The sequence below is a fragment of the Novosphingobium sp. 550D genome, from assembly GCF_057401885.1.
Genome location: NZ_CM171613.1, coordinates 2,027,630 through 2,085,300 on the forward strand (window position 1 = coordinate 2,027,630; position 57,671 = coordinate 2,085,300).

At 61.6% G+C, this 57,671-nt stretch carries 46 protein-coding genes and 1 tRNA gene (2 of these 47 running past the window's edge); 29 read left to right on the top strand and 18 right to left on the bottom strand.

Annotated elements, in window-relative coordinates:
• Positions 1–525 carry the 3' portion of a DNA adenine methylase gene (locus AC2S2E_RS09570; RefSeq protein WP_486522146.1) on the top strand. It extends 288 nt beyond the left edge of the window, so only the last 525 of its 813 coding nucleotides appear in the window; its start codon lies off the left edge, out of view; it ends in the stop codon at positions 523–525.
• A gap of 811 nt (positions 526–1,336) precedes the next feature.
• Here AC2S2E_RS09570 and AC2S2E_RS09575 read toward each other — a convergent pair.
• The 5 genes from AC2S2E_RS09575 to AC2S2E_RS09595 all read right to left on the bottom strand — a co-directional run bounded on the left by AC2S2E_RS09575 (position 1,337) and on the right by AC2S2E_RS09595 (position 5,783).
• Positions 1,337–1,411 (bottom strand) — tRNA-Thr (locus tag AC2S2E_RS09575).
• A gap of 40 nt (positions 1,412–1,451) precedes the next feature.
• Positions 1,452–2,321 carry a hypothetical protein gene (locus AC2S2E_RS09580; protein WP_486522147.1) on the bottom strand — a complete coding sequence of 290 codons (870 nt, stop codon included), beginning with the start codon at positions 2,319–2,321 and terminating at the stop codon, positions 1,452–1,454.
• Positions 2,322–3,650, bottom strand: coding sequence for a replication-associated recombination protein A (locus AC2S2E_RS09585; RefSeq protein WP_486522148.1), 1,329 nt, complete (start codon positions 3,648–3,650; stop codon positions 2,322–2,324).
• Positions 3,651–3,936: 286 nt separating this feature from the next.
• Positions 3,937–5,109 (bottom strand): glycosyltransferase family 4 protein, encoded by a 1,173-nt coding sequence (locus tag AC2S2E_RS09590; protein WP_486522149.1) that lies wholly within the window; start codon positions 5,107–5,109, stop codon positions 3,937–3,939.
• 230 nt (positions 5,110–5,339) lie between these two features.
• Positions 5,340–5,783, bottom strand: coding sequence for a hypothetical protein (locus AC2S2E_RS09595; RefSeq protein ID WP_476102733.1), 444 nt, complete (start codon positions 5,781–5,783; stop codon positions 5,340–5,342).
• A 268-nt stretch (positions 5,784–6,051) separates the two neighbouring features.
• On the opposite strand from AC2S2E_RS09595, the gene AC2S2E_RS09600 reads away from it, so the two are divergent.
• Positions 6,052–7,263, top strand: a complete 1,212-nt coding sequence (locus AC2S2E_RS09600) for a sulfotransferase family 2 domain-containing protein (protein ID WP_476102731.1) — start codon at positions 6,052–6,054, stop codon at positions 7,261–7,263.
• 86 nt (positions 7,264–7,349) lie between these two features.
• Here AC2S2E_RS09600 and typA read toward each other — a convergent pair whose 3' ends face one another.
• Complete coding sequence (gene typA / locus AC2S2E_RS09605; protein WP_476102729.1) at positions 7,350–9,191, bottom strand: translational GTPase TypA; 1,842 nt, start codon at positions 9,189–9,191, stop codon at positions 7,350–7,352.
• Positions 9,192–9,524: 333 nt separating this feature from the next.
• Between typA and AC2S2E_RS09610 the strand changes: the two genes are divergently transcribed.
• Positions 9,525–12,209 (top strand): TonB-dependent receptor, encoded by a 2,685-nt coding sequence (locus tag AC2S2E_RS09610; RefSeq protein WP_486522151.1) that lies wholly within the window; start codon positions 9,525–9,527, stop codon positions 12,207–12,209.
• Positions 12,210–12,340: 131 nt separating this feature from the next.
• Positions 12,341–12,757 carry a DUF805 domain-containing protein gene (locus AC2S2E_RS09615; protein ID WP_476102725.1) on the top strand — a complete coding sequence of 139 codons (417 nt, stop codon included), beginning with the start codon at positions 12,341–12,343 and terminating at the stop codon, positions 12,755–12,757.
• An 11-nt stretch (positions 12,758–12,768) separates the two neighbouring features.
• Here AC2S2E_RS09615 and AC2S2E_RS09620 read toward each other — a convergent pair whose 3' ends face one another.
• Together AC2S2E_RS09620 and AC2S2E_RS09625 are read right to left on the bottom strand one after the other, a co-directional pair.
• Positions 12,769–15,270, bottom strand: a complete 2,502-nt coding sequence (locus tag AC2S2E_RS09620) for an ABC transporter permease (RefSeq protein WP_486522152.1) — start codon at positions 15,268–15,270, stop codon at positions 12,769–12,771.
• Positions 15,267–15,992, bottom strand: a complete 726-nt coding sequence (locus tag AC2S2E_RS09625) for an ABC transporter ATP-binding protein (RefSeq protein ID WP_486522153.1) — start codon at positions 15,990–15,992, stop codon at positions 15,267–15,269. The genes AC2S2E_RS09620 and AC2S2E_RS09625 overlap by 4 nt, the downstream gene beginning before the upstream one ends.
• 62 nt (positions 15,993–16,054) lie before the next feature.
• On the opposite strand from AC2S2E_RS09625, the gene AC2S2E_RS09630 reads away from it, so the two are divergent.
• The 8 genes from AC2S2E_RS09630 (at position 16,055) to AC2S2E_RS09665 (ending at position 26,409) form a co-directional block, all read left to right on the top strand.
• Positions 16,055–16,780, top strand: coding sequence for an arylesterase (locus AC2S2E_RS09630; protein ID WP_486522154.1), 726 nt, complete (start codon positions 16,055–16,057; stop codon positions 16,778–16,780).
• On the top strand, positions 16,777–18,039 hold the full coding sequence (locus AC2S2E_RS09635) for a hypothetical protein (protein WP_486522155.1): 1,263 nt from the start codon (positions 16,777–16,779) through the stop codon (positions 18,037–18,039). Before AC2S2E_RS09630 ends, AC2S2E_RS09635 begins: the two co-directional genes overlap by 4 nt.
• Positions 17,963–18,841: a GT-D fold domain-containing protein gene (locus AC2S2E_RS09640; RefSeq protein WP_486522156.1), complete on the top strand. Its 879-nt coding sequence runs from the start codon at positions 17,963–17,965 to the stop codon at positions 18,839–18,841. Before AC2S2E_RS09635 ends, AC2S2E_RS09640 begins: the two co-directional genes overlap by 77 nt.
• A gap of 261 nt (positions 18,842–19,102) precedes the next feature.
• Positions 19,103–21,466 (top strand): hypothetical protein, encoded by a 2,364-nt coding sequence (locus tag AC2S2E_RS09645; protein ID WP_486522157.1) that lies wholly within the window; start codon positions 19,103–19,105, stop codon positions 21,464–21,466.
• A 5-nt stretch (positions 21,467–21,471) separates the two neighbouring features.
• Positions 21,472–23,841, top strand: a complete 2,370-nt coding sequence (locus AC2S2E_RS09650) for a rhamnosyltransferase WsaF family glycosyltransferase (RefSeq protein WP_486522158.1) — start codon at positions 21,472–21,474, stop codon at positions 23,839–23,841.
• 19 nt (positions 23,842–23,860) lie between these two features.
• The gene (locus AC2S2E_RS09655; protein ID WP_486522159.1) at positions 23,861–24,979 is read left to right on the top strand and encodes a KpsE/RkpR family capsule polysaccharide export protein; all 1,119 of its coding nucleotides are present in this window, start codon (positions 23,861–23,863) and stop codon (positions 24,977–24,979) included.
• 3 nt (positions 24,980–24,982) lie between these two features.
• Positions 24,983–25,765, top strand: a complete 783-nt coding sequence (locus AC2S2E_RS09660) for an ABC transporter permease (RefSeq protein ID WP_476102705.1) — start codon at positions 24,983–24,985, stop codon at positions 25,763–25,765.
• Complete coding sequence (locus AC2S2E_RS09665; RefSeq protein ID WP_476102703.1) at positions 25,762–26,409, top strand: ABC transporter ATP-binding protein; 648 nt, start codon at positions 25,762–25,764, stop codon at positions 26,407–26,409. Before AC2S2E_RS09660 ends, AC2S2E_RS09665 begins: the two co-directional genes overlap by 4 nt.
• A gap of 102 nt (positions 26,410–26,511) precedes the next feature.
• On the opposite strand, the gene AC2S2E_RS09670 is transcribed toward AC2S2E_RS09665, so the two are convergent.
• The 4 genes from AC2S2E_RS09670 to AC2S2E_RS09685 all read right to left on the bottom strand — a co-directional run bounded on the left by AC2S2E_RS09670 (position 26,512) and on the right by AC2S2E_RS09685 (position 31,320).
• Positions 26,512–27,519 (bottom strand): phytanoyl-CoA dioxygenase family protein, encoded by a 1,008-nt coding sequence (locus AC2S2E_RS09670; protein ID WP_486522160.1) that lies wholly within the window; start codon positions 27,517–27,519, stop codon positions 26,512–26,514.
• Positions 27,520–27,632: 113 nt separating this feature from the next.
• Positions 27,633–29,381 (bottom strand): glycosyltransferase family 2 protein, encoded by a 1,749-nt coding sequence (locus AC2S2E_RS09675; protein ID WP_486522161.1) that lies wholly within the window; start codon positions 29,379–29,381, stop codon positions 27,633–27,635.
• 14 nt (positions 29,382–29,395) lie between these two features.
• On the bottom strand, positions 29,396–30,385 hold the full coding sequence (locus AC2S2E_RS09680) for a hypothetical protein (RefSeq protein WP_486522162.1): 990 nt from the start codon (positions 30,383–30,385) through the stop codon (positions 29,396–29,398).
• Positions 30,382–31,320: a capsular polysaccharide export protein, LipB/KpsS family gene (locus AC2S2E_RS09685; RefSeq protein WP_486522163.1), complete on the bottom strand. Its 939-nt coding sequence runs from the start codon at positions 31,318–31,320 to the stop codon at positions 30,382–30,384. Before AC2S2E_RS09685 ends, AC2S2E_RS09680 begins: the two co-directional genes overlap by 4 nt.
• Before the next feature lie 162 nt (positions 31,321–31,482).
• Here AC2S2E_RS09685 and AC2S2E_RS09690 point away from each other — a divergent pair, with 162 nt between their 5' ends.
• Entirely contained in the window at positions 31,483–32,598 is a 1,116-nt protein-coding gene (locus tag AC2S2E_RS09690; RefSeq protein ID WP_486522164.1) for a polysaccharide biosynthesis/export family protein, read from the top strand.
• Between the two features lie 26 nt (positions 32,599–32,624).
• Here AC2S2E_RS09690 and AC2S2E_RS09695 read toward each other — a convergent pair whose 3' ends face one another.
• On the bottom strand, positions 32,625–33,572 hold the full coding sequence (locus tag AC2S2E_RS09695) for a capsular biosynthesis protein (RefSeq protein WP_486522165.1): 948 nt from the start codon (positions 33,570–33,572) through the stop codon (positions 32,625–32,627).
• Positions 33,573–33,725: 153 nt separating this feature from the next.
• Here AC2S2E_RS09695 and AC2S2E_RS09700 point away from each other — a divergent pair, with 153 nt between their 5' ends.
• The 10 genes from AC2S2E_RS09700 to AC2S2E_RS09745 all read left to right on the top strand — a co-directional run bounded on the left by AC2S2E_RS09700 (position 33,726) and on the right by AC2S2E_RS09745 (position 43,415).
• Complete coding sequence (locus tag AC2S2E_RS09700; protein ID WP_486522166.1) at positions 33,726–34,040, top strand: hypothetical protein; 315 nt, start codon at positions 33,726–33,728, stop codon at positions 34,038–34,040.
• A gap of 676 nt (positions 34,041–34,716) precedes the next feature.
• Entirely contained in the window at positions 34,717–35,754 is a 1,038-nt protein-coding gene (locus AC2S2E_RS09705) for a mannose-1-phosphate guanylyltransferase (protein WP_486522167.1), read from the top strand.
• 22 nt (positions 35,755–35,776) lie between these two features.
• Positions 35,777–36,592 (top strand): class I mannose-6-phosphate isomerase, encoded by an 816-nt coding sequence (locus AC2S2E_RS09710; RefSeq protein WP_486522168.1) that lies wholly within the window; start codon positions 35,777–35,779, stop codon positions 36,590–36,592.
• 92 nt (positions 36,593–36,684) lie between these two features.
• The gene (locus tag AC2S2E_RS09715; RefSeq protein WP_486522169.1) at positions 36,685–37,713 is read left to right on the top strand and encodes a KpsF/GutQ family sugar-phosphate isomerase; all 1,029 of its coding nucleotides are present in this window, start codon (positions 36,685–36,687) and stop codon (positions 37,711–37,713) included.
• On the top strand, positions 37,710–38,513 hold the full coding sequence (locus tag AC2S2E_RS09720) for a 3-deoxy-manno-octulosonate cytidylyltransferase (RefSeq protein WP_486522170.1): 804 nt from the start codon (positions 37,710–37,712) through the stop codon (positions 38,511–38,513). Before AC2S2E_RS09715 ends, AC2S2E_RS09720 begins: the two co-directional genes overlap by 4 nt.
• Before the next feature lie 28 nt (positions 38,514–38,541).
• A complete protein-coding gene (gene kdsA, locus AC2S2E_RS09725; RefSeq protein WP_486522172.1) occupies positions 38,542–39,423 on the top strand; it encodes a 3-deoxy-8-phosphooctulonate synthase in 882 nt (293 codons plus the stop codon).
• On the top strand, positions 39,423–40,787 hold the full coding sequence (locus tag AC2S2E_RS09730; RefSeq protein WP_486522173.1) for a capsular polysaccharide export protein, LipB/KpsS family: 1,365 nt from the start codon (positions 39,423–39,425) through the stop codon (positions 40,785–40,787). Before kdsA ends, AC2S2E_RS09730 begins: the two co-directional genes overlap by 1 nt.
• A 12-nt stretch (positions 40,788–40,799) precedes the next feature.
• A complete protein-coding gene (locus AC2S2E_RS09735; RefSeq protein ID WP_486522174.1) occupies positions 40,800–41,288 on the top strand; it encodes a hypothetical protein in 489 nt (162 codons plus the stop codon).
• A gap of 221 nt (positions 41,289–41,509) precedes the next feature.
• Entirely contained in the window at positions 41,510–42,628 is a 1,119-nt protein-coding gene (gene dnaN / locus AC2S2E_RS09740) for a DNA polymerase III subunit beta (protein ID WP_476102674.1), read from the top strand.
• A 250-nt stretch (positions 42,629–42,878) separates the two neighbouring features.
• A complete protein-coding gene (locus AC2S2E_RS09745; RefSeq protein ID WP_476102671.1) occupies positions 42,879–43,415 on the top strand; it encodes a L,D-transpeptidase family protein in 537 nt (178 codons plus the stop codon).
• A gap of 156 nt (positions 43,416–43,571) precedes the next feature.
• Here the strand turns inward: AC2S2E_RS09745 and AC2S2E_RS09750 are convergent, their stop codons facing one another.
• A complete protein-coding gene (locus tag AC2S2E_RS09750) occupies positions 43,572–44,699 on the bottom strand; it encodes a GGDEF domain-containing protein (RefSeq protein ID WP_486522175.1) in 1,128 nt (375 codons plus the stop codon).
• Positions 44,700–44,848: 149 nt separating this feature from the next.
• The gene (locus AC2S2E_RS09755) at positions 44,849–46,162 is read right to left on the bottom strand and encodes an FAD-dependent oxidoreductase (RefSeq protein ID WP_486522176.1); all 1,314 of its coding nucleotides are present in this window, start codon (positions 46,160–46,162) and stop codon (positions 44,849–44,851) included.
• Between the two features lie 271 nt (positions 46,163–46,433).
• Between AC2S2E_RS09755 and AC2S2E_RS09760 the strand changes: the two genes are divergently transcribed.
• Positions 46,434–49,157, top strand: a complete 2,724-nt coding sequence (locus AC2S2E_RS09760; protein ID WP_486522178.1) for an EAL domain-containing protein — start codon at positions 46,434–46,436, stop codon at positions 49,155–49,157.
• Positions 49,158–49,284: 127 nt separating this feature from the next.
• Positions 49,285–51,102 (top strand): translation elongation factor 4, encoded by a 1,818-nt coding sequence (lepA, locus tag AC2S2E_RS09765; RefSeq protein ID WP_476102664.1) that lies wholly within the window; start codon positions 49,285–49,287, stop codon positions 51,100–51,102.
• 84 nt (positions 51,103–51,186) lie between these two features.
• On the opposite strand, the gene AC2S2E_RS09770 is transcribed toward lepA, so the two are convergent.
• The gene (locus tag AC2S2E_RS09770; protein WP_486522179.1) at positions 51,187–51,510 is read right to left on the bottom strand and encodes a DUF779 domain-containing protein; all 324 of its coding nucleotides are present in this window, start codon (positions 51,508–51,510) and stop codon (positions 51,187–51,189) included.
• Positions 51,511–51,619: 109 nt separating this feature from the next.
• On the opposite strand from AC2S2E_RS09770, the gene AC2S2E_RS09775 reads away from it, so the two are divergent.
• The 4 genes from AC2S2E_RS09775 (at position 51,620) to AC2S2E_RS09790 (ending at position 56,759) form a co-directional block, all read left to right on the top strand.
• Positions 51,620–52,825, top strand: coding sequence for a sensor histidine kinase (locus AC2S2E_RS09775; protein WP_486522180.1), 1,206 nt, complete (start codon positions 51,620–51,622; stop codon positions 52,823–52,825).
• Entirely contained in the window at positions 52,822–53,496 is a 675-nt protein-coding gene (locus AC2S2E_RS09780; protein WP_476102656.1) for a response regulator transcription factor, read from the top strand. Before AC2S2E_RS09775 ends, AC2S2E_RS09780 begins: the two co-directional genes overlap by 4 nt.
• 123 nt (positions 53,497–53,619) lie before the next feature.
• Entirely contained in the window at positions 53,620–56,100 is a 2,481-nt protein-coding gene (locus tag AC2S2E_RS09785) for a TonB-dependent receptor (protein WP_486522181.1), read from the top strand.
• A gap of 110 nt (positions 56,101–56,210) precedes the next feature.
• Positions 56,211–56,759: a hypothetical protein gene (locus AC2S2E_RS09790; RefSeq protein ID WP_486522182.1), complete on the top strand. Its 549-nt coding sequence runs from the start codon at positions 56,211–56,213 to the stop codon at positions 56,757–56,759.
• Between the two features lie 87 nt (positions 56,760–56,846).
• On the opposite strand, the gene AC2S2E_RS09795 is transcribed toward AC2S2E_RS09790, so the two are convergent.
• Positions 56,847–57,455: a YceI family protein gene (locus tag AC2S2E_RS09795; RefSeq protein WP_476102649.1), complete on the bottom strand. Its 609-nt coding sequence runs from the start codon at positions 57,453–57,455 to the stop codon at positions 56,847–56,849.
• 11 nt (positions 57,456–57,466) lie between these two features.
• A protein-coding gene (locus tag AC2S2E_RS09800; protein ID WP_476102647.1) for an FMN-dependent NADH-azoreductase crosses the window boundary here: on the bottom strand, positions 57,467–57,671 show its end. The gene runs 380 nt beyond the window's last position; the window shows 205 of its 585 coding nt (coding positions 381–585); its start codon lies beyond the right edge, outside the window — the gene reads right to left on this strand; its stop codon occupies positions 57,467–57,469.

Consider the following 57,671-nt stretch of genomic DNA (forward strand, 5'->3'; position numbering starts at 1 on the left):
ACAAGCCGGGCTGGGTTTGAAAAGCTGTCTGCTTTACCGCCAGAAAGCCTGACCGATCTGGAGCGGTCGGCGCGGTTTTTGTATCTCCAGCGGCTTGCGTTTGGGGGGAAGGTGGCAGGCCGGGGGTTTGGCGTGTCGCTGAACCGGCCAGCGCGGTTTGATGTGACGAAGCTGGGGCCGATGATCGAGGCAGCGCATGAACGCCTCGCGGGTGTGGTGATCGAGCGCTTGCCCTGGGCAGAGTTCATCGCGCGCTATGATCGGGTAGGGACGCTGTTTTACCTCGATCCGCCCTATCACGGATGCGAGGGCGATTACGGCAAGGGCATGTTCGGACGTGAGGAGTTCGAGCAGATGGCCCAAGTGCTGCGCGGGATCAGTGGGCGGTTCATCCTTTCGTTGAACGATCGCCCCGAAGTGCGCCGGATCTTCGCCGGGTTCCAGATCGAGGAGGTCGGTGTGCGGTATACGGTGGGCGGTACAGCCTGCTCACAGCAAGCCAAGGAGTTGATCATCAGCGGGTAGGACACCGGGAGGCAAAGTCCTCTCGAACGCTCTGTGAGGGGCCGTGGCGGCGCGCTGCGGCCCCTTTTGCATGCCCAGTGACCGAGGGAGGCAGGAGAGGGGGAGGCCGCGACGCAAGACCTGCTCAAACGCCCTCGCCCCCACGCCTCGCTTTCGCCTTTTTCATCGAAATCTGTGCATTTGGGGGCGATCCTGTGCGCAATCCATTTGGGCCAGAGCCCACCCCTCAGGCTGGAAACGGGTAATATCGGCAACAAGCCCGGCAAGCAGCGTTGAAAACGGCAGAAATCTGCCATTTTTGATGTTGCCGAATGGTGGGAATATGGTGGCAATACAGTTGCATTGATGGTGTTATATTATTGATAAAAATATATTTTATTAAACTATGTTATTCCCGTTGTGCGCTGCAATCCCATTGCCGTCTTGTTGCCGAAAATATTGCCCGAAAACTCAAGAAAATCCGCGATTGTTGCCGATATTACCAAGTTCCCAGACATATGCCGGGATTTTGAAAATCCCGCCTTATGGGGGGATAGGGCGCGTTTTAGACAGCGAGAATGGAACAGGACCGACTGTGCGAATCTGTGCGCAAAGAGGTGTCACAACGTGTGACACCTTTTGTGCCACCCCCCTGTGTTTCCGCTGCGGCCGGAGGGCAGGCCTTATAGGCGTTCGAGCCAATGATTTCGGCATACGGCCTGATCAAACGGGGAACAGACTGTGCCACCCTTTGTGTCACCATAAACCGGCGCGTTATGCGCGTTTCGCGCTTTGGGCTATGCTGGAAAGTGGCGGAAACCTTGGGAAATCATGGTGCCGGATGAGGGGATCGAACCCCCGACCTTCGGTTTACAAAACCGCTGCACTACCGCTGTGCTAATCCGGCCCATGAATGGCGCTATCTGGCGCGCGAAAGCCCCATAGCCTCAAATTGCGCCGAAGGTCCAGCCCTCGGTTCGCGCAATTTTGCAATTCATGGCGGATGGGTGCCATAATTCTTCGCGATGGGCGTGGATGCGTAGCCATGCGGCCGTGATCAGGGCGTCGGCGGCATGGTCGGTGACGCGGTCTGGCAGCGCGCCGGCTGTACAACCCAGCGCGGTCAAGGCTTTGGCCAAGGCGTCCGCGTCGCGGATCTTGCTGTTGCGGGCGCTGCGGCCTGCGGCGATGGCGGCGATGGTGGTATAGATTTCGACCACTACCTTTCCCGCGCCGGGCAAAGGATCGATCGGCCAAACCGCAATGTCGCGGGGCAGGCGGTTGAGCAGCCTCATGCCCGACAGCGATCCTTTGCCAACCTGCGCCGCGCCCACCAGATTGAAATTGCTGGTGGGCGCGCATCCCATCAGACCTTGCGCCCATTCGGTTGCCCGAAAACGTCCGCGACCGCCGCCGAACAGGTCGCCTTCTCGGCTGCCATGGCGGCGGAAATGGCGGGCAATCTCCGGGTGATCGACAAAGGACGATACGCCCAGATGCGGATCAGAGGCACATAGTGCATCGACCATCGCCCAAAGCGAGCGTGCATCGGGCGGGCTTTCCGGCCATCCGGGAAAGAATGCACCGGCATCGACAAAGGGCAGCGATTGGCCAAGGTCAAAGCCGAAAAGCGCGTGCGGCGGCGTTTCATGGACCAGCCATTCCAGCACTTCACCGCGCGACCAGACGTGGCCGGGGCGCACAAGTTGCGGGGCGGGATCATCCAGAGCCATGATCGCAACGGCAATCCCGCTATGGCGTTCTCCCGCTGCGCCGGACCAGTCGATGGCGGCGAAATGGGTGAAGCGGGGCGGCATTTACTCGCCCGCCCGTTCACGCCTTTTGCGGTCCCACCATTCCAGACGCTTGAGGATTTCGCGCTCGAAACCGCGCTCGACCGGGCGATAGAATTGTTGGGGCGCCATGCCTTCGGGCCAGTAATTGGCGCCGGAAAAAGCATCGGGCGCGTCGTGGTCATAGGCATAGTCCGCCCCGTAACCGATCTCTTTCATCAGCTTTGTCGGCGCGTTCAGGATGTTGGCGGGCGGCATCAGCGATCCGGTGGCCTTGGCACTGGCGGCGGCCTCTTTCCATCCCTTATAGGCCGCGTTCGATTTGGGCGCGCTGGCCAGATAGAGGCAGGCCTGCGCGATGGCCAATTCGCCCTCCGGGCTGCCCAGAAATTCGAACGCATCCTTGGCCGCAAGGCATTGTTGCAAAGCCATCGGATCGGCAAGGCCGATATCCTCGGACGCCATGCGGACAAGGCGGCGCAGCAGATACATCGGATCTTCGCCCGCCGTCAGCATCCGCGCAAGGTAATAAAGCGCCGCCTGAGGGTCGGACCCGCGCACCGATTTGTGCAGCGCCGAGATCAGGTTGTAATGGCCATCGCGATCTTTGTCATAGACGGCGACGCGGCGTTGCAGGAATTGGCCCAATTCGGATGGATCGAGCGGAGAGGCGATCTGCGCATTGTACAAGGTCTCAGCCTGACCCAGCAGGAACCGCCCGTCGCCATCCGCGCTGGCCACCAGAGCCTCGCGCGCAGGGGGCGTCAGGGGCAGGGGCACACCCTCGGCCTCTTCCGCGCGGGTTAACAGGTGGCCCAACGCATCGGGCGAAAGGCGGTGAAGGATAAGCACCTGAGCGCGGCTGAGCAAAGCGGCGTTGAGGGCGAAGGACGGGTTTTCGGTGGTTGCCCCCACCAGCGTCACAACGCCCTGTTCCACATAGGGCAGGAAGCCATCCTGCTGCGCCCGGTTGAAACGGTGGATTTCATCCACGAACAACAGCGTCCGCCGCCCCGACAGCGCCAGCGCGCCTTCCGCCTCGGCAAACATGCGTTTCAGGTCCGCAACGCCGGAAAAGACCGCGCTGATTGCGGCATAGCGCATGCCGACTGCCGCAGCCAGAAGGCGCGCGATGCTGGTCTTGCCCGTTCCGGGCGGCCCCCACAGGATCATGCTCGACAGGCTGCCCGCCGCCACCATCCGCCCAATCGCGCCGTTTGGGCCGGTCAGATGTTCCTGTCCGATGACTTCATCAAGGCCGGTCGGGCGCAGGCGTTCGGCCAAGGGAATCGCGCCCGTCGGGATGGCGCGGGGCGTGGGCGCGGGATCGTCGGCGGCAAACAAGTCGGGCATGGAGGGTATGTAGGAGGGAATGAAAGGAAAAGGAAGGTTTGCCTCCGGCGGGAGGTTTAAGGTGCCTCCGGCGGGCAAAGGGCGGGGGTCCTTTGCAATCCCGTTATGGGGTGGGGATGGTTGGCGGCGTTGCGTTGATGCCAGATGTTTGAAAGCCTGCGGCGCAAGTGAATTGGCGCCGCAGGCTCTAAAATTCAAACGGCGCGCCCGACACCAAACGTCAAACCCATAGCGCAACATAGACAGTAACGGGAGCGCGAGGGTCTAGACCCTCGCACCTAAACCCTTACTTCCCCACCCGCGCCTTCTGTCGGATCAACCGCAGATAGGTATCGGCCACGGATTGATTGATCCGATCCCACGAGAAATCGCGGCTGCGCGCTTCCCCGGCGGCGCCATGGGCGGCGCGCAGGGCGGGGTCTTCGATATAGGCGCGCACGGCCTGGGCAAAGGCGTTGATATGGCCGGGCCGGATCAGGCGGCCCGAATGGCCATTGTCGACCAGGCTTTCCGACCCCGTCGCCTCGGCGCAGACCACCGGCAGCGAGCAGGCCATCGCCTCAAGCGTGACATTGCCAAAGGTTTCGGTGATCGAGGGGAAGAAGAGGATATCCATGCTGGCCACTGCGCGGCCAAGGTCGGTGCCCGCCTGATAACCGGCAAAGACCGCGTTGGAGGGCAGGCGGTTTTCAAACCATTCGCGCGCGGGGCCATCGCCCACGATCAGCACGCGGTGCTTGACGCCTTTGGCCACCAATTGGTCGATCGTGTCGGAAAAGACATCGAGGCCCTTTTCCATGACAAGGCGACTGAACAGGCCCACGACCACTTCGTCATCGGCAATGCCAAGGCTGCGGCGCCATGCCATGTCGCGGCGGCTGGCGTCGAAAATGTGGCGATCGACGCCCCGGCTCCACAGCGCGATGTCGTAATTCATCCGCTGTTCGCGCAGGACCTGCGCCATGGATTCCGATGGGGCCACCAATCCATCGCACCGACGATAGAAACGGCGCAAAATGGCCGTCAGGATGGGTTCGACCCAGGCCAGATTGTAATAGCGCGGATAGGTGTCAAACCGGGTATGCACGCTGCCCAAAACCGGCAACCCGTGATTGCGCGCCCATGTCACGGCGCGATGGGCCGATGGGTCGGGGCTGGATACGTGGACGATGTTGGGCGCGAAAGCTTCCAGATCGCGGCGGACGGATTTGGGCAGGCCGGTGGCCACGCGATATTCGGTCCGGCCGGGAATGGCAAAACTGGGCAAGCTGACCAGATCGCCGGCCGGTTCAAAGGCGGGCGCCGCGACAGTGGGCGAATAGACGCGCACCTGCGCGCCTTGCGCCAGAAGATAGCCGACCAGACGGTTGAGCGCCTTGTTCGCGCCATCGGTGACCATGTTGTAATTGCCGCTGAAAAGCGCAACGCGCAGGTCACTGGTTTTTGTTGGGAGAGTCATCGCGCGCGCCATAGCGAAACCAGTGCCTTTTGGCGAGAGGCCCGCGACAAAGGTTGGGACAAAAGGTCGGCGCATGGCGAGGGGAATGACCCGAAAGGGCGCTATCGGCCCGCCATGCGCCTGAAAGTTTGGCCCCGCCATGCTGCAGAGGGTGCATGGATGGGCTCTGGGAGAGAGGGGGGCGGCGGGGTGCCAAGGGGAAGGAGACACCCCGCCAAATTTGTCAGGCTTTACCAGCCGCGACGGGGACCGTCGTAATAACCGCGGCGGCCATAATCGTCATAGGGACGACCATCGCGGAAGTAGCGGCGGCCATGGTGGTCCCAGTAATAACCGTCACGCCATGCCCAGCTGCGTTCAACCACATAGACCGGCGGCGGCGGGGCATAAGCATAGGCGGGGGCATAGGCCGGAGCATAGGCGACCGGCGGGGGCGGCGCGTAAACGGGCGCATAAACCTGGCGGCGCGGGCGGTCAGAGGCAATGGCCGCGCCAATGCCCAAACCGATGATGCCGCCGATCACGCCGGCCGCAACGGCATCGCCGCCGCCGCGATGACCACCGTATCCGCCGCGGCCATAGGGGTCAGCCATCGCGGGGGTGGCGGCAAATGTGGCAATAGCGCTGGCGGCCAAGGCCACCGCAGTGATCGTCTTCTTCGTGAACTGGCTCATGTTACACCTCTCTGGGTTTGGCTTGGGGGGCCTTTACTTGAGGCTCCTTGTTGCCGTTGATTCGTGTTCTACGCCTCTCTTGCTGAACGGAATCGGGATGCAGTTTGCAGCCATTGTTCATCATGCCTTCGGGCGCAGGCTGGCAATTTGCTCATATTTGGAGGTGATCATGCTGGGCGGGAATAAGCGAATGTCCTAGGCCATGCCGGGGATAGGGAGGCGCAGCAGGTTTTGGGGCGGATCGCTCTGAAAGGGTCATGGAATTACAATGAAAATGCATTTTGCGCGGCTGATCTTTTGCCACGTGCCAAAGACCGCGGGTTCGTCCATCACACGTTTGCTGCGCGACAACTGGCCCGGCCCGCATGCTCTGGATGTATTCGAACAGGATGACAGCGGGGCCGATCTTTCCCATGCGATGCGCGATTCGGCCATGCTGGCGGGACATCTGAGCCACGCCAATGTGTTGCGCGCCATGGATGCGGCCGGGATCGATGCCTATAAGCTGACCAGCCTGCGCAACCCGATCGATCATGTGTTGAGCACCTATTACCACATACAGGCCTATGCGGGGGATGCGCTGTCGGGCGACGGGCGGGTACGGGCGCTCAAGGATGCGGCATCCGGCATGAGCCTGCTGGAATGGATGGCGGGGCGTGCGCGTGATCTCGACGGGTTTGAGACGATGTTCGATAATCCGCAGGTCCGTATGATTCTGGATAAACGGACCGGCCCGCTGACCATCGCCGATGCGCAGGAAGCGATTGCCATCATGGGGCGCTTTGACGGGGTCATCCTGTTCGAACGGCTGCGGGAATCGGTCTTTGCCGTGATGGCCGCGCTTGGGCTTGATCCGGGCAGCAGCCTGCCCCGATTGATGACCAATCCGTCAAAGGAGCGCAGCGTGATGACGCTGTCCCGCACGGAAATGCAGGCGATGATGGCGCTGACGCGTTATGACGCACTGCTGTATGATGTGATCAGCACGAGCTGGTGCGCCAAACTTGGCACCATGTCGATTGCGATGCCAAAGGCCCAGCCGACCGCCGCGCCCGAAGTGTTGCTGTCCGATGTGCTGCGCACGTCCAACGCGCAAAAGATTGAAGGCGGCGTGGTGGGGGAAACCATCCAGATGCGGGGGGACAGTCTGTTCCTGCATCCTCCCCATGGTGATGCAGGGGCATTGCGCATCCTGTCGGCCGATTTCCCGGCATCGGGACAGAACAGCTTTTCCACCGAACTCTCGCTGGAGCATGAGAGTGCGCCCATGGTCGAAGTGTCGATGACCATTCGCGACGGGGATAAAGTGGTTTGCGCCTTTACCACCGGCGTCACCCCGGCCGCACGCGTGCCGATTACCTTGCGCTTTGCGCCGATCATGGGGCGGTGTTCTGTCGATTTGGACGTGCGGACGCTGGACCCGCAAGGGGCCAACAACTTTGCCTGGTTGATGATGTGGCGGGCGGTGTTTTCGGGATAGGGGGCCAATATCCGTTATCCCCACAACAAAAAGGCCGGAAGGGGCGTCCCTTCCGGCCTTTCGTGTTTTAAACCAATCCCGAAAGATCAGCCCGCCTTGCGCGAGGCCTTCTTGCGTTCATTGGGGTCCAGGATCGCCTTGCGGATACGGATCGACTTGGGCGTCACTTCGACCATTTCGTCGTCGTCGATATAGGCAATCGCCTGTTCCAGCGTCATCACGCGCGGCGGGGTCAGACGGATGGCGTCGTCCTTGCCGGTCGAACGGAAGTTCGTCAGCTGCTTCGACTTCATCGGGTTGACTTCCAGATCGTCGGGCTTGGCGTTTTCGCCAATGATCATGCCTTCATAGATCTTTTCCTGCGGCGAGACGAAGAGCACGCCGCGATCTTCCAGCGCGTTGAGCGCATAGGCCACCGCTTCACCATCGCCGTTCGAGATCAGAACGCCATTGGGGCGGCCTTCGATCTTGCCCTTATAGGGGCCATACTTGTCGAACAGACGGTTCATGATGCCCGTGCCGCGCGTGTCGGACAGGAATTCGCCGTGATAGCCGATCAGGCCGCGCGAGGGCGCGACAAAGGTGATGCGCGTCTTGCCACCGCCCGAGGGGCGCATGTCGGTCATTTCGCCCTTACGCAGCGCCATCTTTTCAACGACCGTGCCCGAAAATTCTTCGTCCACGTCGATCAGAACGGTTTCATAAGGTTCGGTGCGATTGCCGTCTTCATCGGTGCCGAACAGCACGCGGGGGCGGCTGATGCCCAGTTCGAAGCCTTCGCGGCGCATGGTTTCGATCAGAACGCCCAGCTGAAGTTCACCGCGACCGGCAACTTCGAAGCTGTCCTTGTCGGCCGATTCGGTGATGCGGATGGCAACATTCGATTCGGCTTCGCGTTCCAGACGGTCGCGGATCATGCGGCTCGTCACCTTGCTGCCTTCGCGGCCCGCCAGCGGCGAGTCGTTCACGGCAAAGCGCATCGACAGGGTCGGCGGATCGATCGGCTGGGCCTTGATCGGTTCGACCACTTCGGGTGCGGCGACGGTGTTGGCCACGGTTGCAACCGCCAGACCGGCCAGCGAGATGATGTCGCCGGCCTTGGCTTCATCCACGGGAACGCGGTCCAGGCCGCGGAAGGCCATCAGCTTGGAAGCGCGGCCCGTTTCGATCACATTGCCGTCCATGTCCAGCGCGCGGATCGGGTCATTGACCTTGATCGAGCCCGACTGAACGCGGCCCGTCAGCACGCGGCCAAGGAAGTTGTCGCGGTCCAGCAGCGTGGCAAGGAAGGTGAAGGGCGCATCGACGTCCAGCGCCGGCGGCGGCACGTGATCGACGATCAGCTTGAACATGGGTTCCAGCGTGCCTTCGCGCGCTTCGGGGTCGTAACCGGCGTAACCGTTGCGGCCCGATGCGTAAAGGACAGGGAAATCAAGTTGTTCGTCATTGGCTTCGAGGCTGACGAACAGGTCAAACACTTCGTCCAGCACTTCCTGGATGCGCTGGTCGGGGCGGTCGACCTTGTTGACGACGACGATGGGCTTGAGACCCAGCGCCAGCGCCTTGCCGGTCACGAACTTGGTCTGCGGCATCGCGCCTTCCGAGCTGTCGACCAGCAGGATCACGCCGTCGACCATCGAGAGGATGCGTTCCACTTCGCCGCCAAAGTCGGCGTGGCCCGGGGTGTCGACGATGTTGATGCGGACGGGGCCCGATTCATGGCCATCCCATTCGATCGAGGTCGGCTTGGCAAGGATGGTGATGCCGCGCTCTTTTTCGAGGTCGTTGGAGTCCATCGCGCGTTCTTCGACGCGCTGGTTGTCGCGGAACGTGCCGGACTGGCGGAAGAGCTGGTCAACCAGGGTGGTCTTACCATGGTCAACGTGGGCGATGATCGCGATATTGCGAAGCGGAAGCGGGCCAGACATCAAAAGGGCTTTCTGAAACAGCGGGCGGGTCAGCCCGTTATGGGAGTGGCGCTTGGTTGCGCCGCAGCATGCGCGCGCCCCTAGCTTACGCAGCGGCTTTGGGCAAGACTCGAGAGTGCGTGTCCATGCTGACCAGATTGACACACTTCGGGAAAATCTGGGGCGCTTTTGTATTTTTGATAAGATTTTGTGGGATAAACCAAAGGCTACAGCGTTAAAGGATTGAGCAAAGTGCCGACAAGTAATAACGTTTGGCATGATAAAAATGAAACCGGCAGCATGACGGGCGGGGGGCCTGTCTGCATGGCGGTTCGTGGGAAGGAACGGGTTTGTATGAACCACATTACGTTCTCGCGCGGGGAACGCGCAGGCGATGCTTTCACGACTCTGACCTGCGCAAGGAGCGCGCAGGCGTCCCGACGCCGAATGGCGTTAAAGGCGGGCGGGGCCGGACTTGCCCTGGCCTTTGCCGGGCCGGCGATCGCGGCCGAGGAAGATCCGATCAATAATGAGATCGTGGTCACCGCGACCAAGCGCGAACAGACGCTGCAACAGGTGCCGGTGGCCGTGACGGTCACATCGGCCGATGTCATCAACCATGCCAAGATCCGCGACATCAAGGATCTGGCCAGTGTGGTGCCCAGTTTGCGCGTGGCGGTCCATCAATCGAGCGCGCAGACCAATTTCTTTATCCGCGGTTTCGGCAATGGCGCCAACAATGCCGGTATCGAACCCAGCGTGGGCGTCTTCATCGACGGCGTCTATCGTTCGCGCAGCGCGGCCCAGATTGCCGACTTCCCCGATGTAAAGCGGGTGGAAGTGCTGCGCGGTCCACAATCGACCCTGTTCGGCAAGAACGCCAGCGCGGGCGTGGTTTCCATCTCGACCATGGAGCCGCAGTTCAAGCCCGGCGGCAGCGCCGAAGTCGCCTATGGCAATTACAATTCCCTGATCGTCAAAGGCATGTACACAGCACCGCTCAGCGACACGGTCGCGGTCAGCGTGGCGGGCGGGTACAATCGCCGCGACGGCTTTGTGCATGACGGCAACACGGGCGCGAATACGAATAACCGCAACCGCTGGTTCGTGCGTGGCCAATTGCTGTGGGTGCCGGACAATGGGCCGCGGGTACGCATCATTGCGGATTATTCGCGGATCGATGAAACCTGTTGCGCGGTCGTCAATCTGTTATCTTCGTCCAGCACGGCGGCGATTAATTCGCTGGGCGGGCGGGTTAATTCGCCATCGAACCCCTTTGGCGATGTTTATAACAATTTCAATTCGACCAACCGCATCCGCGACTATGGCTTTTCGGCGCAGATTGATCATGAAATCGGCGGGGTAAAGCTGACATCGATCACCGCCTATCGCCGCAACAGCAATTACAACAATCAGGACAGCGATTTTACCTCGGCTGACCTGCTGGGCGAAAACAGCGCGACGGTCCGGATCAACACCTTTACTCAGGAATTGCGCGCCAATGCCAAGTTGGGTGAGAAGGTCAACCTGTTGTTGGGCGCCTATTATTTCAACGAAAAGATCAACCAGACCGGCGCCCTGCGCTATGGTTCGCAAATGCGTTCCTATGCCGACCTGCTGATCCGAGGGGCCAGCAGCAATACGCTCAACGTCGCCTCGCTGGAGGGGACTTTCGGCACGTTGCAGGGTAATCCGGCGCGATATACCGGACAGTTTTTCAAGTCGGGCACGGGTCTTTCCGAAGCTTATCATCTGGCCAATGAATCGATCTCGATCTTTGGCCAGATGGATTGGAAAATCGCCCCGCGCGTGACGCTGACGGGTGGTTTGAACTATACCAAGGACAACAAGCGCTATTCGACCGGCGTGTCGTCGAGCGATGTCTTTTCGGGCATTGACCTGACGGCGATGCGTTCGGCGGCCACCAATGCGGGCATTTCGCAGACGATCGGCGGGTTGCTCTCGGTTCCGGGCGGCTTTGCCTCTCCGGCCCAGATTGCCGCTTTTGCCAGCGCCAACCCCACCGCCTATAATTCGGTGGTGACGGGCGTGTCGAACCAGACGGCGCAATTGATGGCTCTGCGCGCGCTGCAATTCATGCCGCCTTTCCTTAATGTGCCCAACAGCGTGGAAAGCGGGCGGACCAATGACGGCAACCTGTCCTTTACCGCGCGCGTGGCCTATGAGGCCAACAAGCACCTGAATTTCTACGCCAGCATCGGCACCGGCTTTAAGGCCAGCTCGATCAATCTGTCGCGTGACAGCCGCCCGGCCTTGTCAGATGCAGCAGCGATTGCCGCCAGCGGTTTGGCCACAACCAACCTGCGCTATGGCGGGCGCTTTGCCCGGCCGGAAAAATCGACCGTCTATGAAGTGGGGATGAAGGCCAACTGGTCGGTGGCGACGCTCAATTTTGCCGCTTTCTATCAATCGATCCGGGATTTCCAGTCGAACATCTTTACCGGCATCGGCTTTGACCTGCTCAATGCGGACAAGGAATCGGTCTATGGTTTCGAGTTCGAAGGATCGGTGCGTCCCACCCCGGAACTGACGCTGACGACGGCGGTGACTTACCTGAAGCTCAAGTACAACAGCTTCGTGAACTCGTCCTTTGGCAATGTTTCGGGCACGACGCCGGCGGGCATTGCGCCGCTGTCCACTACCATGTCGGCCACGTGGGATAAGCCCATCGGCGGCGAACAGCGGATCATCCTGCGCGGCAACTGGCACTATGAATCGCCGGTGCAAAATCAGGATGGCATGCCCGGTTTTATCACCAAAAACCCGGTGACAGGGGCGATCATTTCCTATCAGACCGGATTGGACGCGGCGCGCCCGTTCAAACGCACGGTTTCGGAAATCGACGCCTCGGCCACGTGGCAGATTTCCAAGAAGTTCGAACTCAGCCTGTGGGGCCGCAACCTGACCAATTTCCGCTATATCAGCGTGATCTTTGACAGCCCGGCCCAGACGGGCTCGATCTCTGGCTATGTCAACACGCCGCGCACCTTTGGCGTGGCGGCGCTGGCCAAGTTCTGAGGGGCCAGATCGGTCAGAACGGATTGCCGGACAAAAAGAAGCGGGGCGTTGATGCGCCTCGCTTTTTTGTTGGCGCTTTTTCGGCCTCTGCGCGTTAATCGGGTTGGGTAAATGGAAAAAGGCTTGGCCAGATGAATTGGATGTTCCTGCCGCTGCGGCGCTATTTCGACATTTTCGGCCGTTCGCAAAGGCGGGAATTCTGGCTGTTTTTCCTGATGCTATGGGCGGTGGATGCGGTGATCGTCACGATTTTCGGATCGCCGGTGTCCTATACCAATGGCATGAATTTCTATTGGGGCACGCAAACCAGCCTGCTGGGACAGGGGCTGATCGGCCTGATCGCCCTGTTCACGATGATCCCCAGCTATACGCTCTCGGTCCGGCGCCTGCATGATATTGACCGTTCGGGCTGGTGGCTGCTGGTGTGGTTTGTGCCTTTTATCGGCTGGCTGATCCTGTTTATCTTCTTCTGCCTCGACGGCACCTATGGCCGCAACCGTTATGGCAATGATCCACGCGGTCGCGGCGCGGCGGATATTTTCCGTTAAAGTCCGCCCACCTAAAGCTCTCTAAGCGCTTCAGCCGGGCGGGTGCGCAGCAAAGGCAGCGACCCGCCCAGCGCAAAAGCCAGCACCAACACCAGCCCGCCGCCCAGCACGGCCAGTACATAGGTCCAGTCGGGCAGGAAATCGAAGCTGAACAATTCCACCACGATCAGCCAGCCCAGACCCGAACCCAGCGCCAGCGCCACCAGCGCCAGCAATCCGGCCAGCGCGCCATATTCGGCCAGCAACAGCGCCAGCAACTGCCGCCCGCTGGCCCCCAGCACGCGCAGGATGGTGTTGTCATAGGCGCGTGAGGCCCGCGCCGCCGCAATCGCGCCCAGCAAGACCGCCACGCCCGCCAGCACTGCCACGCCCGCGGCCGACAGGATCGCCGCGCTCATTTGCCCCAACAGCCCGCGTGCATCGCGCAGCAGCGGCCCCACCTCGACCACCGAGGCCGTGGGATAGGCATGGGTGAGGGCGCGCAGCAAGCCATTCTGCTGCCCCTTGTCCAGACTGATCGTGGCGGCCAGTTTGAAGGGCGCGCCGGTCAGTGCATTGGGCGAAAAGACCAGCACATAGTTAAACCCGAAACTTTCCCAATCGATCCGCCGCAAAGAGGCGACCCTTGCGGTCCGCTCTACGCCCAGCAGGCCGACGGTCACGCTGTCGCCAACCTTCAAACCCGTGCTTTTGGCCAATTTTTCATCGACCGACACCAAGGGTTCGCCCTGATAATTGCGGGGCCACCATGCGCCATCGGTGATGACATTGCCCTCGGGCACATCCTGCGCAAAGGTCAGGCCGCGTTCGCCCTTCAATTGCCATGCGTCCTCGGGAATATCCTTCATGTCGGCAACGCGGGTCTGCGCGCCTGCCGGGCCATAGGCCAGGATCGCCCCGCGCAAGGTCGGCACGGTGCGGACTTTTGCCCCCGGCGCGGCCTGTTCGACGGTGGCGCGAAAACCGGCCTCATCGCCCGGTTGCAGGTCGATGGCGAAATAATCGGGCGCCTTTTGCGGCACGCACGCGGCAATATTAGCGTCCAAACTGGTTTGCACCACGGCCAGCACCACAAAAGCCGTCAGGCCAAAGCCCAGCGCCGTCACCAGCCGCGCCGTCTGATTGCCGGGGCGGTGCAGATTGCCCAGCGCCAGACGCAGGATCGGGCTTTTGGGGCGCGGCAACCGCGCCGCCATGCGCGACAGACCCCAGCCCAGAAGTGAAAGCAAAACAAAAGCCGCCGCCGCCCCGCCCAGGAAAATCGCCGTCGTCTTGGGCGAACCGTCGCCCAGAAAGGCCAGTCCGCCAATGCCCGCCAGTCCCGCCGCAACCCAGCGCCAACTGCCTCTGGGCGCGACCGGGGCAACCCTTGCGCGCAGCAAGGCCATCGCCGGATAGGTCCGCGCCGCCAGCAAAGGCCCTGCCGCGAACACCAGCGCCACCAGCAGGCCCCACATGGCCGCCCGCGCCAGCGCCCATGGCGCCAGCACAAAGCCATCGACCACGGGCAAAACACCCGCCAGCGCCTTGACCACCAGAGGCAGCACCGCCACCCCCGCCACCAGCCCGGCCAGAGCGCCAACCCCCGCCGCCGCCGTGATTTGCAGGACATAGATCCGGGCAATATCCGCGCTGGTCGCGCCCATGACTTTGAGCGTTGCGATGACGCCCCGCCGTGCCTCTAGATAGGAGGCCGTGCCCCCGCCAATCCCGATCCCGGCAATCAACAGCGCGGCCAGACCGACCAGCACGAGGAAATCGCCCATGCGCGCAATGAATGTTTCAGTGCCCGGCGAAGCCTTGTCCCGCGTGCGGATATCCAGCCCGTTTTCGGGAAAGCGTTTGGCAAGATCATCGGCAATGGCGGCGGCATCACACGCGCCGCCGCAATCCATGCGCAAGCGGCTGCGATACATCGCCCCCGGTGCGGTCAGGCCCGCACTGTCGGGAAAACCCATCGGCACGATCACCGTGGGGCCAAGCGCGAAACCTTCGCCCAGACCATCGGGTTCGACCGCGATGATCCCGCCCACGCGCAATGGCTTGCTCGCGATGGTGAAAGTCTCGCCGACCTTGACGCCCAGCCTTTCGGCGGCCCCGCGCGCGATCCATGCCGTACCCGCCGCCGGAGCGCCCACGCGCCGTCCATCGGCCAGTTCCAGCCGCCCGACCAGAGGCCAGAGCGCATCAACAGCCTTCAACTGGACCGGGGCGGATGTATCGCCAAAGCTGGCCATGGCCTGAAGCCGTTGACCATCGGAGAGGCGGCCATAGCGCGCCAAGGCTCCCCGTTCGGCGGCCGACATGGGCCGTTGCCAGACGGTGATCTGAACATCGCCGCCCAGAATTTGCCGCCCCTTGGACGCCAGCCCTTCATTGATCGCCTTGGTCAGCGAGCCGATCGCCGCCAGTGCGCCCACGCCCAGAAACAGGCATGCAAGCAACAGGCGCAGCCCCCGGAAACGTGCGGAAAGCTCACGCCGCGCAATGCGCCATGCGGTGGACCAGTTCACGCGATGACGCCCGCAACAATCTCGTCGGATGCAATGCGGCCGTCGGCGATGCGGATGATGCGCTGCGCCTTTTGGGCCAAGGCCTCGTCATGGGTGATGATGACCAGCGTCGATCCGGTCTGTTCACGGCGCGACAGGATCAGGTCAATGATCGCGGCGCCTGTGGCCCCGTCCAGATTGCCTGTCGGTTCATCGGCAAACAGCAAGGCAGGGCGAGGGGCCAAAGCGCGGGCGATGGCCACGCGCTGCTGCTCGCCGCCCGAAAGCTGGCTTGGGTAATGGTGCAGGCGGTGGCCAAGGCCGACGGCGGTCAATTCCTCGGCGGCGCGGGTGGCGGCATCGGCAATTCCGGCCAGTTCGAGCGCGGTCATCACATTTTCCTGTGCCGTCATCGTGGGCAACAGATGAAACGCCTGAAGCACCACCCCGATCCGCCCGCGCCGGGCCAGCGCCAGTTGATCCTCGGACAATCCCATGAAATCGGCGCCCGCGACCGATAACTCACCCCCGCTGGCGCGTTCGAGGCCTGAAAGCACCGCCATCAGCGAGGATTTGCCCGATCCCGACGGGCCGAGCAGCGCCACGACCTGTCCCTCTGGAACCCACAAATCGACGCCTTTGAGGATCGACGTCGCGCCATCACCCCCCGCGCCATTGGCGCCAAGTGTGAGGGTGAGATTGCGGGCGAGGATCGCGCTCTTGCGGTCAAGGGTTTGGGTCACGATATGGTTATGGGTGGCGCACCGGGATTCGGCAAGGTGGGCCGGTACGAAAGGGCAATTTGATGAAGGCTTTGGGTGCGGCGCTGGTGCCGGTGCTGGGTTTGGCGCTGCTGGCCGGATGCGGATCAAAGGCGGATAAGGCGGCAGAGCAGGACACATCCGCGCCGCAGGAAGCGCCCCCTTCGGCATCGTCCAGCCAGAGCGCCCCGGCACTGACCGGGCCGGTGGTCCGCATTACCGCGCTGGGTGACAGCCTGTTTGCCGGTTACGGATTGCGGGCCGAACAGGCCTATCCGGTGCGTCTGGAGGCGGCCCTGCGCGCACGCGGCATCAATGCGGATGTGACCAATGCCGGGGTCTCGGGTGACACGACGCAGGATGGTCGCGCTCGATTGAACTTTACACTGGGTCAGGCCGCCCCGCCCGATCTGGTGGTGATCAGCCTTGGCGGCAATGACATGTTGCGCGGGCTGCCCTTGGCCCAGACGCGCGAGAATCTTGACGCCATTCTGGCCGAATTGGAAGATCGCAAGATCAAGGTGGTGGTGATGGGCATGTTGGCCGCACCCAATATGGGGCCTGATTATGCCAAGACTTTCAATGCCATCTATCCGGCGTTGGCGGCGAAACATCATGCTGTGCTGGAGCCGTTTTTCCTGAAGCCAATTTTCAACCGCCCGGATCTGCAATTGCCCGACCATATCCACCCCACCGAAAAGGGCGTGGAGGCGATGGTCAGCGCGACCGTGGACAAGATCGCAGACGCATTGCCCAAAGCACCGGCATGAGGGCGCTGATCGCCGCCATTTTGATGTTATTGGCCGGCGCGGCGCTGGCTGAAACGGCGCTGGCTGAAACGACTGGGGCCGAAACGGTCAATGTCCTTTCGCATGGTGTGCGGGCGGTGGGCTGTCCTAATGATGATGCGCCCGCGTTACGTGCGATTTTTACGGCGGCGCGGCCCGGACAGGTGATCCTGTTTCCGGCGGGCCATACTTATTGCCTTGGCTCGACGGTGGCGCCGCTGGATTATCGCGCCACGGACCCGGCGGCGCTGATGATTGCGAACAAGGCGGATTTGCGGATCGAGGCCGAAGGCGCGCGTTTCGTTGTCGCGCCGGGGGCGGCTTTTTCCAGCGCGGTGATGATTGCGCAAAGCCGCAATATCGTCTGGCATGGCGGAGAGATCATCGGCAATCGCACCGGTTTGCGCGCCAATCAGGAAAATGTCGGGGTGACGTTGATCAATCTGGTCGATTTCCGGGTGTCGCACCTGCGATTTGCCGGGTTTGACACGCTGGGCGCGGCGGTGGCCGGGGATTGGCTGGTACGGGGGCGCTTGACGGACTTGCGGATGGACGGGGTGGGACTGTGCTTTGATCTGGCCTTTTTGCACACGGTCCATGTTGCGCGGGTTTCGGCCCGGGGCAGCGATGGCGCAAACGGGCCGGGCCAGACCTGTTTCTCCGACATCCATGACCGTGCCTTTCTGGGGCATAATCGCACCGGCATCCGCTATGACGCCAGCCAGAATGTCCATGTGGAGCAGTTGGACGCGCGCCATTTCAACACCGGCGTCGCGATCAGTTCCGGGCGCGGCTGGCGGTTTGACGATGTGAGCCTGTCGCAGATGCGCGGGCATGGCGGGGCCGCCGCGTTGGGCTTCTATCTGGTGCGGCGGGCCGAGGGGCCGTTTGCCAATGGTGCGCAGGAATTGGCTGATGTCACCATCCGGCGCGGGTCTGTGCGCGATCTGTCCAGCGGGGCGGGCGCCTATGGCGTCCTGATCGAGGGCGGGGCCGGCATTGGCCGGGTCGATATTGCGGGCGTCGAATTTGGCGCCATGTCCGGCCCGGCGATCGATGCGCGCGGGGCGCTGGCGGGGTTACAACTCCATTTGGGTGGCAATCACGCTGGCGGCGTCCCGATGCTTTCTGCCAAGACCAAGGCCTTGGTGGAGGGACGGCGGGATGAGCGTCAATGTGGCGGAATTGCCGGGGCTGGATTGGCCGCGTGTCGGCCTGTTGCCGGTGGTGGACGCCGCTGAACAGGCGTTGACAACGGGGCGCGGCTTTTCGCTGATCCGGCTGGGCGATGGCGAAGGCGCGATGTTGAGCCACGCAGCGCCGTGCATGGCGGAGGATGTCGCCTTTTGCCTGCGCATCTGGTTTGGGGATCAGGTGGTGGTCGATGCGGACCGGCGCGCCATGGTGCTGGGGCTGGAACGCGCGATGCGAGAGGCCGATGTTCTGGGTCTGCCCCGGCGGCGTCAGTTAAAGGTGGCGATGCGCTATCACGAGGTCTTTGCCAATCTGGAGCGTGTTTTGGGCGCACGGCGGCCGGTGATCGGTGACATGGCGTTGCATTTCTATCTGCAATGGTCGGGCGCTTTGGGTTATCTTGTGCGCCGTGCGCGGCGGTTGGTCCTGATCGGATGCCGCGATGTGGCGGGCGTTTTTGCCGCGCATTTCGACGTTCCGGTGACGCAATGGCTGGTGCGCGGTGAAGCGAAATTCCCCGGATCGGTTGAGGAACCCCATTGGTCAACTGGATATGCGCGGATGATGGCGCGTATGGATGATGTGGGGCCGGGCGATCTGGTGCTGGTCGGGGCGGGGATTTTGGGCAAGGCCTATGTCGCGGCGGCGGCGCGGCGGGGGGCAACCGCCATCGATATCGGCAGCGTGTTCGACGGATGGGCGGGCGTCATCAGCCGCGAAGGGCGGATCGGCCATGGTCCCGAATTTTCCATAGAGCATCTGGCCCAGACCGATGCGGAGGGGCAGGCCATGCGCGCAAGGTTGGATGCCATATTGCGCGTGACGGATATCACCGATGGCACGATTTGATATTCGGGAATTGGCACGTGAACGGATGGTGCCATCATCAATTCTAAATTTATGATTACAAACGGTTAATTAATGTCATTTCGGGATGTTTGCGTAATCGTCGCCGAAATGGATTGAGCCTTTGTTGCGCAGCGGCAGGCCAGAACTTAGCCCAAGGAGAGGATGGGATTTGGGGGGCGGCATGCACGCCATCCCGTCCCGCAACATCGTGGGCCGGTCATGACCAAGTCGGACCGCCCAAGGGGCAGGGTACGGAGGAACATGACCACGCAAAGCTCTGGCGAAATGGCGCCGCGTCCATCCATCGCTCGGTCTGATGCGCCCTTGATCGCCCATGGCGGTTCGGTGCGGCTGGTGGGACAGGGTGTTCGTCCGATGGCCTTGCTGGTGCTGGGCATGCATCGTTCGGGGACCAGCGCGCTGACGCGGGTTTTTTCACTGTTGGGTGCCGGTTTGCCCGAAACCCTGATCGGGGCCAATTCGACCAACCCGACCGGCCATTGGGAATCCGACGCGGTGCGGGCGTTCAATGATGCGGCGCTGGCGGCGGCGGGTACGGAATGGTTCGACTGGCTGCCGGTGAATGAAGGGTGGGCGCGGTCGCTGGCCTATCATGGACAGGTTGATCGGGCGCGTGATGTGCTGCGCGCCGAATTTGGCGATGCGCCGCTCTTTGCGCTGAAGGATCCGCGGATTTGTCGTTTGGCCGGTTTCTGGCTGGACGTTCTGGATGCCGAAGGGATTGATCCGGCCATTGTCATGCCTTTGCGCAATCCGTTGGAGGTGGCCGAATCCCTGTCGCGCCGGGATGGGGTGGATACGCAGATCGCGCTCCTGGTCTGGCTACGCCATGTGCTGGAGGCGGAACGGGCGACCCGTGGACGCGCGCGCATGGTGGTCAGCTATGAACAGGTTCTGGACCAATGGGCCGGGGTGGCCGACCGTGCAGCGCGTGAATTGGGGGTTGTGTGGCCGCGATCTGCGTTGGGGATCAGCGAGGAGGTGGAGGGATTCCTCTCGCATGATCTGCGCCATCATCGCCGTTCGGATCGGGCGGTGGTGGACAATCCGCTGATGTCGGGTTGGGTGCGGCGGACCTATGCTCTGCTGCTTGGATGGGCCGAGGGGGCGGAGAAGGCGTCAGATTACGCCGAACTGGATGCAATCCGCGCCGCGCTGGATGAAGCAGGGCCGAGTTTTGCGCGCCCCTTGCGCAGGATTGTTCAGCAGCAACAGCAATTGGCCGACCTGGCCCATCAGCGCGCGGCGTTGGAAGGCCGGATTGAGACGCTGGCGGTAGAATTGGCGCAGAGCCAGCAGTCGCGGCAGGCCGCCGACGATGGGCTGGCCGATGTGGCCCGCGCCTATCAGGCGGCGCAGGCGCGATTGGATGAAATGGCCGCAGACGCCTATCGCGGGGGGGAGGAACGGGCGGCGCTGGAAGGCGAATTGACCCAGTTGCGGGCGCAGGCGCAATTCATGGAGCAGCGTGCGCAGGAGGCACAGGCACGCCTTGCCGCCGGTGAGCAGGAGGCCGAGCAATTGCGTGCCGCGCTGAACGCGCACCAGCACCGCAGCGCCGAATTGGAAAGCGCGCTGATCCAGCGTCAGGAAGAGATCGAGCAGGCTTGGGCCAATCTGGAACGCGCAAATGCCGAAATTGGCGCGCGTGATGAGGAATTGAGCCAGGCACGCGCATTAGGCGAGATTTTGGCCGAAAGTGTCGAGCGGGAGCGCCGCCGCAATGTTGAATTGAGCGAGGGCTTGCAGCAGGCGCACGCGCATCAGGCGACCATGGCCGGACAACTGGAGGCAGAGCGCGCGGCGTTGCAGGAACAGGCTGCGACTCTGCGCGGCGCGATGGAGCAGATCGGCGATATGGCCGAGACGCTGACGGCCTTGCGCGGCGGGTACGCGGATGCGGTTGAGGCTCTGGGACAGGCGCGCGCGGGCAACGAGGCCTTGAGTGAGGAAATGCGCGAACGCCATGTCGCCGCCATGCGCCAACAGGCGGAATCGGCGCGCGAAATCGCCACATTGTCCAAATTGTTGCAGGATGCCGAAGGTGAATTGGCGCAGGCGCAGCAACACCGGATTGCTACAGCCGCCGATGTCACCGTCTGGCAAGGGCGGTTACACGAGGTCGAGCAGGCCCGCGCCTATATGGCCATAAGGCATCAGGAAGCCGAGCAGCAATGGGGCGAACAGGCGCGCCATTATGAAAGGCGGGTGGGCGAGCTGGAAATGAGCCGCAATGCGGCCGTCGAGGGCAATATGGCTCTGATGGCGGAAAAGACGCGGTTGGAACAGCAATTGAGCGAGCGGTTTGGCGAGTTGGCCTCGATGACGGGCCTGCTGTCCAGCGAAAGGGAGCGGGCGGAGCGCAGCAGCCAACATCTGGCTTGGTTGAGCGAAGTTTATCGAATGACCTCGCGGCGGCCCTGGTGGTGGGCCTTTATGCCCAAGGGGTGGCGGGGGCGTCAGATGGCACAGCGGTTGGTGCAGGCCGGTCTGTTTGATGGTGACGCCTATTTGGCGCGCTACCCCGACGTTTTGGCCCATGGGGTCGATCCTCTGCGCCATTACATCCAGTTCGGCATGGCCGAAGGCCGGGTGAAGGGGTGATGGCCATGGGGTTGCAGACACGCATTTCCGATCAGGAAATCGGCCAATTGCACCAGTCGGGCATTTTTGATGCCGCTTGGTACGCCAATCAATATGCCGATGTTGCCATGTCGGGTATGGACCCGGCCGAACATTACCTTTGGATCGGGCGCCGATTGGGGCGCAGGCCGGGACCGGCGGGCGGTTTGGCCGATACGGTGGCGGCGCAACCGGCGCGTCCGGTGCGGGCAAAGGGCAAGGTGGATTTGGGGTGGAATGATTTGCCCATCCACCCCGACCGGCCCAACCGATGGGTGCATAATACGGCGGCCATTGCCCGCAATCGGCCGCAGGATTTGCAACCCCTGACGCGCAGCTTCAACCCAACCTCGCTGAACATTCATTGGATCGTGCCCGATTTTGGCCCCGGCGGCGGCGGGCATATGTCGATCTTTCGCATGGTCCGCTATCTGGAAACATTCGGCCATCGCCAGACGATCTGGATCCAGAACCCCAGCGTCAGCCAGAGCGAGCGGCAGGCATGGGAGCATATTCGCGCGTGGTATCAACCGATTGACCGCGTGATCGTTCGTTTCCTTCCCGACGAGGTAGAGGGGATTTCGGGCGATCTGGTGATTGCCACGGATATGTGGACGACGTTCCTGGCATCGCAAATGACGATGATGAAGGAACGCTTCTATCTGGTTCAAGATTATGAGGCGCTGTTCCACACCCATGGCACGTTCACCTATGTGGCGGACATGACCTATCGCATGGGGTTCAAGGTTGTCTGTGCGGGCGCCTGGCTGAAATCGGTGTGCGAAGGGAAATATGGCCTTTGGACGCGGGCATGGGAATTGGCCTATGATCCGCTCTATTACTATCGCGGCGATGGGCCGCGGGTGGACCATGACCCGGTGCGGATCGCCTTTTACGCCCGCGCATCCACGCCGCGTCGCGCGGTGGAATTGGGCCGGGAGGCGCTGCTGATCCTGCATGATCGCGGGGTGCGGTTCCGGGTCGATCTGTTTGGTCAGGATGATCTGGGCGCGCCGCCACCCTATGAACATGTCAACCATGGCTTGCTCAGCCCGGCGCAATTGGGCGACCTTTATCGTTCGACCGACATTGGCATGGTGTTTTCGGCCAGCAATTACTCGCTGATCCCGATGGAGATGATGGCTTGCGGTTTGCCCGTCGTCGAATTGGACGCGGAAAGCACGCGGGCGGTGTTTCCGGAAGGATCGGTCGCCTTTGCCCCGCCCACGCCGCATGAGATGGCCGATGTGTTGCAACGCGTGATCGAAAGTGCGGAGGAGCGCGAGCGATTGCGCCGTGGCGGCGCGGCCTATGTCGCGGGGTTGAGTTGGGAAAAGAGCGCACGGGCGCTGGAGGCTGGCCTGATCGAGGGGCTGAGCCAGAGCAATGAGCCGGTGACGCCGCGCGAATTGTTCACCACGGCGCAGTATCAGCATAAGGCCGCCGTCATCATTCCGACATGGAATGGCGGCGATCTGTTTCGCGGCGTGCTTCAGGCTCTGGTCGATCAGAAGACCGATTGGGCCTTTGACGTGATGGTGGTGGACAGCGGTTCAACCGACAATACGCTGGACATTATCCGCGACTTTGCCGACCGGGGCGTGCGTTTGCATCAGATCCCCAACAGCGAATTTTCGCATGGGCGGACGCGCAATCTGGCCATTTCGCTGACCAATGCCGAATTTGTGGCGGTGTTGACCCAGGATGCCACGCCCGCCAATCCCAATTGGCTGGCCAATATGATCCAGGCCTTTGACAAGGGCGATCAGGTGGCGGGCGTGTTCGGCGGGCACCTGACCTATCCCGAGGCGACGGCATTTGTGCGCAATGGTCAGGATGGCCATTTCGCCCATTTCAACAATCTGCCCCATGTCGCGCAATGGGGCGTGACTCCACCGGGCATGGAATGGGGCAGCCTGCAATGGCAGCAATGGCTGCATTATTATTCCGACAACAATTCGGCCATGCGCCGCTGTGTCTGGGACAAGATACCCTATCCCGACATTCCGTGGGGTGAGGATCAGGTCTGGGCGTGGGAGATCATCAAGCAGGGCTATCAAAAGGCCTATGCCGATGATGCCTTTGTCATCCATTCGCACAATATGACCGAGGCGGGGCAGGATAAGGTGTCGCGGATCGAGGGCGATTTCTGGCTGCGCTATTTCAACTATCGCTTTGAAACGACGCCCGATGCGGTGCGGGCCAGCGTGGACTATCTCAACCAACGCGACGCCGCCGTTCCGGGCATCGCGCCCGATGTTCTGGCCCATCAACAGGTGCTGAACCGCGCCTCGGTTTGCGGGCGTTATCGCGGCCAGTTCGATCTGGTCGAGCAATGGCGGGCCAAGTGGTCGTAAGCCGCGCAGGAGACGTGATTTGAAAATCCTATCTGCCCCCTGGCTCCGGCGCCAGCGCTGGATCGTGCCGATGGTGCTGCTGCCCACGCTGGCCACGGCGGCCTATGAGGGATTGTTCGCGTCCGACATCTATGTTTCGGAAAGCCGGTTTGTCATCAAGGCGCCCGCGCAGAAATCGGCGCAGGTTTCCACACTGGCCAACCTGATCCAGACCACCGGCCTGTCGGGCGGGCAGGAGCAGGCCAATGAGGTGATGGACTATATCCGATCACGCTCGGCCCTGGCGGCGGTGAACAAGGGCGGGGCGGTGGAGGCGATGTTTGCCCGGCCCGATGTGGACGCGCTGTCGCGCTATCCCGGCGTGATGCAGGATAAGGGGCAGGAACGCCTGTTCCGCTACTATTCCAAAATGGTCGACGTCGGGTTGGACCATGAAACGGGTTTGGTGGTGCTGAAGGTGAAGGCCTTTCGGGGCGAGGATGCCTTTACCCTGAACGAGCGATTGCTGGGGCTGGGCGAGGATCTGGTCAATGTCCTGAACGAAAGGGCGGAGGGCAAACAGGTGGCCGAGGCGGAACGCCGGGTGGCGCAGGCCGAGGCGCGGGTGCAGAAAGCGCGGCTGGCGCTGGGCGCCTATCGCAACCACGAGGCCTTGATCGATCCGGCGCGTCAGGCGCAAGGGGCGTTGGAAGTCGCCAACCGCCTGATCGCGGAACAGGCCGCCGCACAGGCGCAATTGGAACAGATGCGCGAGGCCACGCCCCGCAATCCGGCCATCCCCGCGATGCAGGAAAAGATCGCCGCGATTGGCCGCGCCATCGCCGGTCAGAATGGTCGGGTGGTCGGGACATCAACCGGCATTGCGTCCAAAATGGCGGGCTATGAACGGTTGGAGCAGGAGCAGGCCTTTGCCGCCCAGAACCTCAACGCCGCCAATGCCGCGCTGGAAATGGCGCGGGGCGAAACCTTGCGCCAGCAATATTACCTTGAACGTGTGGTCGATCCCGCACGGCCCGATGAACCGGCGCTGCCCCATCGGCTCAAGATCATCCTGACGGTGCTGGGCGCGACGCTGTGCTTCTATTTTGTGGCGTGGATGTTTGTCGTCGGCATCCTTGAACACGCGCCGGAGGATTGATCCATGGCCTCATTGGCACAGGGTTGGCGCATTCAGACGCGGGTGATTCAGGCGTTGATCATCCGCGAATTGACCACCCGGTTTGGGCGGGAAAACATCGGCTTTCTCTGGGTCATGGCCGAACCTCTGCTCTTTGCGGTGCTGGTCGGCCTGCTCTGGCGCTTTGAAAAGGGGCCGCAGGAGCATGGCATCAACATCATCGCCTTCGTCGCCTCGGGCTATTTGCCGCTGGTGATGTTCCGCAGCACGGTCAGCCGGGCGGTCGGCAGTTTTACCGCCAATTCCAGCCTGATGTATCACCGCCAGATCAAGATTCTCGACCTGATCCTTGTCCGGTTTCTGGTCGAAATGATCGGGCACATGATGGCCTATATGTTCATTGGCACGGTTCTTTTCGCGCTGGGACAATTCCCGGTGCCCGCTGATCTGGGCTATTTGCTGATGGGCTGGTTCTATTATGCCCTGTTTACGCTTTCGGTCGCGCTGGTGGTCGCGCCTCTGTCGGAAATGTCGGATGTGCTGGAAAAATTCATGCCCGTGACGACCTATCTGATGGTGCCGTTTTCCGGCGCTTTTTTCATGGTTGAATGGTTGGAACCCCATGTCGGACAGGCCGTTTTGTGGGCGCCACCGGTGCATGGCATGGAAATGATGCGCTATGGCGTGTTTGGCGATGCGGTCTTTCCGCATTTCGACTGGACCTATCCTTTGGCCGTTTGCCTGCCGACCATGATGGTGGGTTTGATGTTGTGCCGTCGCCTTCGTCGCAAAATGGTGGTCGAATGATTACCTGTGATCGCCTCTATAAGGATTATCCTTTGGGCCATGGGACCAAACATGTTCTGCGCGGGCTGGATCTGAACATCGGCCGGGGTGAGAAGGTGGGGGTTCTGGGGCGCAATGGGACGGGCAAAACCACGCTGATCAAATTGCTGGGCGGCGTGGAAATGCCGACATCAGGGCGCATCGCGCGCAAGATGACCGTGTCCTGGCCACTGGGCTTTGGCGGCGGGTTTCAGGGCAGCCTGACCGGCTATGACAATGCCCGCTTCATTGCCCGCATCTATGGACAGGAATATCGCGATATTCGCGAATTTATTGAGGATTTTACCGAGCTTGGGCGCCAGCTGACCATGCCGGTCAAGACTTATTCATCGGGGATGAAGGCCCGCCTTGCCTTTGCGCTGAGCTTGGCCATCGAATTTGACTGTTATCTGATCGACGAAGTTATTCTGGTTGGTGATCAGAATTTTCAACGCAAATGCCATGACGAGCTTTTCGTCAAACGGGCGGACCGCGCCTTGGTGCTGGCTTCTCACAGCTCTGATACCATCCGGGAATATTGTGATCGCGCGCTTGTGCTGCACGGTGGCCAAGGGCGCATCTATCACGATGTCGATGAAGCGCTGGGCATCTATTCCCAGCTTTAGGCTCTATGCCTTCCGGGCGGATTGTTGGCGTTTTCATGGGATACGAAAAAGGTCCGACTGGCCTGCACCAATCGGACCTTCTATCGCCCCCGTCAGGCGAATTCAGAACGAGTAATAGAATTCCCCGCTTTCGCTGATCCGCAGATTGCCGCCGCAATCGTGACGGCGCGGATCAAGGTAATGCGCGATCATCGAGGGGCGCGGATAGCCCGGATGGATCGGCGGCAGCCCGCGATGCAGCAATCCGCCATGCCAGAACAGGACATCGCCCTTCTTGGCCATGAAAACCCGGCGTTCGGCGCCCATTTCATTGATTTTGCGGGCGACGGCCGGGTTCACATATTTTTCGGCATAGTGGGCCCAAAATTCCCATTTGCCTTCCGGATTATCCAGCACTTCCTGTTTCAGGTGCGGCGTAACCAGCCATTTGCGCATCCATGCCCATTTGTGCGATCCGGGCACGAATTCAAACGGCCCCATATCCGTGGTGACATCATCCAACGCGATCCATGCGGCCACGCCCGACGCCATGACGGTGCGCGCGTACATGTAATCATCCTGATGCCATCCGCGGTCCGTGCTGGTAAAACCGGACAGATTGAAGTGGACCCCGATGCGATAGCCGATGGTCTGCTGAATCCGCTGCATCATGGGCTTGAACAGCACCAGATCGCGCACCGCGCGATGGTCGGAAAAGGGGTGGTTATTGGGCCATCCGCGATTTTCCAGCCCCATATCCTGACGAGCGGCCATATAGCGATCAACGACATCGGGATCGATGCCGTTGCGAAAGATGATATAGCCGTTGTCGCGCCAGAATTTCTGATCTTCGGTCAACGAGGGTTCGTGCACATTGATCCGGTCCAGCGGAGGCAGAAACGGATCATACACCGGATTGCCACGGATTTGTTGCGCCAATTCGTCATAAGTGGGCGGCGTCGAGAAATTATAGGCGTCAAGGTGCGAGAGCCGGATAATATAATTGCCAACGCGGTCATCCATACCCGGCGGGGTCGGCCGCACGACCTCTGCTGTTTCGTCGAGCAATTTTTGCATTGCCGGCGAAACATGCGACGGGGTATTGATCACATTGTCTTCAAGTAAAGCCATTATACAGCCTCTGCAAACCAGGTTTTATTTGCATCAGAGGCTATGGGAATGGCCTGATAGTTCAACGCCAGATAGGTCCGTTCCCGAACTGGCTATACCCCCAATCGGGCGACCTACAACGCGATGCGATAGGTTTCCGATGTCGGGTCCAGCGCGGGATGGTGCAGCGGATCGATATAGGATGCCGTGCCCCAGCGTTCCTGCAACAGGGCCAATTCACGGCGATAGCGTTCAATCTGGGTCGGGTGTGTGTCCCGCGCCCGGCTCTTGCTTTCATGATGGATCAACGTCGCGCGCGGTTCATAGATATTGTGATAGCCAGCCGCCTGTAATTTCATGCACAGGTCAACGTCATTGAACGCCACGGCAAAGCCGCTTTCGTCCAACCCGCCCACTTCCCAGAATTGTTCCTTGCCGACCAACAGGCACGCGCCCGTGACGGCCGACACGCGATGGGGCACATGGGCGCGCAGGAAATAGCCCGGATCGCTGTCTTTTTGAAACCGGTGGGCATGGCCTGCCGCCTGTCCCAGACCAATCACGACCCCGGCATGCTGGATCGTGCCATCGGGATAGAGCAATTTCGCGCCCACCGCCCCGACACCGGGCCGCACCGCCTGTCGCACCATGGCCGACAGCCAGTTTTCATCCGTGATCTCAATATCATTGTTAAGCAGGCACAGATAATCGCCCCGCGCCTCGCGCGCGCCAATATTGTTGAGCACCGACCAATTGAAAGGCGCATCGTGGCGGATCACCCGCACACGCGGATTGCCCGATACGCGGGCGAAATAATCCAAAGTCTCGCCCTCGACGCTGCCATTGTCGATGATCAGGATTTCGATGTTGCGATATCGGGTCGCGTTCAGCACGCCGGTCACGCATTTGCGCAAAAGCCGAACCTGATCGCGGGTCGGGATGATGATCGAAACCATAGGCCGCGTTTCGGGCAGGGGCCAGTCCACCGCCACCGTGCCATGCGGACCGATCCGGGTCGATGCCCCCTGACGCGACACGACATGCGCGACCGCCGCCGCCCTTGCGGCCAAAGCGTCTCCGTCGTTCTGTGGGGTGATCATGCGATGGGCAAGGACGCGCGGCACATGCACCACGCCATCATCCTTGGTCAGGCCCATCAGCAGGGCGTAAATGCCCGCCGCCGTCAGCGCAGGATGGATCGGCGATTGCGCCAGCGCCGCATCGCGCCGGATCATACAGGCCGATGACAGATAATCATGGGCCAGAAACAGGTCAGGGTTCCAGCGTGGCTTGAACCAGGGGTGGCTGCGCACGCCCTTGCGGTTGATGCGATCTTCGTCGCCGTAAAAGACCGTTGCGTCCGGTTGCGCCAACACGGCCTTTGCAAAATGATAAAGCGCATCAGGGGCCAAGGACGTACCGGCACCAAGCGGCAGGACATAGTCGCCGGTTGCGCATTCGATGCCCTGCATCAAAGCCTTGGCCGGATTGTCGGTGCGTCCGGGCAACAGCGCCAGGCGCGGCACCGCCGGCGTCCGTATCGGCATCGCCTCACGCGATTGGGCCAGAACCAGTTCCCATTCGCCATAGACCTGCGCCTCCAACGAGGCGAGCCGACGTTCGATATCGGCGGCGGTTTCGCCCGGAGCGTGATAAAGGACCACCGAAATGCGCGGGCGGTGCGGCCATTCGGGCCAATCCTGCGCCGCCTTGGCCACGCTTTGCGCCCGCTGCTCGATCAGGATGATCCAGTTGCGATAGGCGTCAGGGCCTTGTTCGATACAGGCCCGCAACCGATTCCGCGCACGCGCCTTCTTGCCGGTCAGGCGCCAATAGAGCGCTTCTGCAGCAAGTTTCGGGCGGCGTAGAGCCGTGTAGAACAAGAGTCTGTAAAAATTCAGCATTGCTCTATGGACAATATCCCTTTCCACAACCCTTGTTGCACTGCACAAGGTTGGACGCAAGCTTGAGAATTGTTAAAAGTTTCGGCAACTAATTGCAATTCATGGCGTTGACTTATCGCTTGGCTTATCATTTCGCCCCATTCTTCTGGTCTGTCGGGGGCCAGCAAGGTGCCCTTGCATATCCGGGCCGGATGCCATCCTTCGGCATAGATACCTGCGGCCCCCAAAATCGCGTGCTCGGTCAATTTGCTGGCCGAGCGGGCGCGGTCAAAGGCGGTTTGCGCCAAGGGATAAAGCGCCAGATGGAACCGGTTGCGCCCGATCCAGCGTTGATATTCCCGCCATGTCATCGGTTCGATCCGGCGGGCGCGGCTATGCTGCTCCAGACGCTCATCGATCCGCTGCGGCGAAAAATAAGTATAGGTGATGCGATCATCCCGCTCCAGAATATCCCGCATGATGGGGGCAATGGCCCTTAACGTCTCGCGATGGCTGGCGCTGCCCAATTGCACGATGCGTAAAGGGGCGCCGCGTTCAACTGCGGCAAAATGCGCAGTATCGGCGAAAGGTTGACGCCAGACCGGATCGATACGTTTTATCGGCCCGCCAAGGGTGTGATTGCGCGCCAGGCTTTGTGCCAAGGCGTCCGACGCGGCCAGAATGACATCGGCCCGCGCCAACAGATCGCGATGAAATTGACGGTCAAATTCGGCCAGTTTCATCCGGTATGGAGTGGGCAGCAGCGGGCATTGCATGCCGGCCGCCACATCATCATCGATCACATAGGCCAATTTGCCGCGCCAGGCCAAAGCCTCGCGCATCAATTGCGGCGTGTCGCGGCGCACCAGCACGAACCATTCGCCCGCGATAAAGGCATTGGCCCCGATGGCTCGGATGGGCTTCTTTCTCAGGCCAAAGCGCGCACGGACCCACGGCGCCATCGTGTTCAGGAAGTAGAGATCGGTTGTGGGCAGGCGCGTCATGATGCCAGCCAATTTTCACGTTCGGAACGGGCATGGATCAGAGCATCCTCGACCGTCCAAATCGTCCCGCCGCGCGGATCGACATAGCGGGTGCATGTGACAAGGGCCGCATGGGCCAAATCCTCGATCCTTGCCGCCCCGCGTCGATCCGGCGGGGGCAGAGCGTCCTGTGTCAGGCCCCATCCGGCATAAAAGGGCATGCCGAAACAGCGAACCGGCCGCCCATGCAGCAGCGCCTCAAACCCGATCAGCGAGGTGACGCAATACACCGCACTTGCGTTTCGGATCAGTCGTACCGGATGGCAACCATCGGCGATCAGCTGGATTCGTGGATGACGCCATGCCTGCGCCGAAAGCCATCCCGATTTGCGATGGGTCAGCACGTCGGGATGCACTTTGACCAGCACGCGGTGGTCGGGCCATTCGATCAGCGCAGCCTCCAGCATGGCGGTAAAACTGGCCGCGTCCGCCATGCCCATCGTCACCGACAGATCGCCATGGCACTGATCCGCCACCAGAACATAGCGTTCAGGCAGATCACCGGTGTAATCGCGGGCATGGTTATATTTCGACAGGCCGCTTTCCTGCCACAGCGTCATAATGGCACGGGCGCGAATTGCCTCATCCTCTGACGCGCCGTGGGCGATGGCTGTCTCGATCCTGCTGGACGTTGTGGCGTCATAATAACACCCCCGATCATCGAGGATCAGCGACAAGGGCGGGTCATGACGTTGGATTGAGCGCAAAAACCCATCTTCGAGCAAGACGAAAGGGCGTCGCATCCACCGCGCCGCCGCCACCGCACGCCGTCCCGACGCTTTACGCCCCCACCCGACCATGGCGCGGGGGTGATCCTTCAGAAAGGCATCAATATGCGGAATGCGGCCAATCGCGCGATTGGTGGTGATGGCCATGGGCTTGCTCTCAATCAGCATCTGTTTGATCCTGATTAGGCCCGTTCAGGTATGATGAGTATTCAGGATTGATCCGTAATGCACCTTATATGGCGCTAACTGTCCGTGCGATGGCGGGGGCGCCGATGGTATGCGCCAATTGCGTCGCGGATCGGTCCGCGCGCCATTGGGAGCAGGATCAGCATGCGCAAAATCGGGTTCAGACAAATCGCCATGGCCTTGCCCATGATGCTCTGCGCCTGTGCCAGCCTGCCGGTCAGCGGGCCGACCGGAAATCAGGTGATAAAGGCACCGGACGGACCGGGTTTTCGCATCGTTGCGGTGGATTCGCTGGCCGCTTTGCCGGTTGCTCCGGTTTTGTCGGGCGTGCGGGGTGATGATGGCGCGCCGCCGCCCACCGATATGATCGGTCCGGGCGACTTGCTGGATATCCAGATTTATGAGGCAGGCGTCAGCCTGTTTGCCAGCACGCGCCCCGTCGGCGCGACCGCCACAGCGTCCAATGGCGCGGCGCAGGTTGAAAGGCTGCCTGTGACGCGGGTGGATGACAAAGGTGGGATTTTTGTCCCCTTTGCCGGACGGGTTCAGGCGCAAGGACTGACATCGACGCAATTGGCCGGCGCAATCCGCGCGGCGCTGAGGGGCCTGTCGCAAAATCCGCAGGTGGTGGTGGGCATCACTCAATCGGTGACCAACAGCGTGATCCTTGGCGGCGAAGTGGCGCGGCCGGGGCGGCTGGTTTTGACCAGCAACCGCGAGACATTGCCCGAAGTCATCGCCCTGTCCGGGGGCTATCGGGGCGAGGCAAAGGACCTGGCCGTACAGGTGACACGTGGCGGCGCGGCGCAGGAATTCCGTCTGGCCGACGCGATGCAGGGCGCGGCGCGCGATTGGCGCATCCGCCCCGGTGATCGGATCGAGGTGGTCAAGAAGCCGCAGACCTTTGCCGTGCTTGGCGCGGCGGGCCGGGTTGAACAATTGCCCTTTTCCGCCCCTGCGGCCAGCCTGGCCGAGGCATTATCGGCGGCGGGCGGGCCAAACCCCAATCTGGGTGATGCCAAGGCGGTCTTTGTGTTCCGGTTTGAAGGCAATGATGGGCCCACCGTCTATCACATCAACATGATGAATCCGGGCAGCGTGTTTCTGGCTCAACGCTTTGCCATGCGGGACAAGGATGTTCTCTATATCGGCAATGCTGCGGCCAATCAGCCCAGCAAGCTGATCCAGCTGGTCAGCCAGTTGTTCAGCCCGATTGTCGCGGTTCAGGGAACCTTGGTGAATACGGGCGTGATCAAATAGCGGGCGGGGGCGGCCAATTCCGCCCTCTAATCCGCCAGCAACCGATCCGCCGCGTTGGCCACCAAAATTTGCGTGGCCGATTCACTGGCCAACCCGCCGCGCACCAGACAGTGCCGATGCAATACGCGGCAAAAGGCGTCATATAAAACCGGGTCAGGCGGCATAGGTGCGTCCCAGAATTGCGCCAGCGGACGTTGGTCGGTGATGCCGGGAATCGCATAGATGGCACAGCCCAGCGCCTTGACCGGAATCCCGCCCGCCAGCGCAAATGTGGCCGAGGTTGAATTTACCACCACGATCCCCCGACTGCCGCGCGCCAGTGTGTTGAGATCGCCGCCCGCCAGATGGATCAACCGATCCCCAAGGCCCAGTTCCCGTGCCCGATCGCGGACATAGCGCCCCCATCCACCCAATGTGGAATCAAGGGGGTGTTCCTTGATCACCAAACTGGCGTCGGCCGGGGCGTGGGCGGCAAAGCTGGCCAGCACATAGTCGGCGGCCTGTTTCATCGAAGAAAAGGGCGAGTGGACGCGGATCTGATAATCCGATGAAAGTTGCAGCGGGAACAGGAAATAGCTGCGCCCCTCAATCACTTTGAGCGCCGCCTCTGCTTTGGCCGCCTGTGCCCCACGCGTCAGATATTTTGCGCCCCAGCGCAGCCCCTCCATGACGATAGAGCCGGGCCGGTGCGAGGAATAGAAGGGATAGCGCAGCCCTATTTGGCCCAGCACCATATGGCCGAAATAGCCCCATGTGTCGCGTACGCGTCGTCGCATAGAGGCGCCAATGGGGGGCAGGTTGGGGGGCTTGGGCAAGCCGCGCGCCGCGGCCAGAATATCCTCTGGACGGCGGGGCAGAGGGGAGTGGCCATTCACACCGTCCCGTTCCAGCGTTAGCCAGTTCGGGCGGATATAGCCTTCTTCAAAAACGTGGATGCGAACGCCCGACAGGCGGGCCATTTGGTGGGCGGCCATGTGCAAGGGGCGGCAATCCCCAAAAAGGACCAAATCGGTGATGTTTGAATGCCGCAGATACCGGTCGATGAACAAGGGCCACCGCCCAAGGGTGCCGCGATAACAAATTGCGGGGTGGACGCCCGAACGGTCGGATATGGGGCTGGGCCAATCATGTTCATCCCCACCGTTCAAGTGGATGCGTCGCACCTCGTGCCCGCGCCGGGCCAGCGCTTGCGCCAATTGGTAAAAGAAGGGGCCGGGCGGGCCCTGCAAAAACAGGAAGCGGCGGGTCGCGGGAATCGAGATCCGCGCCATCTGTCGATTTCGCTCATGCAACTGTTGCTGGTCAGACTTTGTGCTGGCGGCGCTTGTTTCATGCGCGCCGATAAAGGGCGGTTCGACATAGCGAAAAAGGGGCGGATCCCGCGTCGCCTCATCTTGGCCTTGGTTTTGATACGGGTGTTGCATGTCCCCACCGATGGCTGAATTCTGCGACTCTGTGCCTATGGATCAGCCCTAGCATGGACGGTCAAAGTTGCTCATCCCCAACACCTCCGAATCGGCGTGAATGGCAAATGGAGATGGCGGCGGCGGACAGACGTGGGCGTGAAATGTTATGGGGGGAAAGCGCTTGAGGATTGTGCAAGCAGTCTATGACGAAAGTTGGACGATATGGTTCGTTGCGCGTTGAAAAACGCCTGTATCGGCAAGACTGCGGCAGGTTGGTTTGCCGTTGCATCGAACGCAAGATGGGCCTTCGTGGCTGAGTGAGGGAAGCGTCATGATTAAATGTTTTGATGAGAATTCTTAAAGAATTAACGGGAATACGACGCGAAAAATTGGGTAATTCTTACCAGGCGCGCATGGGGTGTTGCGCAAAATGACATTGCGCCTTTGGGCGAGGTGGAAAGATGGAAGTAATATTAGTATTGCCATATATAATGTGACCTCGCGACGAATCCTGAAACTGCGCTGCGAAATGCAACGGATCATCCATTGCTGATGGTCGTACCCGCTGTAAATTATTGCGCAGGCTTGTTAATCGATGGGCGGTCAGGTGAAATGCGATAAGCCTTCCTTGTGCACAATATCGGTGGATTTGCTTGCGATCATGTGGCACTCACCCAGCAGGTTATCTAGGTTATAGTGGTGAAGGGGCAGCATGCAGAAGATTACGCCGGTTATCCTGTGCGGTGGTAGCGGGACTCGCCTGTGGCCGCGCAGCAGGGCGGTGAAGCCCAAGCCGTTTCTGCCGCTTGTTGGGGACAAGACCTTGTTTGAGCAAGGTATTTCCCGTGCAAATGACCGTACCGTATTCGATGCACCGATGATTGTTACTGGCTCCAAACATCTGGGCCATGTCGAAAGTCAGTTGGGCGAGGCGCCCGACGCCCGGATCATGGTCGAACCTTCGGCGCGCAATACGGCGGCGGCGATCGCGCTGGCTGCGCTGTCAATGGACGAGGATGCGATCATGCTGGTATGTCCCAGCGATCACCATATTGGTGATCCGGCGGGCTTTGTGTCTGCCGCGCAGGCTGCTGGCCGCCTGGCCGAAGAAGGTTGGCTGGTGGCGTTTGGCATTACCGCCACGGCGCCCGAAACCGGCTTTGGCTATGTAAAGCGTGGCGAACCGATTGGCGCCGATGGGTTCAAGGTCGACCGTTTCGTTGAAAAGCCGAATATCGAGCGGGCCATGGAATTTCTTGCCGATGGTTCCTATTCGTGGAACGGCGGGATTTTTGCCATGCGTGCCGGCAATTTCCTCAAGGAACTGGGCCAGTTTCGTCCTGCGATCCTTGAAGGCGTACGCGATGCGGTGGCCAAGGGCGTGGTGGATGGCCAGCGTTTCTATCCTGACGCGGCCATTTTCAATGCCGTAGAAAGCGATTCCATCGATTATGCGGTGATGGAAAAGACGGAACGCGCTGCCGTCGTTCCGGCCAACATGGCGTGGTCGGACATCGGTAACTGGCACGCTTTGTGGGAAGCGCGCGAAAAGGATGAGGCCGGCAATTGTGTCGTCGGCAATGCGGAACTTGTCGGCTGCCGCAACGTTCTGGTGGAAAGCGACGGGCCCAAGGTTTCGGTGATCGGGCTTGAGGAGGTCATGGTTGTGGTCGATGGCAACGATGTAATGATCACCAGCGTTCCTGGCGCACAGAAGGTTGGCAAGCTTTTCGGAGCGGCCAATCAATAACAGTGCGAATATGGAGGCGGGTTTGAGCGAGGTTCTGCTGCCGATCCGGCAGGTGGAAAAGCCTTGGGGTTGCGATGTTTTGCCGCAACCCTTTGTCGCGCCCGAAGGCTCGCGCATTGGCGAGATCTGGTTCGAGCCGCCTTCTGAAATTCCTGAATTGCTGGTGAAATACATTTTTGCCAACGACAAATTGTCGGTTCAGGTTCACCCCAGCGACACCCAAACCCTTGCCCAGGGCATTGGCCGTCAGGGCAAGGAGGAATGCTGGCTGGTCATTTCGGCGCAGGATGACGCGCGCCTTGGCATCGGCTTTCACGAATCGGTGGATACCGATACCTTGCGCGAGGCCGCGCTGGATGGCCGGATCGAGGATATGTTGGTCTGGCACAAGGTCAGGCCGGGCGATTTCTTCTACATTCCGGCCAATACGGTGCATGCCATCGGCGCGGGCGTGGGCGTTATCGAGATTCAGCAGAACAGCGACATCACCTATCGCCTGTTCGATTATGGCCGCCCGCGTGAATTGCACCTCGACGCTGGGCTCGCGGTGTCGCGCGGTGAGGTCTATGACCTGACGCGCTGGCACAAGCATTTGCCTGCTACTGGCACTGTGCCTTTGGTGGACGGGCCGTATTTCCGGCTGGACCGGATCAACGGGGTGGCCGATCCGGAATTGCTGGAACGCTATCCCGAAGGCCCGCTGGTTGTGGTCCCGATGAAGGGGTTGGTCATGGTCCGCGGGCAGGAAGTGCCGGCCGGAGCTTGCGCCAAAGCGGCCGGATTGGAGGAGATTAGCTGGGAAAGCGATGCTCTTTGGCTCGTCGCCAAGGCTCTGTAAGCGTAAGCGTGTAGGTCTGAAGGGCGGTTGGCCCGCCTTGCCTTCGTCCCGGTTTGACGGCGAAGGCGCCACCCGAAGGGTTGCCGGACCACATGAACGATACTGTATTCCCGCGTAATTTTGTCAGGCCGCCCAAGGATGCGTCGCCCCAGGATCGCGGGCGCGCCATCATTGCCAAGGAGGCTGAGGCGCTGCGCCATCTTGCCGATGGGTTGGATGATGAATTTTGCCGGGCCTGCCTGTTGATTGCCCATGCGCGTCGGCGATTGGTCGTATCGGGCATGGGGAAATCGGGCCATATTGGACGTAAGATTGCGGCCTCTTTTTCGGCGACCGGCACGCCCGCCCTGTTCCTCCATCCGGCCGAGGCGTCGCATGGTGATTTGGGCATGATGATGGCGGGGGATGTCCTGCTGGTTCTGTCCAATTCGGGCAATACCGGGGAATTGGCGCCCGTCATGCGCCGCGCGCGTGAATTGGGTGTGTTGATCATCGGGATGGTGGCCCGCGCACAATCCATGGTGGGCGAAATGGCCGATATCCTGCTGCTCCTGCCCGACTTGCCAGAGGCGTGTGAGGACAGTTTTGCCCCTACAACCTCGACTGTGATGCAACTGGCTCTGGGCGATGCGCTGGCGCTGTGCGTGATGGAGGAGCGCGGGATCAACCGGCGAGAGATCAGGGCGCTGCACCCTGGTGGCGCAATCGGTTCACGCCTGACCCCGGTGAGCGAGGTAATGGAGGGGGCGCAGCTGCCCTTGGTACGGCCCGATGCGGCGATGCGCGATGTCGTGCCGGTGATTTCCGACCATCGGTTTGGTCTTGTCGGCGTGGTGGATGATGGGCAGCGATTGCTGGGCGTCATTTCGGACGGCGATTTGCGGCGCCATTTTCATAAATTATCCGAAGCAACGGCGGGCGATGTCATGACGCGCCAGCCGCGATCGCTGTATGGCGACATGGTGGCGGTCGATGCGCTGCGCTTTATGAATGAAGCGCAGATTACCGCGGCCTTTGTGGTCGATCCGCTGGACAAGGCTGGGGCAATTCCCATTGGGATCGTCCATATGCATGACCTGTTGCGCATGGGTTTGGGGCAAGGTGGAGGGGAAGGCGCGTGACCCGCTTTGCGATTGTCATTCCGGCCCGTTACGAATCCACCCGCTATCCGGGGAAACCTTTGGCGATGCTGCGCGGGGCCGATGGCCGGGCGCGGCCTTTGATCGAAAGAAGCTGGCGCGCGGCCATGACGGTGCGGGCGCCGGGGCTGATCGGCGTTTGGGTGGCGACAGATGATGCGCGCATTGCCAAAGTTGCGCGTGATTTTGGGGCGCAGGTGGTGATGACCACTTCCGATTGCCGCAACGGAACGGAACGCTGTGCGCAGGCTATGGGGCAATTGCCCCCGGTCGATGTGGTGGTCAACCTTCAGGGGGATGCGCCTTTGACGCCTGCGGAATTGATCCCCGATCTGGTCAATGTTTTGGCCAGCCGTCCCGATGCCGCGATGGCCACGGCGGCGCTGCACACCAATGCGGGCACCTATGCCCATCTGGCGCGTGATGCGGCGGCGGGGCGCGTAGGGGGCACCACGGTGGTGGCGGCACAGGACGGGCGGGCGATCTATTTTTCCAAGCGATTGCTGCCCTTCATTCCCGCCGATCATGCCGCGCCGCATGAGACGGTGCTGCTGCATCTGGGCCTTTACGCCTATCGGCCCGACGCGCTGCGCTGGTACGCCGCCCAGCCTGTCTCGCCGCTGGAGGCGTTGGAGGGGCTGGAGCAATTGCGCTTTTTGGAAGGCGCCGCGCCCATCATCGTGAGCCGCCATCCGGCACCGTCATGGGATTGTATTGAATTGAACAATCCGCAGGATGTGCCAGAAATTGAAGCCATTTTGGCGCATCGCGGTATCGACTGACGGGCTGGATCGGTTAAACGTGGACGCCATGTCACAAGAAAACACAACATCCGCTCTGGCTGCCAAATTTCCCAAGCGTGGGGAGGGTAAGCTGCGTCTGAATGAAAGCATCGTGTTCGCCAATGACCGGCCCTTTGTGCTGATTGGCGGGATGAATGTGATCGAGGATCGCGATCAATTGCTGCGCGTGGCGGACCATTTCGTCAGTGTGACGCAACGTTTGCGCATCCCTTTTGTCTTCAAGGCCAGTTTCGACAAGGCCAACCGTTCCTCGCTGCATTCGTTTCGCGGGCCGGGGCTGGAATGCGGGCTGACGCTGTTGGAGGAGGTGCGCAAGGTGTTCGGCGTGCCGGTGTTGACCGATGTGCATGAACCGCATCAGGCCGCCGCCGTGGCGCAGGTGGCCGACATCCTGCAACTGCCCGCCTTTCTGGCGCGACAGAGCGATCTGGTCGAGGCGATTGCCAGCACGGGCGCGGTCATCAACGTGAAAAAGCCGCAATTTCTGGCGCCTCATGAAATGCGCCATATCATCAATAAATGCGAAGAAGCCGGGAATGCGCGCGTGCTGCTGTGTGAAAGGGGCACGTGTTTTGGATATAACAATCTGGTCGTCGATATGCTGGGCATGGATCAGATGAAGGATTACGCTCCGGTGATCTTTGATGTGACCCATGCGCTGCAACGCCCCGGAGGGCGTGCGGACAGCGCCGATGGCCGCGGTGCGCAGGTTGGGGCCTTGGCACGAGCCGGTATGGCCGTGGGCATCGCGGGCCTGTTTTTGGAGGCGCATCCTGATCCGGTCTCGGCCAAATGCGATGGGCCTTGCGCTTTGCCTTTGGCGGATCTGGAGCCTTTCCTGCGCGATATTCAGGCGGTTGATGATGCGGTGAAATTGCCGGCGGCCTGATGGCTTTTTTGCGCATCCCGCCCTTTCCGCGCCACCGCGCCGGGCCATTGCTGGCCCCCGGCACGGCGGAGGAGGATCCGCAACTGGTGGCGCAAGCCTTGGCTGAGGAACGCGTCGGCGGCGCGTTCTGGGCGCTGGACAATGACCCTTGGGCGGGGCGGGGCGATGCCGGGGAATGCGCCTTGGTGGACGCCCTGCGCAAAGGGCATGGGGCAGAGGCGATTATGGCGCAGGGCGTTCCGCATAGTCCTTTTACTGGCGCGCCGATGGGCTTTGTCGAAGCCGCGCGTTTGCTGGGGCAATGGCGCCGGATGATCGAGGATAATCGAAGGATTGTCGCCATTTTCGGCATTGCCGGGTGGAAGAAGGCGACGCTCGATGCGCTGCTCTGGAATGGGATGGATGTGGCCTATCGTCGCGACGGCGCGGGGTTGAAAATGGGCGATCACGCGCTGGCATGGGTCGCACGCTGCGGACGGGGGCTGGCACAGAACCTGTCCCGTCGCGGGGTCGTTCTGGGCGAGGTGGAGGATGGCTTTATCCGCTCGACGGGGCTTGGCGCAAATTGCGTGCCCCCGCTTTCGGTGATCGTGGATCCGACGGGTTCTTATATCGATCCGACGCGCGAAAATGGGCTGGAGGCGATGCTGGCGCGGGGCGGTTTTGCGCCGGACATTTTGGAGCGGGCGGCCCGTCTGCGCGCCAGCCTGATTGCCAAAGGGGTGAGTAAATATGGTGCGGGCGGGGGTGTTTCCCTGCCGCCGCGAACCCGCCGCCGTGTGCTGGTGACGGGACAGGTGGAGGATGATCGCGCGGTACTGCTGGGCGGGGCGGGGCGGGACAATCGCGCGTTGTTGATCCGGGCGAGGGAGATCGAACCGGAGGCGGAAATCCTCTATAAACCGCATCCCGATGTCGAGGCGGGCCATCGCAAGGGAGCGATCCCCGATGCCGAGGCTCTGCTCTATGCCGACAGGATCGAGCGAGAGGCGCCGATTGCCAGCCTGCTGGAACAGGTGGATGGTTTGCACGTCATTTCCTCTCTGGCGGGGTTTGAGGGCCTGTTGCGCGGGGTGGAGGTCGTCACTCACGGCCAGCCGTTTTACGCCGGATGGGGGCTGACCCGCGATCTGGCACCCGCTTTGCCGCGTCGTGGGCGGGTTTGCAGTCTTGATGAGCTGGTGGCCGCGACTTTGATCCTCTATCCGCGCTATTTCGACCCGGTCACGCGCCTGCCTTGCCCGGTGGAGATACTGGTCGAGCGTATGGCGCAGGGGCAGGCGCGGATCGGAGGGCCGCTGGTCTGGGCGCGGATGGTGCAGGGGCGAATGCGGCGCCTGTTGGGCCGACGCCGCGTGTTGTGATAGGATCGGGGCATGAGCCGGACCGCACGCCTATTTTTGATGCTTGTTGCGGCCGTAACCTTTGGCGGAGCGGCTCAGGCACGGCCCTCGGAACTGCTGCGCGGATATGCCAAATATCAGTTGCAGGTGGATGATTTCCGCTGGGCAGAGGCTGATCTTAATGGCGACGGGCGGTCCGAACAGTTCCTTTACGCAACCGGCCCCGATTGGTGCGGCAGCGGGGGATGCGCGCTGTTTGTGTTACAGTCCAGGGGGCTGGATTACGTGGTTCTGGCGCGTATTCCGGTGGTGCAGATGCCTGTGGGAATTCTGCCGGGGCGGCATCGGGCCTATCGCGATCTGGCCGTGGGGATTGGCGGCGGTGGGTGGAAATCGGGCGTAGTGGCGATGCGTTTTGACGGGCGGCGCTATCGCGGTAACCCGACCGTGATGCGGCCCATCGACTCAAAGGCGTCGGGCATGGTCGAATTGATCGGCCGGGAAGAGGCCGCAAAGCGGTAAAACCTGTCGTTAAAACTTACCAAACCTTCAAAACCCCCGGATTTATCCCCAGAATCACTGCGCCTTTGTCACGAAACGCTTGCTGCACGCCGATGGTGCGTTAGGAAGGTCGTCCGAATTGGCGGCTGTTTTGGTCGATTCCGGTCTATCCCGCCGGTTCGGGCCGGTTTTACGCTTGGGGCCTGCTTTTGGCCGCCACACAGTTTGGGAACAGAAACGCCATGAAAGCCACGATCGAACGCGCGACCCTGCTGCGTTGTTTGAGCCATGTGCAATCGGTGGTGGAACGGCGCAATACCATCCCCATCCTTTCCAACGTGCTGATCGAGGCCAGCAATGGCGGCTCGGTCCGCCTGATGGCCACCGACCTTGATCTTCAGGTTGTCGAGCATCTGCCCGCCGTCAGCGTCGAGGCACCCGGCGCGATCACCGTGTCGGCCCACCTGCTGTTCGACATTGCGCGCAAGCTGCCCGATGGTTCGCAGGTCTCGCTGCAAACCGCCGAGAACCGCCTTGTCATCAAGGCCGGGCGCAGCCGGTTCCAGTTGCCGACTTTGCCGCGCGACGATTTCCCCGTCATCATCGAGGGTGATCTGCCCACCAGTTTTGAAGTGCCCGCCGCCACGCTGGCCCAGCTGATCGATCGCACCCGCTTTGCCATCAGCACCGAGGAAACGCGGTATTACCTCAACGGCATCTTCCTGCATGTTACGGATGAAGAGTTGAAGGCGGCGGCCACCGATGGTCACCGTCTGGCGCGCTTTACCTTGGCCAAGCCCGAAGGCGCCGATGGCATGCCCGACGTGATCGTGCCACGCAAATGCGTTGCCGAACTGCGTAAACTGCTGGACGAACATGGCGAAAGCAATGTGATCGTCGATCTGTCGGCCAGCAAGATCCGCTTCTCGCTGGGCGGTGAAGAAGGCGTGGTGCTGACCAGCAAGCTGATCGACGGCACGTTCCCCGATTACAACCGCGTGATCCCGACCGGCAATGACAAGCTGCTGCGCCTCGATCCCAAGAGCTTTTATGAAGCGGTGGATCGCGTGGCGACGATTGCCACGGAAAAGACCCGTGCGGTGAAGATGGCGCTGGAAACCGACCGCGTGACGCTGTCCGTGACTTCGCCCGATAATGGCACGGCGGCTGAAGAGCTGCCCGCCGATTACGGTTCGACCGGCTTTGAGATCGGGTTCAACGCGACCTATTTGAAAGACATCCTGAACCAGATCGACGGCGACAATGTCGAACTCCACCTTGCCGACGCCGGCGCGCCGACCCTGATCCGCCAGAGCGACAAGAGCCCCGCGCTCTATGTTCTGATGCCGATGCGGGTGTGATCGGACGTTTGATTTTGAATTGAATATGGGGCGGGAAGGCTTTCGGGCGTTTCCGCCCCTTTTTTTGTTTTTGCCTCCGGCGGGCAAAGGGCGGGGGCCCTTTGCAATCCCGATATTGTCGGCGGGGCGCCATGGAGGCGGCGTTGTGGTTGGGGGTGGGAAGGACTGTTAAGCCGCTTCGCGGAAAGAAATGAGACGTTCCGGACACGGTGCTATTGCGGACGTTAAAGGCAGCTTTTAAGTCATGACCATGTCCAATTTATTGCGATGGATTTTGATAAGCTCTACGCTCGCGATCGTTGCAGTAATTGCTGTCAGCGGGATTTATTTTGTCTTACCGGTTCAGGCTCCGGTTACGAAGCCGACGATCGACTATATCGTGGTCGAAAAGCATCTCCATCTGATGCGGCTGTTCAATCGCGGCAGTGTTATCAGGACTTATCGGGTCGCACTCGGGCGAGGTGGCAAAGAGGCCAAATCCATGGCGGGAGACAACAAAGTTCCAGAAGGAATTTATCGGATTACTGGTCGAAATCCGCGAAGTGCCTTCCATCTTTCGTTGCGTGTTGGGTATCCAACTGAACAGCAGAGAAATGTTGCTCAGCGGCTTGGAGTTGATCCGGGCGGCGATGTCATGATCCATGGCATACGCAATGGCTTGGGCTGGCTTGGCGGGCTGCACAGAAAACTGGATTGGACGCGTGGGTGCATCGCGGTGACTGATGCTGAGATCGAAGAAATTTGGACGCTGGTTCCTGACGGCATCCAGATTGAGATCAGGGCCTGAAGTCCGCTCCCCCTGACTTTTCGGACATTCCCACGCCGCGAAGCGGCTTTAAATAGCAGCCATTCCGCACCCAAGCACAACATGGCAATTGACGCGCAACCAAGACAGTAACGGGATTGCAAAGGGACCAGTCCCTTTGCCCGCCGGAGGCAAATTTTAAACCCGCCACAACCGCTGCGGGGCAACACGCGGCACGGTGTTCTTGCGCGCGGCTTTGTCGGCATAGAGGCGGGCGTCGGCGGATTGGATGATGGCGGCGGGGCTGGCGCCTTCCAACGGGCCGATGGCGGTGCCGAAGCTGGCGCCGATGGAGACGATGCGATCGTTCCACACGATGGGGAGGGAGAGGCTCGCCCGGATCGCGGCAATTTCGCCCAGCGCCAGTTTCTGACCACGAGCTACGTCATAGAGCATGGCGAATTCGTCGCCGCCAAGCCGCGCCACGCATAGCGCGCGGGCGCCAAGTCGCTTCATTCGGCGGGCGGTTTCGGTCAGGATGGCGTCACCGGCCAGATGGCCATGCGTGTCATTGGCGATTTTCAACCCGTCCAGATCGGCCAGCACCAGCATGACGGGGCGGTCAAGGCGCAGGCGTTCCTCCAGCATGCGCATAAAGGCCAGCCGGTTATCCAGCCCCGTTAGCGGATCGGTCAGAGAAGCGCGGACTGCCTGATGCTTTTGTTCCAGCATGGCCAGCGTTTCCTTGAATTTGTCCAGCACGACATGGATTTGCATCGCCGTCATCAGGACCAGCATCAGGGCCAGGGCGCGCATCCCCCACGAATCATAGAGCGCCAGTTTGACGGCGATGGGGGCAATGGAGGCAACCATGCCCGCAATGGCCGCGCGCGGCACGCCCAGCAGGCATGATGCGCTGGTCAAGGCGGCGATGGCGATAAACACCGGCGCGACCATGCAATAATCATGCGTGGCGTGTGAAAAAGCATTGGCCGCCCACATGCCCGCCACCAACCCGACCGGCGCGGCCATGATGGCGGCGCGGCGCAAATGGCGATAGGCCTGTGCGCGGGGGATGTGTGGATGGCGGCGATGGCGCAGGCGATTACGGATCAGCACAAAAAGACAGGCCGCGGAGATGGCAAGCGCGGGGGGCCATTGTTCCCACAGCGGAAGATTGCCGCGCAGGGCCAGCGCCATGGCCAGCGAATGCACGCTGAGCAGCAGGCAGAGCCAGGGCAGGTGTGAACTGACTCGCTCATATTGCAGGTTGATCATCTCGCCGGCCACTTGCAGCGGGACGGGCGCCGTAAAGGGCGACAACATTCGCCGCCACCGCACACGTAAATGCATCAGCGGGGATTGTTGTGACTCATTCCGTTTCTTACCGGCCTGCAACTCGTCACTCCCCACCTCATTCTGTGGCGGCGAGTTATAGGGGCAAATGACTAATTCAGGGTTAAGCAAACAAGGATTTAGTGTTTTCCCGCCGCTGCAAGCATTTGATCAAAGGCCACGAATTTTTCCCTCGGGGCGCCATCGCGGGCGCGGGCAATTTCGGCCTCGTCAATTTTGCGCCAATCGCGAAAGGTGACGAAATCAAGCCCGCGCGCATGGGCCAAAGCTTCGAAACCGGCGCGGCCCTGTTTGGTGCTGTTGGGGGCGGCAAAATCTTCGCCGATGCGATCGATGATGGCGAAACCGTCCGGGCGGTTGGTGCCGATGGTGCCCGAAGGCCCGCGCCGGGCCCATCCGACACAATAAAGTCCGGGCAGGATTCGCCCTTCCTCGTTAGAGAATCGCCCCGCCGACGTGTCATAGGGCACACCCTCAATCGGGATGGTGCGATAACCGATGGCCGAAATGACCAGATCGGCAGGCACGCGATAGATTTCGCCCGTGCCCACCGCGCGGCCGTCGACCAGGGCGGTGCGTTCAACCTCGACCACCTCAACCTTGCCCGTGCCCAGCAAAGCTTTGGGCGCGGCGAAGAAGTCGAAGGTGATGGTGAAGGACTTTGCGCTAACTTGCTCGCCGGACATGGCGGCAAAGTTGCGCAAATGCTGAACCGATTTGCGAAGGCCCGGTTCCAGCGCGGCATCCTCGCTCTCCGCTGGCAAATCCGTGGGCGAAACATGCGGCCTTGCCCGCTCCAGATGGGCCAGTTCGCCCAGTTCCTTGGGCGTCATGGCAATTTGATGCGGTCCGCGCCGCCCCAAAATCGTGACATGCCGGATGCCCGATGTGGCCAGCGCGTCGAGCGCATGGGCGACAATATCCGATCCGGCAAACTCGCCCGGCACCTTGGCCAGAATGCGGGCAATATCGAGCGCGACATTGCCATTGCCGATGACGACGGCATGTTGCCCGGAAAAATCGGGGTTCAATTTGGCAAAATGGGGATGGCCATTATACCATCCGACAAAGCCCGCGCTGCCAAATACATTGCCTAGGTCGCCGCCGGGAATGTCCAATGCGCGGTCCGCCGGGGCGCCTGTGGCCAAGACCACGGCATCATAAAGGTTTTGCAATTCGCCAATCGAGATGTCGCGCCCCACCGCCACCTTGCCGATAAAGCGGACATTGGGGGCCTGAGCCACGGCATCATAGCGTTTTGCAACGCCCTTGATCGATTGATGGTCGGGGGCGACCCCGCTGCGGATCAGGCCAAAGGGCACCGGTTGCAAATCGAAAATATCGACATGGACATCATCGCCCCACCGTTTGAGAGCCGCCTCGGCTGTATAATATCCCGCAGGACCCGAACCGATAATGGCAAGATGCAGCATGAGCCTGATGCACTCCCTTTTTTTGGGGCGGACGCCGGGTGGCGCACGCCGATACTCTCCCGCTCTGGCCCGGTTGGTCCGGGCGCTGTCGCGTTTATTCTTATCACATACCTGTTTGCCGCCCATGGCAAGCCTTGATGCAGCCGGTCCGGGTTAAGCGGAGGCTTTGGTGCAGGAGCGGCTGCTCTGCATATGTCCTTAACGTGATTTAAAAGGCTTTCGCGCAATTTGCCGCCATGGATCCTCAATTTCCCACAGAGGCAAATCAGGCGTGACCAAATCGAATCGGGCGCAAGCCCTGCTGCGTAAAAATGAAACGCCCGCGCCGACCCCCGCGACCGAGCGGCGTCGCGCCAGCCTTCCGCCCGAAGCCGAAGGCGCGCCCGTCGATGTCACGCATCTGCGTCGGAAAAGCGACCCGGTGCGGCGCGAAAGTGAAGCCTATTTGGGATACTTCCTGATTTCCGAAGGCTGGTCGATGACGGCGATTGCCATGGGCATTGCGGTGCTGATGCTTTCGCTCAACCAGTTCCGTATGCCCAATCCTGAAATTCTGGGGCTACTGGTTACCGCGGTGGTCATGGTGGCCGCCGCGCGCCTTTTCGTGTCGTTTGAACGTACCAGTCGCCGCCCGCTGGGCTGGCGCATCGGGGCGATGACCGTGTCGGTTGTGGTGCCGATGATGCTGTTCGGTGCGGGGCTTGGCCTGTGGTACAAATCGGGCGCTTTGACCGAGCCGGTCTTGCTGATTGGTGCCTTGCTGGTCGTGGGTCTTGTCATGGCGGTCACGCTGTCGGGGCGGTTGTTCACGATGGTGGCGGCCAAATTGGCGCTGTGGACGCCCATCGCGCTGGAAATGGGGTCGGTCTATACGATCGTGACCTTGCTGTTGGGCGGGGCGATTGGTCTGGTGGCGGCCATGCGTCAGTTGGGCATCGACCGCGCTGGTCAGGCCGAACAGCGCGAAATGCGCCATGCCCAGATGCGGGCCGAAGAATTGCTGAATGAATTTGAAAAGACGGGCCAAGGCTGGTTCTGGGAGACTGATCGCAAGGGGGCGTTGACCTATGTGTCGCCTAATATCATCACCCTCTTGGGGCGTGAGGAAAGCGAACTGATCGGGCGCCCGCTGACCGAACTCTTTATCATGCAGGAGCAGGAACAAGCCGGTCAACGCAGTCTTCTGTTCCATCTCAATGCGCGTTCGGGCTTTACCGATCTGGCGCTGCGTGCGGCCAAGGATGGGGATGAACAGTGGTGGGCGGTCAATGGCCGCCCGGTCTATGACGCTTTCAACAATTTCCTGGGCTTTCGCGGTGCGGGCAGCGATCTGACCGAAAAGCGGCGCAGCGAACAGCATGCCACGCGCCTTGCCCATTTCGATTCGCTGACGGGTCTGGCCAACCGTTTCCAGATGAGCCAGACGCTGGAAAAGATCCTTTCCGCGCCCAAAGCTGACCATCGCGACTGCGCGGTGTTCCTGCTCGATCTGGACCGGTTCAAACAGGTCAATGACACGTTGGGCCATCCGGCGGGCGACGCCTTGCTGAAACAGGTGGCCCAGCGTTTGCTGCGCACGGTGGGCGAGGCGGGCCGGGTGGGCCGTCTGGGCGGGGATGAATTCAAGGTCATCCTGCCGGGGCGCACGCCGCGCGACAAATTGGCCCAATTGGCCACCAGCATCATCGAGAATCTCTCACAGCCCTATTCGATCGAAGGCGCGCGCGTGGTGATCGGCGCCAGCGTCGGCATCGCCATGGCCCCCGACGACGGCGTGACCAGCGAGGCGATCATCCGCAACGCCGACCTTGCGCTCTATGCGGCCAAGGATCGCGGGCGCGGTGTCTATCACTTCTATGACGAGGAATTGCATTCCGACGCCGAGGAGCGCCGCCAGCTTGAACATGATCTGCGCGATGCTTTGGCCCATGGTGGGCTGGAACTCTATTACCAACCGTCGGTCGCGCTCAGCCAGCAGAAGATCAGCGGGTTTGAGGCGCTGCTGCGGTGGAACCACCCGACGCTGGGCCGGCTGTCGCCCGCCAAATTTGTCGAGGTGGCCGAGGACACAGGCCTTATTACCCAGATCGGCGAATGGGCGCTGCGCACGGCCTGTCACGATCTGGCGCGCTGGCCGGAAAATGTGCGCGTGGCGGTCAATGTATCGCCCTTGCAATTTGCCAATCCGGCGCTGCCCACGATCATCACGCATGCCTTGGCGGCGGCGGGGGTCGATCCGGCGCGGCTGGAACTGGAAATCACCGAAAGCGTGTTTTTGAACGACAGCGCCAATACCGACGCGATGTTCACGGCATTGAAGCGGATCGGCGTGCGTCTGGCGCTGGACGATTTCGGCACCGGCTACTCCTCGCTCGGCTATCTGAAAAAGGCGCCTTTCGACAAGATCAAGATCGACCAGAGCTTTGTGCGCGGCGCCACCATGCCCGGCAGCCGTAATGGCGCGATCATCGCCTCCATCGTCAGCCTGGCCGATGCGCTGGGCATGGAGACGACGGCGGAGGGCGTGGAAACGCTCGACGAACTCGATCTGGTGCGCGAACTGGGTTGCAGCCACGTTCAGGGCTACATCTTCTCCAAACCCCTGCCGCGTGACGAGGCCGATATGCGGTTGAGCGAGGGCGGCACCATCGAAGCCCGCGGCCCCCGTTCGGCCCGCGCACCGCGCCGCACCATGTTGCGCAAGGTCATGCTGGAGGCGCAGGGGCGCCGATATACCGCCACGATCCGCAACATTTCGGAAAATGGCGCGATGTTCGAAGGTTTGATGGACGTGCCGATGGGCATGGAAATGCTGATCGAACTGTCCGATGAACTGAGCGTCGGCGCGACCGTCCGCTGGAGCCGCTATGGCCGGACCGGCGTGGTCTTTGCCGAACCGGTGGCCTTTGACGGCACGGGCGTCATCACCCGCGCCAGCCTGTTTGGCCCACAGGAACGCGACGGCGAAGCGCCGGCCTATCGTCAGGCGGGGTAAGTGGTTGGATGGATGGCAAACGGCGCAGGCCATTTGCCATCCATCCAGCAGGCTGCTAACGGCTGCGATTCGATGCGGGGTGGGGTTTCCTGCCCCTTTTCCCGCGCCCTTTTGATAAAGACATTCCATGACCGACCAGTCCAAGATCCGCAATTTCTCTATCATTGCCCATATTGACCACGGCAAGAGCACACTGGCCGACCGGCTGATCCAGTTCACGGGCGGCCTGACCGAGCGCGAAATGAGCGCGCAGGTGCTGGACAATATGGACATTGAGAAAGAGCGCGGGATCACCATCAAGGCGCAGACCGTCCGGCTGAATTACAAGGCCCATGACGGCGAAACCTATGAGCTGAACCTGATGGACACGCCGGGCCACGTGGACTTTGCCTATGAAGTCAGCCGTTCGCTGGCGGCCTGCGAGGGCGCGCTGCTGGTGGTGGACGCGGCGCAGGGGGTCGAGGCCCAGACGCTGGCCAACGTGTACCAGTCGATCGAGCATGACCACGAAATCGTGCCCGTCATCAACAAGATCGACCTGCCCGCCGCCGAGCCGGAAAAGGTCAAGGCCGAGATCGAGGAAGTGATCGGTCTGGACGCCAGCGAGGCCGTGCTGGCCAGCGCGAAGTCGGGCATCGGCATCGAGGAAATCCTTGAGGCCGTCGTCAAGAAGATCCCCGCGCCCAAGGGCGACCGGACCAAGCCGCTCAAGGCGATGCTGGTCGACTCTTGGTATGACCCCTATCTGGGCGTGGTTATTCTGGTGCGCGTGATTGACGGCGTCATCAACAAGGGCCTGAACGTCAAGTTCATGCAGGGCGGCACCGAACATCTGATCGACCGCGTGGGCTGCTTTACGCCCAAGCGCGAGGAACTGGCCGAACTGGGGCCGGGCGAGATCGGTTTTATCACCGCCCAGATCAAGGAAGTCGAACTGGCCAAGGTCGGTGACACGATCACCACGGTCAAGGGCGGCGCGACCGAGGCTCTGCCAGGCTATAAGGAAGTGCAGCCGGTGGTGTTCTGCGGGTTGTTCCCGGTGGACGCGGCCGACTTTGAAAAGCTGCGTGAAAGCATCGCCAAGCTGCGGTTGAACGATGCGTCCTTCAGCTTTGAAATGGAAACCTCGGCGGCGCTGGGCTTTGGCTTCCGCTGCGGCTTCCTTGGCCTGCTGCATCTTGAAATCATTCAGGAACGCCTGAGCCGAGAATATGACCTCGACCTGATCACGACCTCGCCTTCGGTGGTCTATCGCATCCAATTGCGTGCCAGCCGCACCGATGGCGCGGGCGAGGTCATGCTGCACAACCCCGCCGATTACCCCGATCCCAGCCGCATCGAACAGATCGACGAGCCGTGGATCAAGGCGACCATCTACACGCCCGACGAATATTTGGGCAGCATCCTGAAGCTATGTCAGGACCGCCGCGGCATCCAGACGGGCCTGACCTATGTCGGCGGGCGTGCGCAGGTGAATTATGAATTGCCGCTCAACGAAGTGGTGTTCGACTTCTATGACCGCCTGAAGTCGATTTCGCGCGGCTATGCCTCGTTTGACTATGAACAGATTGGCCTGCGCGAAGGCGATCTGGTCAAGATGGGCATTCTGGTCAACAACGAGCCGGTCGATGCGCTGTCCATGATCGTCCACCGCAGCGTGGCCGAGGAACGCGGGCGCCACATGTGCGAACGTCTGAAGGACCTGATCCCGCGCCACCTGTTCAAGATCCCGATTCAGGCGGCCATCGGCGGCAAGGTCATCGCGCGCGAAACCATCGCCGCCATGCGCAAGGACGTGACCGCCAAGTGCTATGGCGGCGACATCACGCGCAAGAAAAAGCTTCTGGAAAAGCAGAAGAAGGGCAAGGCCCGTATGCGTGAGTATGGCAATGTGCAGATTCCGCAGGAGGCGTTTATTGCCGCGTTGCGGATGGGTGAAGAGTAAAGGTTTAGGGGGCCTCCGGCGGGCAAAGGGCCTCGGCCCTTTGCAATCCCGTTTTGGGGTTGCGCAGTAAATTCGCCGGGGGTTCTAGCCCTTTAATACAAAACGCGTTCCGTCGCCAATATCCAGCGAAAAGCCCACCGCGCGACCCGGCTCCACGTCCAGTTCCAGCGACACCGGGCATTGATCCGCATCATCGGCCATGCGGTACAGCGGCACACCGTCGCATACGCCCTGCAACTGGTCCCTCTGGCCCAGAATAATGTCGCCCTCGGCAAGGCAGAGCGGCGTTCCCGCGTCACAACACCCGCCGGTCACATGCAGGACCAACCGACCATGCTGCGCTCGCAACCGGTCCAGCGCGGATTGGGCGGCGGGGCTGATCGGGATCTGGCGGGCTGTATCGGTCATGGCGCCATCCTATCACGATTGACCATTCCGGCGCGAATGAGACTTTGGGACAAGGTGCATATGGTTGATGGGGCTTGCCGTCCGGCCTCGACCGTGAGAACCCCAGCCCATGGCGCAAACCGCACCCAATCCGATGCCCTTGGCGCGCAGCTTTGCCGGGTGGCTGGTGATGGCAGCCGCGCTGGCCGGATTGATGGCGGGCTTTGTCTTCAGCCTGCGGCAGGGCGCGCGCCAGTTCGAAATCGCGCTATTATCCGAAAGACAGGCCGGGTTGATCGCCGGCCTTGTCGGACAGCCTGCCGCGCAATATCCCCCGCGCCTTGCCGAATATCGCGCCCTGATTGCGCAGGAGGCAGCACTCGGCTCTCCCACGCGCAGTGATGAAGTGGCCCGCATCGACCAATTGGCACGAAACCCCGGCGATCCGGCGCTCTTGGTCACTATGCTGGCCGATGAGCGTGCCGAGGTGGTGGCCGCCAGAGCCGCGCTGGACCATAGCCGCAAACGGATGCTGCTGCTGGGTGGCCTGTTGACTCTTGTGGCTCTGGTTGCGGCGGGGGCGGGTCTTTGGCGCCTCGTCTGGGCCAATCGCGCGCTGGAGGGCGAAGTTGCCGCCCGCACCGCCCAGTTGCAGGCGGTCGATCGATCCCGCCGCCTGTTCTTTGCCAAGGCCAGCCATGAATTGCGCACCCCCGTCACCGCGATGCGTTCGCTGGCCGAAGTGACGCTTTCGGCGGGGGGCGATCCGCGCATCGCGCTAGGCGATGTCGTGGCGCAGGCGCAGTTCCTTTCCCACCGCATCGATGAAATGCTCAGTCTGGCCAGCGCCGAGGAAGGCAAGCCGGTGCTGGTACTGGCCTCTTGCGATCTGCGCGACATTGTTGCCGGGGCGGTTGGCGCGGCGGGGCCATTTGCCCGATTGGTGGATGTTGCCTTGCTCTATGAACGCCCGTCGGAGCCATTTGCGGTCCGGGCCGATGGACGCTGGCTGGGGCAGGCTTTGTTGGCGATTATCGACAATGGGCTGAAGATTTCCGATCCCGGCGGCGCGGTGGAAATCACGCTGACGGTCGAAACTTCTCATGCCATTCTCTCCATCGCCGATCATGGCCCCGGCATGGGCGAGGCGGATTTGCCCTTGATTTTCGAGGCCTATTATCAAAGCGAGGAAGGACGTCATCGCGGCGGCACGGGCCTTGGCCTTGCCCTTGCGCGATGGGTGGCCGATCAGCATGGCGGCACAATTCGCGCCGAAAACCGGGCGGGCGGCGGTGCGCGTATTGTGTTGACCATGCCTTTGGAGTCGATGGGATGATCCTGGTTGTCGAAGATGATGTGACCATCGGCCGCACCTTGGCGCAGGGTTTGACCGCTGCGGGTTTTGCCGCCCGCTGGCTGCGCCGGGGCGGAGATGTCTTGCCGCTGGTGCAGGAAGGCGGGGTCGATGCGGTGGTGCTGGACCTTGGCCTGCCCGATGGCGACGGGTTGGATGTTTGTCGTGCCTTGCGCGATGGCGGGCACCATTTGCCGGTGCTGATGCTGACGGCGCGGGGTGGGTTGGATGACCGGCTGGATGGATTTGCCGCCGGGGCGGATGATTATCTGGCCAAACCTTTTGCCTTTGCCGAACTGGTGGCGCGGGTGCGGGTGATGGAGCGCCATGCAGCGCAGCGTCGCCCCGATCCCTTGGTGCTGGGCGCGCTGGAGATTGATCCCTTGGCCAATGAAGCGCGATGGGCGGGCGAAAGGCTTGATCTGGAACCCAAGGGCGTGGCTGTGCTTTCGGCCCTGCTGCGGGCAAGGGGGCAGGTGGTTTCACGCCGGGCGTTGATCGATGCGGTGTGGGGCGATGCGGCGGTCACGGACAATGCGCTTGATGTTGTCCTGTCGTCTCTGCGCAAGAGGCTGGGACTGGCGGCGCCTTCATTACAGCTTCGTACGGTGCGTGGGGCCGGTATGGTGATTGAAATAGATGAAAATACTTAGAAAATTGCTGCGTCTTATACCTTTGCCAGTCTGAGGCCGTTCTAAGGTTGCCCGACCATTCCCATGATAGCCCAAGGGCATCACGCGACCCGATGGATCGGGCAAGCACAGGGGAAGAGGTTGATGAAGGGGCGTTTTGCGCTTTTGCTGGGCGGGGCGATGTGGGCCTTGCCGGTTCATGCGTTGGCCAGAGATTTTGCGGCCAATGATGCCGCCGCCGAAGATGATGCTATCGTCGTCAGCGCCAGCACGCCATTATCCAGCGTGGGCGATAGCGGGCGCGTGTTGATCGATGCCAAGGCGTTGCGGGCGATTCAGGCGATTGCGCTCAACGATGCGCTGGCGCGTCAGGCGCCGGGCGTCGTCATCAATGAAATTCAGGGCAACCCGCTGCAAAGCGACCTGTCCTTTCGCGGCTATACCGCATCGCCCTTGCTGGGCACACCGCAGGGTATGGCGGTCTATGTCGATGGTGTGCGCGCCAACCAGCCCTTTGGCGAGGTGGTGAGCTGGGATCTGCTGCCCTCGGTGGCGGTGGATCAGGTGGCCTTGATCGAAGGTGCTGCGCCGCAATTCGGGCGCAATGCGCTGGGCGGCGCGCTCAACATCCGCACCAAGGACGGGCGCAGCGCGCCGGGCGTGGCCGTGTCCGTGGCGGGGGGCTCCTATGGCCGTCTGCGCGGAAGTCTGGAGGCCGGCGGCAAGGCGGGAAACGGTCTGCACTGGTATGGCGCGATCGAGGGGTTTCGTGAGGATGGCTGGCGCTATACCTCGGCCAGCAAGGCGTGGAAGGGGCTGGCCAAGCTGGGCTGGGAAGGGGCCGAAAGCGGCGTGACCTTTACCCTGAACCGCGCGCAATCGGACCTCAATGGCAATGGGCTTCAGGACTATCGCCTGCTGGCCCGCGATTGGCGCAGTGTTTACACCTCGCCCGACAATACCCGCAATATTGCGACGCAGGCGATGTTGTCGGGGCATAAGAAGCTGTCGGACCGCCTGACCCTGTCGGCCAACGTGTTCTGGCGCAGCATTGTCACTCGCAGCGTTAATGGCGACATGAATGAGGACGCGCTGGGCGAGAGCTTCTATCAACCCAATGCGACCGAACGCGCGGCTTTGGCGGCGGCAGGGTACACCGGCTATCCCACCAGCGGCGAAACGCAGGCCAACACGGCGTTTCCGAAATGGCGTTGCATCGCCAACGTCCTGCTCAATGATGAGCCCAATGAGAAGTGCAACGGTCTGTTCACCCGTTCCTCCACCCGCCAGCAGGAATGGGGCGGGGCGGTCGAACTGGCATGGGCGGGGCAATTGGCGGGCGTGGAGCAGCGCCTGACCATCGGGGCCAGCTATGCGCAGGCGCGGGCGCGCTTTATTCAGAACAGCCAGTTTGGCTATCTCCTGCCCGATCATTCGGTGGCCGTGGTTGACGGCCCCGGTGCCTATGCCGACGGTAGCCAGTCGAGCGAGAATGCCTTTGACGCGCGGGTCGATCTGCACAGCCGCATTTCCAGCCTTGGCCTCTATGCCGCCGATGTTCTGGCGCTTTCGGATCGGGTGCGGGTGACTTTGGCGGGGCGTTATGACCGCACGCAATTGCGCAACCGTGACCAGATTACACCGGGCGGCGGGACGGGATCGCTCGATGCCGACCCGGTGTTTCAGCGTTTCAACCCGTCGGCCATGGTCGATTGGACGGTCGGCTCCGGCCTGACCCTGACGGCGCAGGCGGGGGAGAGTTCGCGCGCGCCATCGGCGGTCGAACTGGGCTGTTCGGACCCGGCGGCGCCATGCCGCCTGCCCAATGCGATGGCGGGCGATCCGCCGCTGCGGCAAGTGGTGGCGCGCAGCTTCTCGTTGGGCGCAACGCTGGAGCGCAAGGCATGGAACCTGCGCGTGACGGCGTTCCGCAGCGACAATCGTGACGATATTCAATTCATTGCGGGCGGGGCATCCGGTTTCGGCTATTTCGCCAATGTCGGCACCACCCGCCGTCAAGGCATTGAGGCCAGCGGCGGGGCACGTTTCGGGCGACTGCAACTGTCGGGCAGCTATACTTTGCTCGACGCCACCTATCGCACGCCTTTGACCGTGAATGGCGGATCGAACAGCAGCAATGACGCCGCCGCCCCCGGTTTTGAAGGCGAGATCGATGTGCGAACCGGCGACCGCCTGCCGCTGCTGCCCCGTCATCTGTTCAAGGCGCAGGCCAGTTTCGATGCCGCATCATGGCTGACCCTGCGCGGGGAATTGGTGGCGGCCAGCGGCGTTTATGCGCGGGGCAATGAAAACAATCTGCACCGGGCCGATGGCACCTATTATCTGGGTTCGGGCAAGACCGATGGCTATGGCGTGGTCAATGCCGCGCTGGAAATCCGGCCGCGTCGGGGGGTGACGATACAGGCTGGCATCACCAACCTGATGAACGCCCATTACGCCACCGCCGCGCAATTGGGGGCGAGCGGCTATGACACCAATGGCGCCTTTGTCGGGCGTCCTTTCAGCGGCCCGGTCATCGATGGCGAAAGGCCTTTGTTGCACAGCACATTCCTTGCCCCCGCCGCGCCGCGCCGGTTTGAGGTGGGGTTGAGGGTACAATTGTAAATTCACCATTTAGGTTAAATTCCTGTCCTACACGGCCAAGGCGCTGATAGTTCTGTGAAACCGGACGATTCGCAAAAGGCGAATTTGTCCGGCTTCACGGAGCTGTTTTCATGTTCACCAATGCGCTTCTTCTGTGGCTGGCGGGTGGGTTCAAACGGGTTGCCTCGGCGATGGGCGGGGTGGCCCGCTGGGTTGGCGGATCGGCGGCGCGAATCTGGGCGGCTGTTGCGATCGTCGCACTCGCGCTTGCCGGGTGGCAGGCGATGCGCGCCGGCCAATGGGCGCAAAAGGCCCGCGCAACACAGGCCGCATGGAACGCCGAGCGCGACGCTGCCCAAGCCGCGAAACTGGCCGCCGAAGCGCGATACAGGAGCCTTGCCGATGATGCTGATGCCGATCATGCCGCCGCTCTGGCGCAGGGCGATGCTCGCCTTGCTGCCTATATTGCCGCTCACCGCGTGCAGCCCGCGCACTCATCCGATCCCGCCCGCGCCGCCACGGATCACGGTGCCGACATTCCTGCAATCCCCGCCGCCGATCCCGACGTGGCGAAAGCCTCCGTCATCGCCACCATCAGCGAGGCCGACCTGAAGATTTGCGATGCCAATTATGTCTATGCCAGCGCGGCCCACGATTGGGCGGCGCGGCTGAATCCATAAAGAGTAAGCCCCCGTCCGGACATGCCGGGCGGGGGCTTTGTGCGACCCTTCCGAGGGGGGATGGGAAGAAGGGTCGACGGGGGGCTCTTACTTGGCCTTTTCAAAGGCCGCGCTGATGCGCAGCGATACTTCGTCGCTGATCAGCGGAATATAGGTCTTCACGCCAAAATCGCTGCGCTTGAGCGAGGTGGTCGCGTTAAAGCCCACCGTGTAACCCTTGCTCAACGGGTTGACGCCGCTGGCCAGGAACGTGGCCTTGAGCACGACCGGGCGGGTCACGCCATGGAACGTCAAATTGCCAGCGATATTGGCGGTGCGCGGGCCGGTCGGCGTCACCGCGGTCGAGGTGAAGCGGATCTGCGGATATTTGGCCGCATCAAACCATGCATCGCTCTTCAATTCACCGTCCAGCGTGGCGTTGGTGGTCGAAACGCTGCTTACCGGGATGGTGATGTCGACCTTGGCCTTCGCGGGCGCCTTGGGGTCAAGGACCAGCGAGCCGGTGGCACCGGTGAAATCGCCGTACCAGTCCGAAAAGCCCATGTGGCTGACGGTGAACTGGACGCGGGTGTGGCTGGTTTCGACCGTATAGTCCCCGGCCTGTACGGCGGCAGGGGCGGGGTTGGCCACCGGCGACTGTGCGGACACAGCAACCGGGGCGACGATCAGGGCGGCGGCGATCAAAGAGCGAAACATGGGGACGTTCCTTACAAAGCGCTGATTTCAGCGACGGCGGCCGAGATGGCGGCTTCGGCGGCTTCGGGACCAAAGGCCATGCCTTCGGCGGTGACGGTGGTGACATCGGTCACGCCGACAAAGCCCAGCAGCGCCTTGGTATGGGCGACGGCAAACGGGAAACCGGCGGCATCGTCATACTTGCCGGCGCGGGTGTGGACCAGAATGGCCTTCTTG

Excerpts from the sequence above, each read along its gene's own strand:
- AC2S2E_RS09690 (WP_486522164.1), top strand. The coding sequence starts at position 31,483 with ATGCGCAAAATCGGGTTCAGACAAATCGCCATGGCCTTGCCCATGATG.
- AC2S2E_RS09595 (WP_476102733.1), bottom strand. The coding sequence starts at position 5,783 with ATGAGCCAGTTCACGAAGAAGACGATCACTGCGGTGGCCTTGGCCGCC.
- dnaN (WP_476102674.1), top strand. The coding sequence starts at position 41,510 with ATGAAAGCCACGATCGAACGCGCGACCCTGCTGCGTTGTTTGAGCCAT.
- AC2S2E_RS09795 (WP_476102649.1), bottom strand. The coding sequence starts at position 57,455 with ATGTTTCGCTCTTTGATCGCCGCCGCCCTGATCGTCGCCCCGGTTGCT.
- AC2S2E_RS09615 (WP_476102725.1), top strand. The coding sequence starts at position 12,341 with ATGAATTGGATGTTCCTGCCGCTGCGGCGCTATTTCGACATTTTCGGC.
- AC2S2E_RS09645 (WP_486522157.1), top strand. The coding sequence starts at position 19,103 with ATGACCACGCAAAGCTCTGGCGAAATGGCGCCGCGTCCATCCATCGCT.
- AC2S2E_RS09610 (WP_486522151.1), top strand. The coding sequence starts at position 9,525 with ATGAACCACATTACGTTCTCGCGCGGGGAACGCGCAGGCGATGCTTTC.
- AC2S2E_RS09585 (WP_486522148.1), bottom strand. The coding sequence starts at position 3,650 with ATGCCCGACTTGTTTGCCGCCGACGATCCCGCGCCCACGCCCCGCGCC.
- AC2S2E_RS09590 (WP_486522149.1), bottom strand. The coding sequence starts at position 5,109 with ATGACTCTCCCAACAAAAACCAGTGACCTGCGCGTTGCGCTTTTCAGC.
- AC2S2E_RS09715 (WP_486522169.1), top strand. The coding sequence starts at position 36,685 with ATGAACGATACTGTATTCCCGCGTAATTTTGTCAGGCCGCCCAAGGAT.
- AC2S2E_RS09780 (WP_476102656.1), top strand. The coding sequence starts at position 52,822 with ATGATCCTGGTTGTCGAAGATGATGTGACCATCGGCCGCACCTTGGCG.
- AC2S2E_RS09735 (WP_486522174.1), top strand. The coding sequence starts at position 40,800 with ATGAGCCGGACCGCACGCCTATTTTTGATGCTTGTTGCGGCCGTAACC.
- AC2S2E_RS09680 (WP_486522162.1), bottom strand. The coding sequence starts at position 30,385 with ATGACGCGCCTGCCCACAACCGATCTCTACTTCCTGAACACGATGGCG.
- AC2S2E_RS09685 (WP_486522163.1), bottom strand. The coding sequence starts at position 31,320 with ATGCTGATTGAGAGCAAGCCCATGGCCATCACCACCAATCGCGCGATT.
- typA (WP_476102729.1), bottom strand. The coding sequence starts at position 9,191 with ATGTCTGGCCCGCTTCCGCTTCGCAATATCGCGATCATCGCCCACGTT.
- AC2S2E_RS09775 (WP_486522180.1), top strand. The coding sequence starts at position 51,620 with ATGGCGCAAACCGCACCCAATCCGATGCCCTTGGCGCGCAGCTTTGCC.
- AC2S2E_RS09730 (WP_486522173.1), top strand. The coding sequence starts at position 39,423 with ATGGCTTTTTTGCGCATCCCGCCCTTTCCGCGCCACCGCGCCGGGCCA.
- AC2S2E_RS09755 (WP_486522176.1), bottom strand. The coding sequence starts at position 46,162 with ATGCTGCATCTTGCCATTATCGGTTCGGGTCCTGCGGGATATTATACA.
- kdsA (WP_486522172.1), top strand. The coding sequence starts at position 38,542 with ATGTCACAAGAAAACACAACATCCGCTCTGGCTGCCAAATTTCCCAAG.
- lepA (WP_476102664.1), top strand. The coding sequence starts at position 49,285 with ATGACCGACCAGTCCAAGATCCGCAATTTCTCTATCATTGCCCATATT.
- AC2S2E_RS09695 (WP_486522165.1), bottom strand. The coding sequence starts at position 33,572 with ATGGCCGCCCACCAAATGGCCCGCCTGTCGGGCGTTCGCATCCACGTT.
- AC2S2E_RS09600 (WP_476102731.1), top strand. The coding sequence starts at position 6,052 with ATGAAAATGCATTTTGCGCGGCTGATCTTTTGCCACGTGCCAAAGACC.
- AC2S2E_RS09630 (WP_486522154.1), top strand. The coding sequence starts at position 16,055 with ATGAAGGCTTTGGGTGCGGCGCTGGTGCCGGTGCTGGGTTTGGCGCTG.
- AC2S2E_RS09705 (WP_486522167.1), top strand. The coding sequence starts at position 34,717 with ATGCAGAAGATTACGCCGGTTATCCTGTGCGGTGGTAGCGGGACTCGC.
- AC2S2E_RS09650 (WP_486522158.1), top strand. The coding sequence starts at position 21,472 with ATGGGGTTGCAGACACGCATTTCCGATCAGGAAATCGGCCAATTGCAC.
- AC2S2E_RS09665 (WP_476102703.1), top strand. The coding sequence starts at position 25,762 with ATGATTACCTGTGATCGCCTCTATAAGGATTATCCTTTGGGCCATGGG.
- AC2S2E_RS09790 (WP_486522182.1), top strand. The coding sequence starts at position 56,211 with ATGTTCACCAATGCGCTTCTTCTGTGGCTGGCGGGTGGGTTCAAACGG.
- AC2S2E_RS09660 (WP_476102705.1), top strand. The coding sequence starts at position 24,983 with ATGGCCTCATTGGCACAGGGTTGGCGCATTCAGACGCGGGTGATTCAG.
- AC2S2E_RS09750 (WP_486522175.1), bottom strand. The coding sequence starts at position 44,699 with ATGTTGTCGCCCTTTACGGCGCCCGTCCCGCTGCAAGTGGCCGGCGAG.
- AC2S2E_RS09670 (WP_486522160.1), bottom strand. The coding sequence starts at position 27,519 with ATGGCTTTACTTGAAGACAATGTGATCAATACCCCGTCGCATGTTTCG.
- AC2S2E_RS09785 (WP_486522181.1), top strand. The coding sequence starts at position 53,620 with ATGAAGGGGCGTTTTGCGCTTTTGCTGGGCGGGGCGATGTGGGCCTTG.
- AC2S2E_RS09580 (WP_486522147.1), bottom strand. The coding sequence starts at position 2,321 with ATGCCGCCCCGCTTCACCCATTTCGCCGCCATCGACTGGTCCGGCGCA.
- AC2S2E_RS09640 (WP_486522156.1), top strand. The coding sequence starts at position 17,963 with ATGAGCGTCAATGTGGCGGAATTGCCGGGGCTGGATTGGCCGCGTGTC.
- AC2S2E_RS09700 (WP_486522166.1), top strand. The coding sequence starts at position 33,726 with ATGTTCATCCCCACCGTTCAAGTGGATGCGTCGCACCTCGTGCCCGCG.
- AC2S2E_RS09635 (WP_486522155.1), top strand. The coding sequence starts at position 16,777 with ATGAGGGCGCTGATCGCCGCCATTTTGATGTTATTGGCCGGCGCGGCG.
- AC2S2E_RS09745 (WP_476102671.1), top strand. The coding sequence starts at position 42,879 with ATGTCCAATTTATTGCGATGGATTTTGATAAGCTCTACGCTCGCGATC.
- AC2S2E_RS09770 (WP_486522179.1), bottom strand. The coding sequence starts at position 51,510 with ATGACCGATACAGCCCGCCAGATCCCGATCAGCCCCGCCGCCCAATCC.